The sequence below is a fragment of the Psychroflexus sp. MES1-P1E genome (assembly GCF_002836055.1).
GTDB lineage: Bacteria > Bacteroidota > Bacteroidia > Flavobacteriales > Flavobacteriaceae > Psychroflexus.
In genome coordinates this window covers 1-57,082 of the sequence record NZ_PJBS01000162.1, presented here as the reverse complement: position 1 = coordinate 57,082, position 57,082 = coordinate 1, and the positions used below count along the sequence as shown (strand labels likewise).

The window sequence follows — 57,082 nt, the reverse complement described above, 5'->3', positions numbered from 1 at the left end:
ATGGATTTGGATCCATGCATCCAGGAGAAGACCCTGACTTATCCATCCGATTAAAAAAGAAAAATTTTAAGGTAGGGTATATAGAGGGTGCTTTTGTTTATCATAAACGGCGAGTAGATTTTTTCAAATTCAGTTCTCAAGTCAATAAATTTGGACTAGTAAGACCCATATTGCTTAAGCGATACCCAGAAACTAAGAAGATAACGTACTGGTTTCCTTTCTTTTATTTATCGTTCTTTGTAATAGGTATGTTTCTACTTTTTTTTGAATTCTATTTTGTGATTTGTTTTTATGTGTTGTATAATTTTCTTATACTCATGGATAGTACGATGAACTATAAAACTATTAAAATTGGACTCTTAAGTGTATTTTCAACAAACATTCAATTTTTTAGTTACGGGTCCGGATTTATAAAAAGTTACTATTTCATTCATATCCTTAAGAAAAAACCAAAATTAATATTCCCTCAATTATTTTTTAGTCAATGAACCAAAAGACACAGCTTGATAGATTAAAGCAGAACATTAAAAAGAGAAATTATAAAGCCTTTATTTTTATCTTATTTTTTACAATGCTTATATGGCTGTTTGTCCAAATGTCCAAAAGCTATGACGATTCTATAAGTCTATCTATAACATTGGTGGATGTCCCTGAAAATATTATTATCGAAAATTTGGTGCATTCTTTGGAGGTAGACCTTCAACAAACAGGATTTAAAATTCTTTCTGTGAGCCTTTTCAATTCGTCTATGGATATCAATTTCAATCAATTGGATTCTTTGGATAATAGATTTGTATTTGTGACTGAAAAACATAAAAAGGAGATATCAAAATCTTTAAATCTTAAGTCTAGTGATATACAAATGAGCATAGATAGCTTGGAATATAAGCACTTTAGGTTAGCGACTAAGACCCTAAAAGTAAAGCCAAATTTTAAAGTTGATTTTGCTATGGGTTATGATTCTACAGCCACTTTCTTATTTGAACCTCAATTTATAAAGGTTTCTGGGAGTGACTCTATTTTAAATACTATCGAGCATATTTATACCAAGCTTAAAGACTTTAAAAAAGTATCTGATACTCTTAAGGGATCAATTCGCATACAAACTATAGACAGTGTGTCTATTAATTATTTTGATACAGAGATAGATTACTTTCTTCCCGTGAGTAAATTCACTGAAGGGAATTTTGAGATCTCAATTGAAGTCAGCCAAACAAACACCCATCGAGACATCGTTATATTCCCTAAAACTGTAAATGTCAATTTTAAAACGAGTTTGGCTAATTTTGAGCGCATAGACGAATCTGGTTTTAAAGTCATAGCCAAGTATATACCCAATGAGGATTTTATGATTCTTGAATTAGTAGAGCAGCCCAAATGGGTTAAAAACGTATCTTTAGATAGCTTTAAGGTTGATTATTTGATTAAAAAATGATAAAGATTGGACTTACTGGGGGTATTGGTGCTGGAAAAACGCTTGTAGCAAATATGTTTAAGAATAAGAATATCCCTGTTTTTATTGCGGACGTAGAAGCTAAAAAAATTTTAAATGATTCTTCTGTAGTCCAAGAGGTAGCACATACCTTCAATATATCATTAACCCATGACGGATTAATCGACAAATCAGAATTAGCTTCCATAGTATTTAAAGATAAAGCAGCTTTAGAAAAACTCAACTCTATAATTCACCCAAAAGTCCACGACTGTTTTCAAAAATGGATCTTAAGTATAGATGCTTTATATATCATTTATGAAGCTGCTATAATTTTTGAAAAAGATAGGGCATCCTATTTTGATTTTACGATTTTAGTAACGGCCCCAAAACAAGTTAGAATAGAACGTGTTATCCAAAGAGATCATTCTTCAGAAGAAGACGTAAAATCTAGAATAAAGGCTCAATGGCCTGAGTCTAAAAAGAAAAAACTTGCGGATTTCGTAATTGAAAATACTAATTTAAAACAGACTCAGCAACAAGTGGACAAACTTCATGTAAAATTTTTAAACTTTTCAGATAAATAAGAGGATTGTCTTGTTAACTTTCGGTTAAACACGGAGAAAGCATTTTGTTAAAATTGTAATTTTGGCAAAATGAATAAACGTATATTTATATTTATAATTATTCTGATGACGGTCTCTTTGGTTGGAATCATCTTCGTCCAAGGGTATTGGATTAAGAATACAGTGGAGAGCAACGAAGAGCAATTTTCAATGGGTGCCAAGCAGATACTTATAAATGTTGTGCAGCAGTTGGAGAAAGATGAAGTGGATAAATACTATTTCAAATTTGCCTCTATTGCGGATTCCACTATTCCAGTAAGAGCTCAACTTAGTGAAATTTTCCAATTACCAGATGAAGGGATTTCAACCGAATATTTCACGTATTCTAATCGCTTATTTCAAGAGGATTATAAAATTGATTCTCCTTTTTTAGCTGAAAATCAAGATTCAATCGAATTTAAAAAATTGATTAGTCGAAAGGTAACGGCCGTGATGAGGAGAGAGGGCATGGATGGAAATACTATTAATGCCTTAGAGCGTTATGAGCGTATTAATAACCTAGAAGATGAGCAAAAATACTTATGGCTAGACGCTATAATGGAAATGGCCTCAAAAATTCCTATCCATGAGCGAGTAGATACCTTAGAAATCAAAAAGCTTATCGATGAGCAAATGGAAAAACGCAATCTAAAGTCAGATTTTGATTTTGGAATTTATAGCAATGCTCTTTCTACTAAAGTGAAGACTGCCAGTTTTGAGCTTAACTCACCTTCGACTTATGGAGTCCCTGTATATAGTTACAATGATGAATATTCGGATTACCAACTGTTTATCAATTTTAAAGATAAAAACAAGCAAATTTTATCTTCAATAGCTCTTATGGGTGGACTTTCAGTTTTATTTACTTTGGTTATTGTACTGGCTTTTTCTTCGGCGATAGGTCAGCTTATAAGACAAAGACAAATCTCACAAATCAAGACGGATTTTATAAATAACATGACGCACGAATTTAAAACGCCTATCGCCACTATTAATCTGGCATTAGATTCCGTCAAAAACCCTATAATTTCAAACAATCCTGAAGCGGTAGACCGCTACATGAATATGATAAGGGAAGAAAATAAACGCATGCATGCTCAAGTAGAAAATGTTTTGAGGATCTCTAAACTAGAAAAAAATGAGCTCAATATTGATAAAGAAAAATTTAACCTTCATGATATTATAGAAGATTCAATTAGTCATATCAATCTAATAGTAGAAGATCGAGATGGTTACATCAAAACTCATCTAGATGCCAAAAGAGATAGTATATTAGCTAACAATTCACACTTTTCAAATGTTATTATAAATATTTTAGACAATTCAGTAAAGTATTCTGCCTCTGAACCTAAAATTACTGTGACTACTGAAAATGTAAATAATTATATTGTGCTTATCATTTCAGATCAAGGAAACGGAATGGCTAAGCAAGTTCAGAAGAAAATATTTGATAAATTTTACAGAGAACACACAGGAGATGTTCATAACGTAAAGGGCCACGGGCTAGGATTGGCTTATGCTAAGCAAATTGTAGACGATCATCATGGAGAAATTTCTGTGAAAAGCGAAAAAGGAAAAGGAAGTTCATTTATTATTAAATTACCATTAATATCATAAATATATGGAAACTGAAAACAAGAAAATTTTACTAGTAGAAGACGATCCAAACTTTGGAATCGTATTAAAAGATTATCTATCTATGAATAGTTACGATGTCACGCACGCTAAAAACGGCATGGAAGGCTTCGAGAAATTCAAAAAGGGAAACTATGACCTTTGTATTTTAGACGTCATGATGCCTTATAAAGATGGTTTTACTTTAGCGAAAGAGATCAGAGCTAAAAATGAAGATATTCCAATTATCTTCTTGACGGCTAAAGCTATGAAAGATGATGTCTTAAAAGGATATAAAGTTGGGGCTGACGATTACCTCAATAAGCCTTTTGATAGTGAAGTGCTTTTGATGAAAATAAAAGCCATCATGCAAAGAAAGAATTCAGATACACTTTCAGATAGCAAGCAATTTGAGTTTAGCGTGGGTAACTTTCATTTAAATTCTAAACTGAGGTTTTTAACCTTCAAAGAGGAAGAACCTAATAAGTTATCTCCAAAAGAAAATGAGCTATTGCGTTTATTGGCCTTATACGAAAATGATTTAATGCCAAGAGAGTTAGCGCTCACTAAGATTTGGAGAGATGACAACTACTTTACATCAAGAAGTATGGACGTGTATATTGCTAAATTGAGAAAGTATTTGAAAAAAGACGATTCAGTTGAAATTTTGAACATTCATGGTGAAGGATTCCGCTTAGTTGTGAAGGGATCTGATGGAAAAGGTGCTTAAAGCTTAGCTTTAGGTTTACTTTTTTCAGTTTCATTTATCATAAAATAGCTTGCTGTATTCTACGGTAAGCTATTTTTCTTTGATATAGCTGATGATCTCTTCTCTGGAAGTCTCATAATGAAACCACTTAATTTGAGGATCTTTTTTAAACCATGTCAATTGTCTTTTAGCAAATCGTCGCGTATTCTTTTTAATTTCAGAAATGGCTTCAGTTTTTGTTGCTTTACCTTCAAAATGGGCAAATAATTCTTTATAGCCTACGGTTTGTAAAGCGTTTAAGTGCTTAAAAGGATATAGAGATTTTGCTTCTTCTAAAAGCCCATTCACAATCATTTCATCTACGCGTTTTTCAATTCTTTTGTAAATGACTTCTCGCGGAGCATCCAAACCTATTTTAATACTATTAAAACTCCGTTTTGGTTTAGTCTGGTTAAGGAAAGTTGAGTAAGGCTTCCCTGAGGTTTCTATAACTTCAAGCGCTCTTGTAAGTCGTCTTGGATTGCTCAATTCAATCTGTTCGTAATACTTTGGGTCTTTTTTCTTTAACAAGCACTGTAGCGCTAATAATCCCTTAGAGTTGAGGAGATCTTCGATGTTTGTTCTTATGTCTAAAGGAATTTCTGGAAAGACATCCAAACCTTCGGTTATTGCTTTTTGATATAGACCACTTCCCCCAACTAGGATAGCTTTGGAATGCGTTTTGAAAATAGTATCTAAGACCTCTATGGCCTCTTTTTCGAATTCTCCAACATTATAATCTCTCTTAATGGAAATATGTTGAATGAAACGGTGCTTTGCTTGAGAAAGCTCATTTTGACTGGGGACTCCTGTGCCAATTTCCATTTCTTTAAAAAACTGTCTAGAGTCTGCAGATAAAATTTCAGTAGAAAAATAGTTAGCTAACTGAATGCTTAAATTGGTTTTTCCGATGGCCGTTGGACCAACGATACAAATCAAGGTGGATTCTTTAGTCTTCATTCTCAATTTCTTTCTCCTGCTGTCTTTTATTTAGTGAATAGCCACACTTATGACAGAATTCTGCACTATCCCTGTGATCGTCTTCTCCACAATTAGAACAAACTTGTGTGTTTTTTCTGGTATTTTCTTTTGCCATTTCCGCGGTTACTATACCTGTAGGAACAGCTATAATACCATATCCAAGTAGCATAATAATAGTAGCAATAAACTGGCCCAAAGGCGTTATGGGGTGGATATCTCCAAATCCTACCGTGGTAAGAGTTACAATGGCCCAATAGATTCCCCTTGGGATAGAGGTGTAACCATGTTCAGGACCTTCTACAATATACATGATGGTTCCCGCTATGAATGAGATAATAACGACACTATAAAGGAAGATTAAAATTTTTGGTACACTATTTCTTAAGGCAATGGCTACACTAGAGCCAGCTCCAGAATACCTTACCAATTTAAAAATTCTAAAGACTCTGAGTAGTCTTAAGGCCCTCAAGGATAATAAGGCTCCAGAGCCAGCAAAAACCAAAGATATATATAGAGGAACAGTGGAAAGAAAGTCTACAATACCATAGAAACTAAAAATATAACTTTTAGGTTTTTTTATACTGATGACTCTCAGGATATATTCAATCGTGAAAAATATAGTAATGATCCATTCTAAAGTGACAAATAAATAATGGTATTGAAGGCTGATGTATTCAACAGAGTCGAGTATGACTAAAACGAGACTTGCTACTATAACGATTAATAATGCAATATCAAATACTTTTCCCGCCTTGGTGTCTGCTTCGTATATGACTTCATGAACCTTTTCCTTCCAAGTCATTTTAAAAATGGATTACCTTCAAATTTTTATTATTTTTCCTCAAATAACTTTGTATGATATGTTGAGCATCTCTATCATTTTGCATAGGATTTATAATATTTTTCAAAATTGAAATATTTTCAACTTGAAAATTTAACTCGGTATATCCAAAACCTATGAGTTTTCCATCTTCAATCAAGACAACACTTTTTTCACCAAGATGTCTGCCTCGATCTTGAATAATCATGTTCTTATCTTTATAAGTATAAAATTCAATAAGTTCTACAACTCGAGAATTATAAGAAACGGCATTTTTTTCTTGTATGCATGCCCCATCGCATTTCTTTATGGTATAATTGAAGCAGGCTTCTTTGGTTTTATGTAAACCCGTTAATTTCTGACAAAGATGATAAGTCTCCAGAGCTCTTTCTAAGAAGGCCTTTCCTTGTTGGTAGTTGGTGAAACTGGTGATATAGTCTTTTTTAGAGTCCAACTTAGAAACAGTCAAATTGAAATATCCGTTATGGTCTTCGAACATATAAAGCCCGTGGGTAAAAAGATCTTTCTTTAAAGCAGAGTTATATTTTGGTTTAAGTTTTTTGATAGATTGATTTTCTTTTAGCAATGCCATAAGCTCATTACCAGTTCTTTCATAATCTACAGATGAAGTGTGCTCTTGAATTTGTTTAGACTTTTGGGCGTCACTTATAAAATGTTGGTTAGCTCTTTTTTTGATGTCGTTGCTTTTACCTACATAGATAATATCCCCTTCTTTATTAGAGAAATAATAGACTCCAACTGCATTAGGCAAATCGTCTATAAGTCTAATGAGTTTTTTATCGATACTGCTCACAGCATTTAGCTTCAAATGGGAGCTTATAATTTCTTTATCAGTATCCTTTTCTAGCAAGAGTTTAAAAAGTTTTACGGTGGCCAAAGCATCTCCACTAGCTCTATGGCGATCTGTTATAGGAATTCCTAGTTTCCTTACTAGCTTACCAAGGCTGTAAGACTCAAAATCGGGCAAAAGCTTTTTAGATAGTTTAACGGTACACAGTGTTTTGCGTTCATAAAGATAGCCAAGTCTATCGAACTCAAGCTTTAACATTCTATAGTCAAACTTAGCGTTATGAGCTACAATGGTGCACCCTTCAGTTATTTCTATAATGCGTTTTGCGATTTCGTAAAACTTAGGTGCTTGATGGAGCATTTCATTGTTGATGCCCGTTAAGCCTACTACAAAAGATTGGATTTTTCGCTCAGGATTTATGAGTGAGATAAATTGATCTACAATTTCATTACCGTCAAATTTATAAATAGCGATTTCTGTAATCCCTTCTTCATTATATTTTCCTCCCGTGGATTCTATGTCTAAAATGGCGTACAACCTAGCTTTATGTGTTTTAAATTAAGATAACAAAATTAAAGATATTATTCTGTTTCTTTCGTTTAGTTTTTAAAGTTTAACCTCTGAATTTCAATTTTATCAATTGCTTATAATGAAGCCTTTAAAAATAATATGTCAGCCTTAAGTCGATAAGTTATTGAATTTAAAATCAGTATTCATGTGATATAGCATTCCTGTTTATCTAGCTCCAAAAATAGAACTCCCTATTCTCACCATGTTAGTGTCATGTTGCATGGCGATTTTATAATCTCCGCTCATTCCCATGGATAGGATACTGAAGTCTTTTTGAGTTTGCGAAGTCTCCTTATAAAGCGTTTCAAGAATTTCAAACTCTCTATGAATCTGCTCTTCATCATCTGTAAACGTAGCCATGGCCATCAAGCCCTTCAGTCTTACGTTTTTTAATTCAACGAGTTTGTCATCCTTTAAAAACAGTTTTAAATCCTCTGGAGACATGCCGTATTTAGACTCCTCTTCAGCTATTTTTACTTGTAATAAACAGTCGATTACTCGGTCATTTTCCACTGCACGTTTATTGATTTCTTTAAGTAATTTCATGTTTTGGACTGCGTGAATTAAATCTACATAAGGAGCCATGTATTTCACCTTGTTGGTTTGTACGTGACCCACCATATGCCATTTAATATCTTTGGGTAAAGCGTCCCATTTGTCCGTCATTTCTTGAACCTTATTTTCTCCAAAAATTCGTTGTCCAGCCTTATAAGCTTCAAGCAAGTCTTCATTAGGCTTGGTCTTCGATACGGCAACCAGGTTAATATTCTCACCTAATTCGTCTGTAAATGTTTTGATATGTTCTTTAATTGACCCTTCCATTTTTTAATTTTTAAAATTCATAAATCGTAATTCCACTTCTCAACTTAGGTTCAATGTAGGTTGTTTTTGGAGGCATTTTCATTCCTTCGTCTGCTATAGTTTTCATTTCTTCAATACTTGCAGGGTACATTCCGAATCCGACCTGATAGTCTCCTTGGTCTATAGCCCCTTTCACGAAAGCCATGTCTTTTTGACCTTGACTATACATCAATCTAGAATTAGTCCTCAAGTCTTGAATTCCCAAAATTGGCTTTAAAATTGTATTAAATAATATTTGAGCATCCAATCTTGATAGCGCATCATTAAAATCGTAATTTCTATCCCTTAAATTTAATTCGTAAAAATCACCATCGAGATACATGCTAAAATAGTGAGCTTCTTTGGGCTTGTAATAATTCTGCTTTAAATTTTCAATTTTGAATTGTTCATCCAGCTTAATTAGAAATTCGTCTTTGCTTAAACCGTTTAGGTCTTTTACAAGTCTGTTGAATTCATGAATCCTCAAGTGACTTTCTGGAATAAAAAATCCCATAAAAAAGTTATAGGCTTCTTTCCCTGTGTGGTGACCATTTTCAGTCTCAAGTACTTTTTTTAAATCAATCGAAGAGGAACTTCTATGGTGTCCATCGGCTATATAAATATGTTTCATCTCCTCAAATTCTTTTTGAATTTGTTCATGAAGCTTTGGATCTTCAATCACCCAAAAGTGATGCGTTTCTCTAGAGGTAGTCGTGAATTCATATTCTGGTCGAGTCTGCATCAATCTTTTTGAAATGCTGTCAAGGACTTCATTATCGGGATAGGTGAGAAGGACAGGGTCGGCGTTAAACCTTACTGTCTTTAGATACTCTGTAAACACCTCTACTTTTTCCGTTAGAGTATCCTCATGTTTTCTAATGAGGTTATTTTCATAATCTTCAGCACTTGCTGCGCCTACAAAGCCTACAAACTCTATTTCATTTCTATAAATGATTTTATGAAGGTAATAGCAGGGTTTCTCATCTTGCTGGAAACTGCCGTCTTCTTTAAACTCTTCAAACCTGTTTTTGACAAGGCTAAAGCGTTCTTTTCCAGAAATTTCTTTGTTGTACTTATATCCAGGATTTGCAATATGCAGAAATGAAAAGGGATTGTTATCTAATCTCGCTTCAACTTGGGCTTTAGTATAGGTTTCGTAAGGCTTTGAAGCGATTAGACCTACTTTATCTCGAGTAGGTCTAGTCGCCTGAAATGGAATAACTTTAGGCATCTTTAAGATACAAATTGTGAGGATACTTTTTCTGCTTTTTTGCTTTCACTGTAGTCATAAAATCCTTCTCCAGATTTCACTCCAAGTTTGCCTGCTCTCACCATGTTGACGAGTAAAGGACAAGGAGCATATTTTGGATTTTTAAAGCCCTCATACATCACTTCCAAAATAGATAAACATATATCCAATCCTATAAAATCGGCAAGCTGAAGGGGACCCATAGGATGAGCCATGCCTAATTTCATTACAGTGTCAATTTCTTCAACACCCGCTACATTATTATATAGAGTTTCTACAGCCTCATTAATCATTGGCATTAAAATTCTGTTAGCTACGAAACCAGGGTAGTCATTAACTTCAGTTGGGACTTTACCAAGATTTTTGGCTAGCTCTACAACTCTATTTGTAATGTCATCGCTAGTATTGTAGCCTCTTATGATTTCTACAAGCTTCATGATAGGCACTGGATTCATAAAGTGCATTCCTATCACTTGCTTAGGTCTGCCTGTGACAGCAGCGATTTTAGTGATTGGAATAGAGCTGGTATTTGTTGCTAAAATAGTTTTGGCTGGACAAAGGCTGTCGAGTTCTTTAAAAATCTCCAGCTTGATTTTTTCATTTTCTGTAGCGGCTTCAACGACGAGGTCTGCATTTTTTGCCCCGTCTGCTATACTTGTAAAAGTGGTGATATTTCCCAGTGTTCTTTTCTTGTCTTCTTCGCTTATTTTTTCTTTGCTAACCATGCGGTCTAGATTTCTAGTGATGGTAGCAATACCTTTATCTAGACTATCTGTTGAGACATCTATTAAGCTTACATTATAATCGAATTGAGCAAAAGTATGTGCAATACCGTTTCCCATAGTTCCTGCCCCTATTATAGCTATATTTTTCATGATTTTATTTTTAAAATGATTACTCGTCGAATGCTTTTATGATTTGCATAGCCACCCTTAAAGCCTCAGTACCTTGTTCCAAAGTAACAATAGGTGTCGTGTCATTCTCAATAGCTTCTGCAAATGTTTCTAATTCGTCTAAAATAGCATTATTTGGGCTTATATCTGGATTATCAAAGTAGATCTGTTTCTTTACGCCTTCAGCGTTTTCTAGAATCATTGCAAAATCGTCTGGGTCTTGAGGGGCGTCTTTCATTTTGACAACTTCGGTTACTTTTTCAAGAAAATCTACTGAAATGTAGGCGTCTCTCTGGAAGAACCTTGACTTACGCATGTTTTTAAGCGATATTCTACTTGCTGTAAGATTAGCCACACAGCCGTTCTCAAATTCAAGTCTAGCATTGGTGATATCTGGAGTCTCAGAAATGACAGATACGCCACTTGCATTGATTTTTTTCACTTTAGAATTAACGATACTTAAGATAGCATCAATATCATGAATCATCAAGTCTAAAACAAGAGGAACATCTGTTCCTCTTGGGTTAAATTCTGAGAGTCGGTGGGCTTCAATAAACATGGGAGTGTCTATTTTGCCTATAGCAGCTCTAAAGGCTGGATTAAAACGCTCAACATGTCCAACTTGCCCTTTTACATTATGAGCTTTAGCCAGTTTTATAAGAGCTTCTGCCTCTTTTACGGTAGAGGTGATAGGCTTTTCTATAAAGACGTGAACACCTGCTTTTATGGCTTGTTCTGCCATACTATAGTGGTAGGTGGTAGGAGTGACGATATCAATAACATCTACATTATTCAGTAATTCAGCATAGTCCTCAAAGCAAGAATAACTAAATTCTACTTCGATCTTCTTTGCGTGAGTCTGATCTGTATCGTGAAATCCTATAAGTTTATATTTCTTTGATTCGTTGAGCAACCTCAGATGAATTTTTCCGAGATGTCCTGCGCCCAAAACACCAACTTTTAGCATAAATTATATGGTTTTACACAAAAGTAACGTTTCTTTTTAAGCTAACTGTGAGCATAGGCTTTTTATAAGATTTCTTTTAAAAACTCCTAAACTAATAATAGCCTCCTGAATGAATGTATCCAACATTTTTTTCTAATTTTGCTATTATTATATTTTAAATATAAAAGCTTGGAAGACAGTTATAGACAGCAAGGAAAACGCAAATTTCTAGTAGAATTGGTCCGAGAAAAGGGAATTAAAGATGAAAAAGTTCTTCAGGCGCTAAATGAAATTCCTAGGCATCTATTTATGGACAGCAGTTTTGAAGATCATGCTTACCAAGATAAGGCTTTCCCTATCGCTGCCGGACAAACAATCTCTCAGCCGTTTACTGTTGCTTTTCAGACTGAGCTTTTGCAGGTAGAACGTGGTGATCTAATTTTGGAAGTGGGGACGGGTAGTGGTTACCAAACCGCCGTTTTATGCGAACTGGGAGCAAAAGTATATACCATAGAAAGACAACAAAAACTGTATAAGAAAACTAAAAACTTTCTTCAAAAACTAGGCTACAGACCCAAATTTATGAGTTTTGGAGATGGTTACAAAGGTTTGCCAGAGTACGCCCCTTTCGATAAAATTATAGTGACTGCTGGGGCGCCTTTTATACCAAAACCTTTAATGTCTCAATTAAAAATTGGAGGTAGACTTGTAATTCCCGTTGGGGAAGATCCGCAAATCATGACTTTATTGAAAAGGACTTCTGCTAAAAGCTTTCAAAAAGAAACCTTTGGCGAATGTCGTTTTGTGCCACTCTTGGAGGATAAAAATTAGGGATTCCCTTAAAATTGATCCAGTAGTTTAAGTCCGAAAACCAAAGCTCCACTTTGCCAACCCCCTTGATAAGGTTTAACGTAATCGATTCTAAAAAATCGAAATTGACCAAAGCCAACATTGTCTAAACCTACTGAAAATTCTGAATAAGGTTTATGAGAGTCCGTAAATAAACTTTTAGCGCCTACGACCATATTGAAATTCAGCTGATTGAGAAGCGGAATCTTATTTAGTAGAAATCCCTTAAAATTATGCTCTAAATGAATATCTGCATAATCTGAGTTGGTAGACAGTTCATAATAGGGCAGTAAGTTGAATTGGTTAAGATAACTATCTGAGGTTCCTATTCGAGTTTGATTTCCGTTGAAATGCTTAAAATCTAAAAAGGAGATGTTTTCTGCATTGAAAAATAAACCACCGTTAAGACTATAAGCCAGTTCTCCAAACCTAGAAATCGTTTTGGTTTGAGTGAGTTTTGCTTTTACGACATCAAAATTAAAATCACTTATATCTGAAGCAAAGCCCTTCTCATAAGCAAAGCTAAATACAGGAAATTTATTACTAAAGGTGTCGTATTTCCCATTAGGCGTTAGCACATATTTTTGATTAAAATTTATACGTCCTGCAATTCTTAACTTACCAATAGTATGGGAAGGGAAGAATTGAGATCCAAAAGCTTCAGGCGCTAGAGGATTATTGGAGGTGAAGCCACCGTTTTTATTTTCAATAATTGGTGAATTCGTAGAATTGATAAGAGAACGTCTTCTTTCAAAACCCAATTCAGCACTGAGTCGAAAGCCATTAAACACGTCTTGACTATAAGTGGCTTTGCCAAAGATCCTTTCGTATAACTTAAGGTAATTACGCTCAAAAAATACTGAAGTCATGGAGGATAATCTTTCGTTGATTGGATTGGTAGAATTGATTTCCTCAGCTTTGACACCAACAGAAATAATCAAAAAAGGTTTTGAAAAATTATTGAATTTTTTCTTAAAAGTAAAGCTAGGTCTCAGAGTTTCGTCAGAGAATCCATAATCTAAATCAGATCGAATTTCCCAATAGGTTCTAAAGGTCCCAGCAGTATCTTTTTGTCTGAAGTAAACTCCTGATTTAATATTAAATCCCTGTACGGTGTTATAATTAAGATCTGTTAAGCCAGTGAATCCAGCTTCTTGATTGGTTGTTGAATTTTGCCAAGAGTAGCCAAATAAAGGATCTGTTACTTTGAAGGTGTTACGTACTATATCTATTGAATCTTTATAAGGTTGAGAGTTTTTTAGGATTTGTAGGCTGTCTTTAAAGGTGTAATCTTCTCGTTCTAAACTAGTAAGAGGAACAGGCCTGTTTTGTTCCCAGAACAAATTGTTCTTGGTATTTGCCTCCTCATCGAAGGTAATAATGGCATTCGAGAAATCCTTTTTGGTCAACTGAGGGTTGAACTCATAGTCTTTATAAGAAGCTACAAAATTACCGCCTCCAGAAATTCCTAAAATCCCCCAACTAAAAGAAATATCTTGGGAAATAAGAGTCCAGAATTTATACTCCTCGCTATAGTTGAAGGTTTGTTTGAGATTGAGTTCTTCCACCACCTCGACTTGAAGTGATTTGCCAGTCGTCATAAGGTCAACACCGTAAATTTCCCAAGTATCTTCTAGGATATAAATATATCCGCTAAATACAGCATCGTTAGGTCTCTTAGGTATAACTTTTATTTTATTGATCAGAAATTTATCATTTTCATAAAAAGTTCCTTCCAGCTCATAGTTGTAATATTGCATAGCAAAGTTAGCAATTGGAGAGACCAGATTTTTGCCTAAGTCGATGGTATTTTCGTAAAACGAGAAGTTAAAATCTTCTGCAGAATTAAAGCTAAATCCGTTATCGTTTCCACTAACTTTGGAAGCGATGATGTTTTCTTTAAAACGGTTTGGCGCTTTGTATGAAATCTTTGAAAAGGTTTCACTAAGGTAGACTACGCCGCTTCGGGTGGAATCCAAACCACCCCCTAAGTCACCAACTTCTTGGCCTAATATTTTTTCTGGGGCATTTTCAATTTTCCAGAGGCCTTTGGAATAGAAATCAGCTTTATACTCTTGAATTTTAGATAGGTTTTTCTTTCTATTTTCCACGGCATTGCGGATAATAGAATAGGCAGGATCTTCATTATTGGTAATAAAAACATCATCTAAGCTCGTCACCTTTTCTGTTAATTGTATAGTGATGGTATCGGTAGAGGTTTCTATCTTTCTTTTTTTGGTTTGAAACCCCAAAAATTTAAAAATGAGATAAGACTCTTTAGTTTGCTCAACCTTTAATTTGAACTCACCATTGGCATTGGTAGTGGTTCCATTGAAGGTGCCTTCATCATAAACATTTACATTTTGTAAAGGATGACCGATGCTATCAGTCACTTTTCCTGTAATTTGAGAATGACTAGTTAAAAAAGACAGCACTAAAAAAACAAGTAGACATGGAGGCTTCATAAATTAAATATAAGATAGAGAACCTATGTATTAAAGGTTTTGTTGATTCTGTTGAGTTTTCTTTTGGTATCACGATCCTTTATAGTTTCGCGTTTATCATGAAGCTTTTTACCTTTAGACAAGGCGATCTGCAATTTTGCAAAGCCTCTATCGTTAAGAAACAAGCGCAAAGGAATAATAGTAAGACCGCTGTTTTTGACTTCTTTGAGAAGTTTTTTCAGCTCTTTTTTATTGAGTAAAAGTTTCCTGGCGTTTTTTGGCTTATGGTTAAAATGGGTTGCATGGGAATATTCTTGAACATCCATATTAATCACAAATAATTCTCCCTGCTCATTGAATTCACAAAAACTTTCAGTGATTGTGGCTTTTCCTTCCCGGATAGATTTGATTTCGGTGCCAGCTAATACAATTCCAGCTGTATATTTGTCCAGAATTTCATATTGAAATCTGGCTTTTTTATTTTTTATATTGATTTTGTTTTTAACCATAGAACTAAAATATATAGTCCAAAAATAAGACTTTTGAAAGGAAAGCTAGAATTAACGACAGTGTTTATATTTAAATTAATAATGATATGAAGTATTTAATTGGATTCATCTTACTGAGTATGCTAGGATGTCAAAAATCTGAACAAAAAACGATTGAACCTTCAGAGGTTATAGAGAAAGCTATTGAGTTTTCTGGTAAATCAAAACTTAATGAGAATGTATTAAGGTTCAAATTTAGAGACTATTCTTATAAAGCGATGCCGACCTGTGAAGGACTTCAGTTTGAAAGACTTTCGACAACTTCACCAACAAGAGATGTTGTAAAAAATGGAGAATTGACGCGTTTTTATCAAGATTCTATTGTAAAGTTGGCGGATACCACTGCATTTTCTTATTATGAATCTGTTAATTCTGTCCACTATTTTACTCAGCTACCTCTTCGTTTGAAAGATGCTGCTGTACGCCCCTCTTATTTAGGCGAAGAAGAAATCAACGCCAAGGCTTATCATAAATTGAAGGTTAAATTTACAGAAAATGATGGTGGAGAGGATTTTGAAGATGCTTACATCTATTGGTTCGACACCTCAGACTTTTCAATGGATTTTATAGCTTATAGCTTTTTAGTCAATGGAGGTGGATTGCGCTTCAGAAAAGCGATTAACCAAAGGACGGTTGATGGTGTTGTTTTTCAGGATTATGAAAATTACACGCCCAAAGGGACTTCTCAAAAATTAGAAGATCTAGGTCAGTTTTGGGAAAAAGGAGATTTAGAACTTCTCTCTAAAATCGAAAATGAAAATGTTATTTTAGAGCCTTCTGCCCTTAATTGTAACTAAATTCTTTTGGAACTTTAAGCTGAATCAAAGTGTCTTTTAAATATAAATCTTTATCGATTTCCATTTTGAAGAAGATATCATAGGTGTTTTCTTCCAGGTCATCATATACCGATTCTGAAAGAATTTCATTCATGAATCTAGGACTTGTGTTGCTGTGTCCTAGGACTAATACTTTTTTGCCGTAGGTTGCTTTCCAGAATTCAGCATCAAATAAGGTATCCTTTCCAGCAGTATAGCTTTTGATGTTCCCTTTAAATTGGTGTAGTGTAGGGATGATGGTTTGAAGGGTTCTACCGTAATCTGTAGAATAGAACATGTCTAAGGACTTATCTTTAAAATAAGTTACCAAAAAATTTGCTCTGCGAATCCCTTCCTCTGTAAGTTGAGGGTCTCTATTCTCTTTATCTGTAGTATCTTTTTCAGCATGTCTTACAAAATAATAAGTGGTCTTTTGAGCGTCTAAGCCTTCTGGAATATCAAATTGAAAATCTTTATTTTTTGATGGACTCTCTTGGCATGACAGGCAAAGCATCGCAACACTCAAAATTAAATAATGAAATGTTTTCATTGGACTTGTTTTAGTTCTAATAAAATAATTTGATTTAATTGTGTGCCAAATTTATTGAAATTATTATCAGAAACGACAATAAGCGAAGGATTCCCATTAGAGAGTATTGGTCCAAAGCATAACCCCTCTAAATTATCGACAATACCTTCAGTTAATTTTCTTTTGATCGACTTAAAGTCGAACACTAAACTCTTCTCTGCATAAATAATATCCCCTGTAGCGGCTTCTAGTTCTACTATGTCGTGAATGTCTGTTGCTTTACTCACATCTACCAGATACAACTTCACTCTGTTGCCTTGGCTTTTGTGACCTGCAGAATAGGAGCGTTCTAGGACCAAAAAAGTATTTTGACTAATTTGTAAAATCTCTGTAAGACCATTGATGGAAAAAGGAAGCAATGGAATTTTGGTAATCCTATCCAAATCCATGGCATATTGGCGGGTGACTTTTTTTGCCTTATGATCAAAGAAACTCAATCGAATAGGGGAGTTGGTGTTATATAGTTTTGGTGTTTTACCATCTTTTTCTAAGGGTAATTCGTTAGCAAACCAAAATCCGGAAGAATTTATGCCGTTCGATAGGCCTTCGAAAACACCATTATGACGAGGTTGGTTATTTCCCTTGACCAGAAAATAATCAGGTAACGAATAACTTTCAATAAATTCTGCCGTCTTGCTTACTTTAAAAATTCTTGGCGATAAACCGAAATTGATACTTCCTTCTGTAGAAATTAAATACCCATCTCCATCATATCTGATGGACTCCATATCCAATGCATTTTTTTCAAAGAAAGTATTGTTTTGTAGTCTAGTAACCGACTTGAATGTGATGGTGTCCACTTGAAACCCCTTCAGTTGTAATCTTGCTCTAAAAATCAGTGGGTTGGAAGGCGAATCATTTACCATAAGAAGTTCACCTTTAGTATAATCTACTCCTGAGACTCCACCATAGATTTCATTTTGAAATTTGAAATTTGCAGGAATAATGTATTCATCTAAAAATTGAACGTCATATAATTTGTCATCCAAGGCCCTAGTGGTACTGCAACTCGTTATTAAAAATATTAAAGCACTTAAGTTTAAAAATTTAATCAAATGTTGGGATGTCAACATAAAAAATGGAATTGTCTGTTATGTTTGGGCAAATTATAAAAACTTATCATTAAAAACTTAGATCAATTAGAGATAAAATGTAGAGAGAGTAAGGGTGAATTGAAACAAAAATATGAAATGCATATTATAGATAATAATTTATAATATGCTGAGGCTAAGTTTGAAGAAAGGCTTGACAAACTTCAAGCTAAAACAGCAAATACTAAGGAAGAGTTAGAGAAGGAAATCAATGAATTGTATTCTAACTTCTATTAAATTAAAAATCCCTGTTATGATATCATAACAGGGGTTTTTAATTTATTTATTTACTATGTCTATAAGCTCAACCTCAAACTTTAAAATTGAATTTGGAGGAATTGGCCCTGTCTGTCTTGGGCCGTAAGCTAATTCTGATGGAATGACAAGTTCTGCCTTTTCACCAGTCTTTAAAAGCATTATCCCTTCGTCCCATCCTCTAATCACACGGCCAGTTCCTACAGGAAATTCTATAGGTTGGTTTCTGTCTAAAGAAGAATCGAATTTGGTTCCATCTAGAAGATAGCCTGTGTAGTGTACACTTACCATATCTTTAGCCTTTGGAGATGTTCCGTTTGGATTTTTTTCAGTAATCAAGTAGCGTAATCCGCTATCGGTGACATCAAAGCCCTCACTAGCTTCTTCAAGTACAGCTTTTCTTGCAACTTCTTCCTCGACTTTGGCTACTTTGGCTTTCTCAGCACCAGTAGTAAAAGCGTTTACAGCATCAAAATTTTTGGCATCGCTTCCTTTTCTTATGATATTAACTGTTTCAATAACGATATCTTCAACAGGTTTGTCACCAGGCTTTTTAGTCTCTACTTTTCCTATGCTATCTACGACTTCCATTCCGACTACCAATTCTCCAAAAACACTATGTTTCCCATCTAAATGTGGAGTAGGAACAAGAGTGATAAAAAATTGACTTCCGTTAGTATCTGCTCCAGCATTGGCCATAGATAAAACTCCTTTTTTATGGGTTAAAACAGAATCAATCTCATCTGCAAATTCGTATTCTGGTCCTCCTTGGCCAGTACCAAGTGGATCACCTCCTTGGATCATAAATTTATCGATCACTCTATGGAAAATAATACTATCATAAAATTTTTGATCTTGATATTCTTCATCGACCAATGGATGTTCGCCCTCTGCTAAGGCAACAAAATTTCCAACAGTCATAGGGACTTTGTCATAATGGAGTTCTGTGACAAAATCTCCCATAGAGGTTTGGAATTCAGCATACAATCCATCTTCTAAATCTGGGTATTGGGAAGAACAGCTAAAAAGCAGTATTCCAACTAATGCAGCAAATGATAATCTTAAAGTTCTCATGTTATTCAGTTTTTGGTTTTATTTTATTTAAAGTTACAGTAGATTTTAAAGCGACGTGGGTCCCGATCTTATCATTATCGCCATAGTAGCCATAAGCTTGGTGGGAAGGGAATAAAAAAGTAACCGTCTCTCCTTCTTTCATTAACTTTAAGCCTTGACGCAAGCCTGTAAAAATTTCTTCTTTGTCTATTGTGTAAGCGCGTTCCCCAAGTTCTACTCTAGAATATATGGTGTCACCTTGTAGCGTTAATAGGTTATAATTAAATTCAACCTCATCTCCAAAACTTGGTGTGATACTATCCGTTTTGTTTTCTAAATTATAGAAATACCAAAATCCATCGGCAGAACTGATGTACTTATTAGTAGAGTCTGCGTCTATAATCTCCTTAATGTAGGATTCTTCCTTTTTGACTATAGCTTTATTAAGCTTTAAAGATTTTGTTGTAAAACTTTTTGAAGCTCTTGAAACAGGCTTTCTAGGTTCAGGTGATTTACAACCACAAATCATGCAAAAACATAATATCACATATAAGAGGCTCTTCATGATAGGTCTTCTTTATAGAGTTTCAATGTAGTTTCAAATTTTGCTAAGGTAGATTTTAAATCTAAATCGCTTTTACCTCCTGCTGCATTATTGTGTCCACCACCGCTAAAATGTTTTCTAGCAAAGGCATTAACGTTAAAGTCACCAATTGATCTTAATGATATTTTAATAATATTTTCAGCTTTATTTTCAATAAATATAACTGCAAACTTAATACCTTTTATCGATAAGCCATAATTCACAAAACCTTCTGTATCTCCTTTTTTGAAGTGATTTGAATTTAAATCCTCTTGAGATAGAAAGATATAGGCCGTATTTAACTCTTCAACGACTTTAAGGTTATTGAGAGCTACTCCCAAAAGGTGAAGTCGGCTTATGTTGTTATTGTCATAGATATGTTGATGGATCTGACTGTTATCAGCGCCAGCATCTATCAAGTTTGCAATAATTCTATGTGTCTCACTAGTTGTAGATGGAAACCTGAAGGACCCTGTATCTGTCATAATTCCAGTATATAAACAACTGGCCACATCAGCGCTTAGTGAGGTGTTTGGATATTGAGAAGTGATAAATTCATAAACCAATTCGCAAGTAGAGGCGATTTGAGTGTTTACTAGCATATAGTCTGCATAGTCTGATGGTTCTTGATGGTGGTCTATCATCACAAACGTGGCTTTCAAGTCCATTAGGAAATCCCCTAAACCTCCAACTCTATTTAAGTGATTAAAATCCAGTGTAAAAATAAAATCTGAAGCTTCTAACCTAGCTTTACATTCTGCTTCTTTGGAGTCGTAACACAGAATGTCTTGATTATTTGGTAACCATTTTAAAAAATATGGATAATTGTTTGGCATGATGACTTGAGAGGGAATCTCAAGTTGTTTAAGAAACAGATGCAAGGCCAATGAAGACCCTAAGGCATCTCCATCTGGATTCTTATGACTAATAATACTGATTTTGGAAGTGGGATTCAGTTGATCTTTTAAGCCTTCCAATGTGTTTTTTCTCATAGATTTCAAATGTACAAATTCTTAATAATGAAGTAACACAGGAATCTCTAGTTTTGGAAAAAATATAATGATGAAAAAAATACATTGGATTATTACTTTATCAGTGATCTTGTTTGCATCGTGTAAACCGAACACCAGTGATAAAAAAACAGAAAGCGAACGTATTGAAATTCAACCTAAAACCTTTAGAATAGCCATTGGCAGTTGCAATCGTCAAAATCTACCGCAAGAGTATTGGTCTATTATAGAGAAAGATTCGGCAGATATCTTTGTGTGGGGTGGGGATAATATTTACGCAGACACGCCAGACATGGAACTTATGGGAGAAAAATACGACAGCATAAAGTCAGATCCCTATTATCAATCTTTTATACAGAGCTTACCAAATGCCCCTTTAGGAGTTTGGGATGACCATGACTACGGCAAAAACGATGCGGGTAAAGAATGGCCTTACAAAGATGAGGCAAAAGAACTTTTTTTAGATTTTTTGGATATCGATTCAACCCAAGCTATGGCCAATAGAAACGGAACTTATTATTCTAAAGTTATTGCTTTAGATAACAAATCCATTAAATTTTACATGCTAGATAGTCGATACTTTAGAGATGGATTGGTCAAGGCTGAGGTGCCTGGTAAAAGATATCAACCGCATACCTCTAAAGATTCTTCGCTTTTAGGCGAGCAACAATGGCGATGGCTAGAGAATGAGTTTAAAAGTTCGAAGGCTAATTTTAATATTATCGTGAGCAGCATTCAGTTTTTATCCAGCGAGCATGGCTTTGAAACGTGGGGTAACTTCCCGAATGAAATTGAAAAAATGCAAAACTTATGGCTCGAGTATCCCCTTCAGAATATTTTTCTTTTAAGTGGTGATAGGCATATTTCAGAGTTTTCTCAAAAGAAAATTGACGGTCTAGCTTATCCTTTTACCGACTTTACGTCCAGTGGTCTAACGCACTCTTATAGTACTTATAGTGGTGAGCCTAATCAATATAGAGTAGGCGAGGTTGTTGCACAAACAAGCTATGGTATTATAGATCTAAACTTGGTCACTGAAGAAGCTGAACTGAGAATTAAATCTACAACAGATGGACATACAATTAGAGAACTGCACCTAGACTTCTAATGTTAACAAATGATTTGTATATCTTTTGAAATGATTACTTTTGCACAAAAATAAAATAAATTACAATGGCAGGAACTAAAACATTCACTATGCTTAAGCCAGATGCAATATCTAAAGGCTATATTGGTGATATCCTTAAACAAATTACAGGCTCAGGTTTTAAAATTGTAGCGCTTAAAATGACGCACATGACCACAAATGATGCTAAAGCTTTTTATGAAGTTCATAAAGAACGTCCTTTTTACGGTGAGCTTGTAGAATATATGACCAGTGGCCCAGTTGTTTCAGCAGTTCTTGAAAAAGAAAATGCTGTAGATGATTTTAGAACCTTAATTGGGGCGACTAATCCTGAAGAAGCTGCTGAAGGTACGATTCGTAAAAACTATGCGACGTCTATAAGCGAAAATGCAATTCACGGAAGTGATAGTGATGAAAACGCTACGATTGAAAGCAATTTTCATTTTGCAGGAAGAGAGCAATTCTAATACGTTATATGTGTTGATTAAAAAAGGGCTGTTTCGAAAGAAACAGCCTTTTTTAATCGTCGTTATGTAGTTGCTTATTTAGCAATATTAATAGCTCTAGTCTCCCTAATAACCGTAATCTTCACCTGACCTGGGTAGGTCATATCAGTTTGAATCTTTTGTGAAATTTCAAACGAAAGGGCAGAAGCTTTTTCGTCGTTTACCTTTTCACTTTCCACAATAACCCTCAATTCTCTACCTGCTTGTATAGCGTAAGCTTTTTTAACCCCTCCAAATCCAAAGGCAATTTCTTCAAGATCTTTTAGACGCTTTACGTAAGAGTCTAAAACTTGGCGTCTAGCTCCTGGTCTAGCTCCACTTATGGCATCACACACCTGTACAATGGGGGAGAGAAGGGAAGTCATTTCTATCTCGTCGTGGTGAGCACCAATGGCATTACAAATTTCTGGTTTCTCTCCAAATTTTTCTGCCAATTGCATTCCTAATATAGCGTGAGGAAGTTCTGTTTCTGTTTCGGGTACTTTACCGATGTCATGAAGAAGACCTGCACGTTTGGCTAGTTTCGGGTTAAGCCCAAGTTCTGAAGCCATAATGCCACAAAGCTTAGCGACTTCTCTAGAGTGTTGGAGTAAATTTTGACCATAAGAAGATCTATATTTCATTCGGCCTACCATCTTCACCAGTTCTGGGTGTAAACCATGTATGCCTAAATCAATAATAGTTCGTTTCCCTATATCTATAATTTCTTCGTCTATCGACTTTCTTGTTTTCTTTACGACTTCTTCGATTCTGGCAGGATGAATTCTACCATCGGTTACCAATTTGTGTAAAGAGAGTCTAGCTATTTCACGACGTATGGAGTCAAAACAAGATAAAATAATAGCTTCTGGAGTATCATCAACAATTATTTCTACACCAGTTGCAGCTTCAATTGCCCTAATATTTCTTCCTTCACGACCAATAATTCTACCTTTAACATCGTCGCTCTCAAGGTTAAAGACTGAAACGCAGTTGTCTATAGCTTCTTCCGTTCCCACCCTTTGGATAGTGTTAATGACAATTTTCTTGGCCTCTTGTTGAGCGGTGAGTTTAGCTTCTTCTACAGTGTCTTGAATCATTTGCATCGATTCAGCTTTTGCGGTTTCTTTAAGAGATTCCATCAGTTGGGCTTTTGCATCTTCAGCGCTAAGGCCACTTACCACTTCTAGTTGATTGATTTTACGTTGTAGAATCATATCGATTTCTTCCTGCCTTTTCTCTAGGTATTCAGTTCGATAGGAGTAATCTTTAAGTTTTTCTTCAACTTCAGCATTTATTTTTTTAGCTTTAGAGAGCTCATTAGAAATTTGAGATTCTTTGTCTTTCGTTCTTTTTTCAGCTTCATTAATTTTCTGATCTCTAGAAAGAATCACTTTCTCATGTTCAGATTTAAGCTCTATAAATTTTTCTTTAGCCTGAAGGATTTTGTCTCTTTTGAGATTTACCCCTTCTTTCTCAGCCTCTTTTAAGAGTTTTTCAGCTTCTTTTTCAGCAGTTTTTAAAGTCCCTGTTGCACTTTTACTATCTATGGATTTTGATAATAAAAATCCTATGATAAGGCCAGCTATAGCTGCTATTATAATAAATGTTATATCCATAATTATATATAAAAAAAAAGCCTGTACTAGCCTAGTTTTGTATAAAACTCCGTGTAAACAGGTTTAGGGATACCCAGCTGATCAAGGATCCGCTGCACCGAAGTGGCGGCTTGCTTTAGCAACTGAAACTCACCCTTTTTAAATAGTAAATGTTGAGTTTATCAAAAAGGTACGACTAATACAGGCAATGTCGATTTAGTAATGAACGTTAGTTTAACTGATCTTTTATCATCTCACTCAGTTCTACAAGCTTTGTTTCAGCTTCTTGTAATTCTGAAGTAGAGGACAATTGATTTTGTTCAATTTCAGCAGCAAATTGTAAAGCACTCATCGCCAAGACATCTTGTTTGTCTCTTACTGCATAATCTTGTTCAAATTTCTTAATAACTACATTTATTCGTTTGGCCGCTTTTCTTAATCCTTCTTCCTGTTCAGGTCTTATATTGAGTGGATAAACTCTATCAGCAATCGATAATTTTATTTTTAGTTTATCTCCCATTTTATTCAGCCAATTGAATAATGCAACTATCTATTTCTTTAATTAAACTATTTATTTTTAGTTTTGTTTCTCTTTTGTACTCGGTACTGCCTAGCAGTGCATTAGCTGTTCTAAGTGTTTTATTTTCTTTTTGAAGTATCTCTATTTTTGAATTTAATTCAGAAATAGAGATGCTTTCAGAATCAAATTGGGTAGCTAAAGCCTTATATTTAACTTTTAAACCCTGATGTTCAAAGATTAATTTTTTTAAATTATCTTCTAAAAATCTGATGCTTTCTACCAATTTACTCATCTACAATCTTCGCATTGCTATAAAGCAAATTTAGCATCAATTAATGAATAAGGCAACCCTCTTGGCTAAAAATTCAAAATCAATTTCCAGACTAGATTCAATTCACATGAATTAAATTTGCTTAAAATTATAAAATGACCTCAGAATTTATTTTTTATCTCATTGTTGGTGTTCTGGTTTTTAATTTCATTCTGGAAACATCCCTAGATTGCTTAAACGCCTCTAGATTTGATGCTCAGCTTTCTGAAGGCTTAAGAAATTTATACGACAAAGAGGATTACTTAAAGTCACAAGCCTATAAAAAAGAGAAATTTAAGTTCGGAACCCTACAGTCTATTTTATCTATTACTTTAATTCTGGTTTTTCTAAGCTTTGAAGGTTTTGGATTTGTTAATGAAATCGCTCACCGTCTTTTTGATAATCCCACTTTAGTTTCGCTTTCTTTTTTATTCATCCTCTTTTTAGGTGGTGAACTTATAAGTGCTCCATTCGACTACTACTTCACCTTTAGAATCGAAGAGCGCTATGGATTCAATACTTCTACTCAGCGCCTATTTTGGTTGGATAAGCTAAAGTCCCTCTTTATTGCGTTAGCTTTAGGAGGAATTATCTTAGGTCTAATCTTAATAATTTATTCTGCCGTAGGTTCCGATTTCTGGTGGTACGCTTGGATTTTAATTGCGTTATTTTCTTTTTTTATGAATATGTTCTATGCTAAACTTATAGTTCCCTTATTTAATAAACAAACTCCGCTTGAAGAAGGAGAGCTAAGGTCGCAAATCCAAGATTATGCTTCTTCTATGAATTTTAATTTGAAAAATATCTTTGTAATCGACGGTTCTAAGAGAAGTCAGAAAGCCAATGCTTACTTTTCAGGATTTGGAAATGAAAAACGAATCACACTATTTGATACTTTAATTAAGGACCTTGACATCAAAGAAATTGTGGCTGTTCTAGCTCATGAAGTTGGACATTATAAAAAGCATCACATCATTTTAAATCTTTTTGTGTCTTTAATTTCTACAGGATTCATGCTTTGGATATTTTCTTTTTTTATAGAAGAGCCTGTTTTATCTCAAGCTCTAGGTATTGAGTTGCCGAGCTTTCATGTAGGTTTAGTCGTTTTTAGTTTTTTATATGCTCCTATTTCCCTAGTGACTGGCTTATTGACAAATTACCTGTCCCGAGTTTTTGAATTTCAGGCAGATGATTTTGCCGGCTCTACCTATTCAGGAGACCACTTAAGTTCTGCTTTAAGAAAGTTGTCTAAGAAAAGTCTCAGCAATTTAACCCCTCATCCAGCTTATGTGTTTTTTCATTTTTCACATCCTTCTTTGAAAGAAAGATTGAGAAATTTAAAAAATAAATCGTAATTTTATTTTAATAAGAGCCAAAAATTATGGAGATCACCGATGCTTATTTAGCGCAAGAAAGCAAAGAAATTGCCAAAGAATATAAAGAGCTTTTACGTATTAGCTACAGGACTTTAAGTTCTGAAGATAAAAGACTAATCCGAAAAGCTTTTGAAACAGCAGTTGAGGCCCACAAAGATCAGCGTCGAAAATCGGGGGAGGCTTATATATTTCACCCTATAGCTGTTGCCAAAATTGTAGCCCATGAAATAGGGCTAGATGCGACCTCTATAGCCTCTGCTTTGCTTCATGATGTAGTGGAAGACACAAAGTACTCTCTTACAGATATCGAGCAAATGTTTGGGGAGGTTGTGGCTAGAATCGTTGATGGATTGACTAAGATTTCCAGTCTTAAAAAAGATGGCGACATCTCTATGCAAGCAGAAAACTTTAGGAAAATGTTGCTGACTTTGAATGATGATATTCGTGTCATCATTATAAAAATTGCAGATCGACTTCATAATATGCAAACCATGGATGCTATGCGTCCAGATAAGCAGGTTAAAATTGCCAGTGAAACCTTATTTATTTATGCGCCTCTGGCTCACAGAATTGGGCTGTATAATATCAAAACTCAACTTGAAGATTTAAGTTTAAAATATACTGAGCCTGAAGTTTATCATGATATAAATGATAAAATCAAGGAAAGTAAAGAACAACAAGATCAATATATACATGACTTTTCCAAGATTGTTTTAGCTGCTTTAGAAAAGGAAGATTTAGAAGTAGAGGTAAAAGGAAGGCCAAAGTCTATTTACTCTATTCGAAAAAAGATAGTAAACCAGAATATTTCTTTCGAAGAAATTTACGATAAGTTTGCCATCAGAATTATTTATAATTCTGATCCAGAAAATGAAAAATTTATAGCTTGGAAGATATATTCTATAGTTACAGACTATTTTAGGCCTAATCCAACTCGACTACGGGATTGGATTTCTTCTCCAAAGACCACGGGTTATGAAGCTCTCCACATCACCATTATGGGGCCGAAAGGAAAATGGATAGAGGTGCAAATTAGGAGTGAGCGTATGAATGAAATCGCAGAAAAAGGGTATGCTGCTCATTATAAGTATAAACATAAAAGTGAAGCACAAGATCAAGATGAGCAAGGCTTAGACTTATGGCTTAATAGATTACAAGAGGCATTAGAGAATAATGAAATGAATGCTGTCGATTTTGTGGAGCAGTTTAAACTCAACCTATACTCCAAAGAAATATTTGTGTTCACCCCTCAAGGTGATCTTAAATCCTTACCCAAAGGGTCTACAGTTCTCGATTTTGCCTTTGCCATCCATACCGACATCGGCTACACAACCCGTGGAGCCAAAGTTAATGGAAAGATTGTGGCCTTAAGTCGTGTCTTAAAAAGTGGTGATCAGGTAGAAATAATTACATCTTCAACTGCTAAGCCTACCAAAAACTGGTTGGATTACGCCACTACCGCCAGAGCGAGAACCAAGATCAAGTCTGCCTTACGAGAAAAACGCAAGCTAGTTGCTGAAGAAGGGAAAGAAATTTTAAGACGAAAACTGAAGTCTCAGCGTATAAGTCTCAACGAAAGAACCATTAACGAAATGGTTGTTTTCTTTAAATTAAAAACAAGTCTAGACTTGTTCTATAGAGTAGGCATTGGGGCTATAGATAACAAACAAATTAAGGATTTTGCATCTTCCAGAAGTAACGCTTTGTTATCGTTTTTCAAAAATAAAATACGACGTTCACCACAAAAAGATAGTTCAATAGACCAAAATGATATATCGAGTAATTACGATCAACTTGTCTTTGGAGATGATGAGCAAAAGCTAGACTATAAACTATCAGCTTGTTGTAATCCAATACCAGGAGATGAAGTTTTTGGCTTTACAACCATTAAAGAGGGGATTAAAGTTCATAAGAAGAACTGTCCAAATGCTATTCAACTTCAGAGTAATTATGCTTACAGAATACTTAAGGCCAAATGGATAGACTCCAGTCAAGAAGAATTTAGTGCCACACTTAAACTCACTGGAATAGACGATCTTGGTCTAGTAAGTATGATTACAAATGAGATTTCAAAAAATCTTCACGTCAATATTCTCAGTATTAGTTTTACAAGTAACGATTGCATTTTTGAAGGAAAAATGGTTGTAAAAGTTAAGAATATATCTATATTAAATAAACTTATCGAAAGATTAGAAAAAATCGATGGAATCGATAAGGTTAAGCGTCAATAAAAGTCTATTTTTGTAAATATGATAAATAAAGAGAATTTAAAAAACGATTTAGCGGTTGTAAAAAGCGTTTTTACTAAATTTTTAGAAAATAATGGTCATCGTAAAACTCCAGAACGATTTGCTATCCTTCAGGAAATTTACGAAAGTGACGATCATTTTGATATTGAGTCTTTATATATTAAAATGAAAACTAAAAACTATAGAGTCAGTAGAGCAACTTTATACAATACTATAGATTTACTTTTGGATTGTGGACTTGTGAGAAAGCACCAATTTGGTAAAAATCAAGCGCAATACGAAAAATCTTACTTCGATAAACAGCATGATCATGTGATCTTATCAGATACAGGTGAAGTTATTGAATTTTGCGATCCAAGGATTGAATCTATTAAAAAAACCATTGAAGAGGTGTTTGATATTTCAATAGAACGCCATTCATTATATTTCTATGGAACAAAAAACCAATCAAAGACAGATTAAGATATGGCAGTAGACTTACTACTAGGACTTCAATGGGGAGATGAAGGCAAAGGCAAAATTGTAGATTATCTTACCAAAAATTATAATATTATAGCAAGATTTCAAGGAGGTCCAAATGCTGGGCATACTCTGGAGTTTGACGGTATCAAGCACGTACTCCATACAATTCCTTCTGGAATTTTCCATAAAGAGGCCATAAACGTCGTGGGTAACGGAGTTGTTATCGACCCTGTTATTTTTCAAAAAGAGTTGACTGCTTTATCAAAATTCAATATTGATTTTAAGAAAAACCTTTTAATTTCTAGGAAAGCTCATATCATTCTTCCTACACACAGACTTCTAGATGCAGCTTCTGAAACGTCCAAGGGGAAAGCTAAAATTGGTTCAACTCTTAAAGGAATTGGTCCAACCTACATGGATAAAACAGGTCGTAATGGTATACGAATTGGAGATTTGGAATTGGACTCTTGGAAAGACAAGTACAGACAGTTAGCCAATAAGCATCAAGATCTTATTGAATTTTACAATGTAGATGTACAATACGATTTAAAGGAACTAGAGCATGAATTTTTTGAAGCTGTAGAGGCTATCAAATTACTTACTTTCATAGATTCTGAAGACTATTTACACAATGCACAAACCAATAATCAAACTATTTTGGCTGAAGGTGCTCAGGGGTCCTTACTAGATATTGATTTTGGAACTTACCCATTCGTCACATCATCCAACACAACTGCTGCTGGAGCTTGCACAGGTTTGGGTATTGCACCTAATAAAATCAAGGACGTATATGGAATATTTAAAGCTTATACTACTCGAGTAGGAAGTGGTCCTTTCCCTACTGAACTCTTTGATGCAGATGGTGCTAGAATGGCTAAAGTTGGAAACGAATTTGGAGCTACAACAGGTAGGCCAAGACGTTGTGGGTGGTTAGATCTTGTAGCCTTGAAATATGCTGTTCAAGTTAATGGTGTGACTGAACTTATTATGATGAAGGCCGATGTTTTAAGTGGTTTTAAAACCTTAAAAATCTGTACCGCTTATAATTACAAAGGAAAAGAAATTTCACACCTGCCTTTCAATATAGAGCCAGAAAATGTGACTCCGATCTATAAGTCATTTAAAGGATGGCAAGCGGATATTTCATCTGGAGATAATTTTGAAAAATTACCACAAACCTTGAAAGATTATGTGGCCTTTATCGAAGAAAGTGTTGGGGTTAAAATAAGCATAGTTTCTGTGGGACCAGACCGAACTGAGACCATTTTGCGCTAATTCTTTTGTTTTAAGGTGTATAAGTAAAATACTTTTCGTCTATCATGTCTTCGGTTATCAGCAGCCTTAAAGTAATTCCTGTCGTAAGCTTTTACCGATTTAATCTCATATTCCGAGGGAATTTGTTGTTTGAATTCTTTTACATACACATTTTCCACAATTACCTGAACCTTATGTTGTGAGGTGAAGTTTTTAGAAAAATCAAGTGGCTTTGAAACTCTATTAGAGCCCCAAATGACTTCAGGCTGAATCGATTTGTAATAGTAAAGAAAACTAGGTTGAAGCTCTGCAGAGGTTAAGGCGTTGTACTTATCGTTTTGTTTTAAAAATTGAATGCCGTAAATTCCTGCACTTGTCACCACCATTATTAAAAGAATATTGGATAGAAACAGTATCTTACATTTCAGAGGGCTGTAGTTAAAAAAGATGACTGCTGAAATAGCAAACATCAAGGCGACTAAAGTATAATACCAAATCCAAAATGAAGTTGTTCTTACTTCTATAATCAAGGGAATGGCAACTATCGAAATTCCAATACAGAAAATTAAAACGTAGTGGAATTTCATAGCAATTCTACTCACGATATCCAGTTTTTTAGTTCTAAACTGGTAGAGTAAAACTTGAGCTAGATTCAAGGCTAAAGGAAACAAAACGGGAACTAAATACCGAGATTTTTTTTCTGGAATAATCGATAATAAAACTACTGCTAGAACAGTCCAAAGCCAACTGAATTTATACAGTTTTTTGTTATCCACTTTAGTTTTAAAATAAGGATAAGCTAAACTAATAAGTGCAGGAACAGTCCATATTCCCGATTGAATGAAAAAACTCCAATAATAATAAAAGGGTCTAACATTATAACTCGACCAGTTGGAGGTCTCTTCATTCGCAATTTGGTTAAGGACTTTAGGGTTTATAAATTCAATATACCAATACCATGTAGATCCCAAGGCAATGCCTAAGAGGAAAGTCGAAATGCTAATTATGATCGCTTTTTTTGAGTAGGAATAAGTGCTAAAGTAAGCAATTATAAAAGGGAGAAAGACCGCATATAAACTAACGGGGCCTTTGGATAATACAGAAATGCCTATGCCTAAAATCGCAAGGCTAATATAAAGTAGGCTTTTAGTTGAAGATTGAATGGCTTTAGTCATGAAGAGTAAGCCGGCAATCATAAAAGCATGAGTGTAAGTATCGGAAGGTGCTTCAAATCGAATGGCAACATAGTAAAAGGAGGTAGCAAGAACTAGCGAAGCGATAAGAGCTACTTTTTTAGTTTGAGCCAAACTTTTAAAGAGGTAGTAGCTAAAAATAACTCCAAAAGTAGCAACGATACTCGTGGGTAATCGATATAAAAAAACGGATTTAATATTGAATTGGCTAAACATGGTAGTAAACCATGCAGGAAAGGGCGGCTTTTCATAACGAGGTATAGCATTCATGGTCGTCAATAACCAATTATTCTCAGTAAGCATTTCTCTGGCAACATTAAAGTTCCTCGCTTCCATAATACTGACTGGAAGCACTCCTAAGTTGAAGAAAAATAAAATCACACATACTAAGATGAGAGTGATGACAGGATATTTATAAATAAGTTTAAGCATGTTTCCGTTTTAAAAGATAAAAGTTTCTAATGTAAATGATAATTCCAAAGCTATGACCTACTATCAAAACAGGGTCGCTTCTTAAAATTCCGTAAACCAAAATAAGTAAAGACCCCAGTAAACTTAAAACCCAAAACCCGCTAGGTAACTTCGATAATTTTAAACGTTCAGAATACAACCATTGATAAACAAACCGAAAGGTAAAAAGCAGCTGACTTATAATACCTAGCCATAAAAGTTGGTTTGAAAAGCCATTGTCTACCAACAGATTATTAATATCAAAAGTAGTATTGTTATAATAGTAAATTACAATAGCTAAAGGAAAAAGCAGTAAGAAAATCCTTGATACTAACGGGAATTTATGCCACTGATTTTGGAGCTGAATATTTCGAACATAAATAAAATAAGTTAGACTTTGACCTAACATAATAGAAAAATCATTTCTTAGATAGCCGTAGACGAACAACAGAAAAGAAGCCAATAAACTTATTTGCCAAAAAAAGCGCGGGGCAACAACCTTTTTTTGTTTTTCTGAACTCAACCATTGATAAAAGGTTCGACTGGAGAAAAGGAACTGCGCTATAAAACCAATAGTATAGATCACGACTGATGAACTTAGCATGATTTGGACTCTATCTCGTAATTGATATATTTTTTCTTCATCCATAGATATGCAAAACAATCCATTAAAGGTCCAACAAGTCGATTGATTAAACCAAAATTTGCTGTTCCAGCTATTCTAGGAAAGTGTCTTATATCTACTTGTTTTATTCTCCCCTTTTGGAGTAAAATCATAGCAGGCAAGAACCTATGTAACCCCCTAAACATTGGAATTCTTTGGGCATAACTTGTTTTAATAATTTTTAATGGACATCCAGTATCATCCATGCCATCTTGAGTAAACAAGCGCCTAATACCATTTGCTATAGTGGAACTCAAATTTTTGACCCAACTGTCTTTTCTATTTTTAGATCGATTTCCTGTAACCAAATCATACTCTTGGGCATGTTCTAAAAGAAGGTCGAAGTCTTCTGGGTGAGTTTGTAAATCCGCATCGATATATCCGGTTAGCTCCGTGGTTACGTGATCGAATCCTGCTTTTATAGCAGCACTTAATCCATAATTTTTATTGAAGTTGAGGTATTGAAAATAGGGGTTTCCTTCACATAATTGTTTCACGATGGCCAAGCTTTCATCTTTAGAACCATCATTTACAAACAGCAGTTTCATTTTATGATTTGACTGCTTAAAATAAGCCTTAAATACATCAGCAAGTCTATGCAAATTTTCAGCTTCATTATAAACGGGGACGATAATGGTTAATTTAAAATTCTCCATGGTCTTCAATGGTCGTTCTAAACCAATCGATCTGGTGTTGAATACCTTCTTCTAGATTGGTTTTAGGATTATAGCCGAATAAATTTCGTGCTTTAGTAATATTCGCAACGGTTTCTTTTTGGTCAGATTCCCGTGCTGGCTTTAATTCAATTGAAATATGTTTTTTTAATAATTTTTCTACGCATAAGATACCTTGCTCTGTAGTTTCCTGTTTGTGATGTCCTAGGTTTATAATTTCCAAATTGGTTAATTTTTGTTTTTTCAAACATAAATAAATGCCATTAACAAGGTCTTCAACATAAGTAAAACTTCGCTTATGTTGCTTACTCCCCTCAAATAAAGGGAATTGAGTATTGTTTAAACTAGCTTTAATGAGCTTGGTGTATAGCTTGTCGGGTCGTTCTCTAGGGCCATATACTGAATACAAGCGTAATGAACAGGCTCTAAATTCTTTTTTTCTGGCTTCAGCAAGAACGAGCTGTTCTGCCGCGAGTTTGGTAACGCCATAGTATGAAGTTGGTTGAGGAACTGCCTTTTCACTTTTAGTCGCATAATCTCCATAAACGGATGAGGTCGAGATATTTATGAATTGAATGAAGGACTTTTGTTTCTTTGTAAATTCAATGAGCTTCTGAGTAGCAACCACGTTGTTAGTAAGATAACTATCAAAACTGCTTGTTGCAGAAATCCCAGGTTGAGCAGCAAAATGAATGATGAATTGATAATCCTTTTCTAGCCTGTCATAAAAAGTATCGTTTCGTAAATCGCCTTCGATAACGGAAATTCCTTTTTTAATAAGATTATCCGCATTTATATTTTTCAGCTTAACAGAATAGTAAGGATTGAAGTTATCTATACCATCAACTTCATAGCCTTTTTTATTAAGATATTCGGCCATATGTGAGCCTATAAAACCTGCAATACCGGTAATTAAAACTTTCATTTAAAACAATTTAAAAATCAATCAAATTTGATCATTTAAGACTACTAGTTTGCTACGAAATTAAAACTGAGTGACGTAATGTTTGCATTAAAATTTTGAATAGTCCGCTCGTAATAATTGTACTCTAAATTTATACTTTTCAAACCAAAACCACCAATGCTTAATTTATTTAATGGATCATAGTACTTAAAGCCTATGCCATATTGATGAGCATCATATTCTGCCAAATCATAATCTGAGGTATAAAATTCTTGGGTTGAGACTATTGAATTGTATTCTCCAAAATCGTTTGCTGCAGTTTGTGTATAGTAGCGGTACATAGGATAAAACGTATAATTCAACCCTAGTTTTATTGGTAATTCTGCTTTAAAGGTATGTGAATCTATTCCCCAATCATCTGTGTAAAAACGATAATACGTTCTTAAAATAAAATTTTGATTCAAGTAAAAACTAGTACGGTTACCCAAGGCTATTTTTGTACGTGTATCTGGCAAACGCTCAATGTCGTTACCTAAAGTAAAGTTCTCCACCATTGTATCTTCAAAATCTCCAAAATAGACACGCTGATGCGGTGTAGAGAGCAAGCCGTTTTGAAGAACTACATCTCCTATAAAAGACGTTTGAATAGATTTTGAAAGAATTTGTGAAAGACTTACTCCAATACTATAAGAGTTTCTACTCTCATCTTGAAATTGTGTATAATTATTTGAGAAATTTGGGTTTCCACTAAAGGAATAATTAGATAAATTGAAACCTTCTCTAAATTCAATAGGATATTGCGGTCTCCATGAATCAAAAAAAGCGTTGACATTAAGTTGTAATTCAGTGTTTTTTTCGTTGAATAGTTTGGTGATACTCCCTCCAAAACCAATCGAGCTGTAGTCGTATTCATTGGCAAAAGAAACATTTCCACTGATGATTGTATTTCGATCGTCTGAAGAATGGGCATAATTGGCGGTTAGACCAAACCACGTATCTTGTTCCGATGCTCCCGACGACGCTACAAATGGATCTGCAGGTTGTGGACCGTCAAAAGGATCAATATTACTAGAAGAAGCTGAAGTATATGCAGAAACGGTTGCATCTACAGTCAAAACATCATCATCGTTTAAAGGAATAGATATGTTGATGGATGGGGCAATATCAGTTAATTCTTCTGTACCTCGACCTCCTGTAACTGCCGCATTTTCGCCATCCTGAGTATAATAACTGGACAACAAGTTAACTTCTACCGACTCTAGTACTCGTTTTTTATACTCGGTGGGTTCTTCTTCTTCTTCTTGTGCCATTATTTGCCCTGAAACAAGTAGTAAGACGATGCTATAAAAAGCTATGTTTTTCTTCATATTTATTTTAATTACAGCCGCAACCGCCGCCTGTTTTGCCTCCATTTGCTCCAGCCGCTGCTTCTCGATAGGATTGAAAGGTGGATTTATACTTATCTAAATTTCGTTCTGATAATCGCATATCAGGATCGTTGATATTGATTTTTTCGTATTCTTTTACGGCTACACAAGACATAAAGAAAAAACTTATGAATGTCAATTTTGTGAGTGTTTTAGTCATGGTGTTGTAATATTTATATGTGTTGACGTGGCTAGGCTTCCCTCATTTTTTACAATTATGGCTTCCACATCTGGAAGTTGATTAATCATATTTAGTCCTACTTCGCTTCCCATTACGAAAACAGAGGTTGCTAGAGCGTCAGCCAATTCTGCTTTTGGAGCAAATACAGTAACACTCAATATACCTTTTGTGGGCATTCCTGTTCGAGGATCAATAATATGAGCATAGCGCTCCCCATCGATGAGTAGGAATTTTTCGTAATTGCCAGAAGTGACAACGGCATTATTTTTTAAGTCGAATAATCCATAGTTCTTAGACTTATCCATAGGGTTGGTAATTGCAACTTTCCAGGGTTTACCATTAGGTTGAAGCCCCCAAGTATTCATATCACCAGAGGCGTTTATAATTCCCCCAGACACTCCTTTTTCCATCAGTAGGCTTTTAGCTTTATCTGCTGCATAGCCTTTGCCAATGGCGCCAAAACCGATTTTCATGCCTTTTTGAGTTAAGAAAACCGTTAAATTCTTTTCATCTAGTTTAATATTCTTGTATCCTATAGCATTTACGGAGGAAGTGATCAACGCTTTATCTGGCACTTGTGTTTCTTCGCCATTGAATACCCATATTTTATCTATAGCTGCAAAACTGATATCAAAAGCACCGTCGGTTATTTTTGAGATAGCAATGGACCGTTTGATAAGTTGAAATAATTCATTATCGACCTGAACCGGCTTAAGACCAGCATTGCGGGTTATTGCAGAGGTTTGGGAGGTAGATTTCCAGGAGGATATCAATTCTTCGATGCGTTGCATCTCTTCAACGGCTAAGTCTATGTAATTTTCTGCTTCTTCTTTCGAATCAGCTACAACGGTAATATCAAAGCTGCTTCCCATTACGCCTAACTCTCTCTTGAAAATATCTTGAGCTTGAGCAGCAAAACTTATGAAACCAACCAAAATCAGTAGATTACTTAGCATATAGTGCAGTTATGTATTTAGTTGGCGATAAATTTTTATACCCTAATTTATTAAGGACTTTACCTCCGCTGTTTAGCAATAATACAAATGGGAAGTACCCACTAGTATTATATTCTGCTGCAAGAGCATTGTTTTTCTCTTGTATAGCCTTGGACTGCTTATTGCTTTTACGCTTTGGAAAGTCGGCGCGTACCAAAATCAATTTTTCACTGGCATGAGCTTTAAATTGTTCACTTCGCCAGATTTGGCGGTCAAGTTTAATACAAGGGGCACACCAGTCTGAACCTGAAAAGACAAGCAAGATGTCTTTATTATCTTTTGTGGCTTGTGTTTTAGCTTCTTCCATATCGTAGGTCCAGTCTTGTGCAAAACTTGTGAGACCTAGGCATAGAAAGATGATTAACGCAGTTAACTTCATAAGTTTTGTTTTTACTTACAAAATAACGTCAAGAAAAAGCATTTACTCTGGGAATGAACACATCTTAAGCGAATCTTAAGTTTCAAGGTGTTCTTGGAATTTTGAGACTAAAACAAGTGTATTCATCAGAACTTATATGGATTTTAATCTTTAATAAATCTATGACTTTGGCAACGATGGCAAGACCTAAACCATAACCTTTCTCACTATTTTCGTGATACCTGTTTCTGAAAAAGGGATTGAAAATGTCATTGATTTCATCGGCTGGAATCTTTTGGCCTTTATTACAAATAGAAAGCTTTAAGTGATGGCTTGTCGGTTCTAGTGAAATAGTAATCCTAGTTTGGTCTTCGCCATACTTTACCGCATTAGAAATCAAATTATCAAGGACTAACCTTAAATAAGTTTTATGGGTTTGTATCTGGCAATCTTCAGATTTATCTAATGTAATACTGATGCCTTTTTTTAAAATATCCTGTTTGTAGTTTATTAGAATTGCTTCTATTTCGTCGTACAGACATAGCTCCTCGGTTTCTAGATTTTTAAGGGTATGGCTGTTTAGTCGAGCAAGAATGAGCAATTTTTCAATGGCATCAGACATGTCATCGATCTTATGAATATTGTTTTTAATCTCTTCGACATACTGTTCGGGCTCACGTTCTTTTCTAATTAAAACTTCCAGATTTCCCTTAAGAATTGCTAGTGGTGTTCTGAGTTGGTGAGAGGCATCTGCAGTGAATTGCTTTTCGCGTTTTACCGCTGCATCTATTCGGTTTATAAAGTTGTTAATAGCTTTAGACAGAGTTCCTAATTCATCACCATTACTAGTTTCAGGAACGCGTTTGTTGAGGTTGTTAGAGCTAATTTCATTTACGGTTTTGGCTATAAAAGTCACAGGTTTAATGGTGATTTGTGATATGAGTCGAGATATGAAAAATGTAATGACCAGTAAAATAGGATAGATAAACAATAAGGTGTCTAAAAGTGTTTTTATAACTAACTCTGCATCACCCAGAGGAATAGCGATGGCGATAAAGCCTTGAATGGTGTTGTTCTCTTTAAGCTGAAATTGAATTTGCCTGATGTTCTCACCATCCAAATTTTGATTGCTGATAAAGGAATTCTCTTGTTGAAGATCTATTTCCAAGTTGCTTTTACGAAGATTTGGCGATTTGTCTAAACCTTTACCTTTGGCATTGTATAACTCAACAAATAAGGGATATACTTCAATTTCTATATGCTCACGCTCTAGCCACTCATCCTTATAGGCAAAATAAACGCTGTCTTTGCGAAACATTACTTCATTGATGTGCTTTTTGGCTTCGAACTGTAACGCATAATCAATCTCACTAAAGACAGTATTTTTAACGGTAAAATAAATAGCAATAAATACAACAATAGATAGGCTTGCAATACCTAAAACTGAATATAAAGCAATTCTATTTCTAATCGATAATTTCATTACTCATCAGCTATAAAACCAACCCCGCGAACGGTTTTGATAAGTTTATTTCTATCAAGTTTCATTTTTTTCCGTATTGCATTCATATAGACATCTAAGACCCCAGAATCATAGTCGAAGTGAATATCCCACACTTCTTCAATAATAGATTGCCTGGTGCATACTTGTCCTTTGTGGCGAACTAAATGAGCCAAAAAATTAAATTCTTTATCGGTTAAAGTAATGGGTTTTTCCGACTTTAAAACCAAACGTTTACTGATGTTCAAGGATAAGTCACCGAGATACAACACCTCATCTATCTTATAATATAAACGCAAATGAGTTTCAATTCTTGCGAGAAGTTCTTTAAAATTAAAAGGTTTTTTAATGTAATCGTTAGCGCCGCTTTTTAAGCCTTCAATCGTATCTTCTATGGTATCTTTCGCGGTTAAAAAAATAATGGGTATTGAAATGTGTTCACTTCTCAATTGTTTGCAAACGTCAATGCCCTTTACTTTTGGCATCATCCAATCTAGTAAAATTAAACTGATGGAATTATGTTTTACAAGTTTTAAAACCTCTTCACCGTTTTTAACCACCAAACACTGGTAACCTTCTTCGGTTAAGCCTTTTTTCAAGAGTTTAGCAATATCAACCTGATCTTCTGCTATTAAAATGGTAAAATTTCCCTTGTTCATAATTAATGACTGTGACCTCCGCCACCTGTTGTAATAATATCAAATACACCTCGAGTTAAAAACTGAGCTTCTGTATCTATTTGTTCTGAATTTAAAATAGGTTTGAGCCCCTTTTGTGGTGCATTCGTTTTTACTTCAATTTTTTTGAAGGTAAATAAATTATCGGTTTTAGAATCGAGTTGTAAGACGAAGGTTTCTCCATCAACCTCAGTAAAAGCAGTCTCAGGCAAAGCTAAGTAGTCTTTAGAATTAGATTTGAAATAAGAATTTACAAACATGCCAACCGAAAAGTTTACGTTTTCATTTTTGGGATGTGCATGAACGCGAACGCTTCTGTTTTCATTCACTTCAGCGCCAATTAACTTTACATAAGCACTGAAAATTTGATCGGAAATTTCAGGAATTTTAAAGCTTAATGTGTCCCCTTTATGGATTTTTAAGATGTCTTTTTCAAAGACATTAAGTTCAAGGTGTATATGGTCGACATCAAGAATCTCCATGATCATTTCAGATTTAGATAAAAATTTACCTTGCGAAACGTTTAGTTTTGAAATTTTACCACTGATAGGCGCATAGATACGAATTTCTGATGTGAAATTCCCCTTAGCAATTTCCTTTGGGTTGAGATTCATTAATTTAATTTGCTCAAAAGTTGCTTGAAGTTGTGCTTTAGCTTGCAGATAGTCGTTTTTGGTAGATTGAAAGACTTTTTGTGCAATCACTTTATCCTCTAATAAGTTTTTTTTTCGCTCAAATTCTGAAGTTTGAAATTCTAAATTACTAAAACTCTCAACATAGTTTTGTTGCATTTTGATAAAGTCGGGATGCTTTAATTTAACCAACAAATCCCCCTTTTGGACTTCGCTCCCAACCAAAAGTTGAGTTTCAGAAATATAGCCATCAAAATAAGAACTCACTGTAGCTCGATTTTCGGGAGGAACATCTATCATTCCAGTCACCTGAAATTGCTCTGAAAATCTATTTTGTTTTAAGTACCCTAACTCCAGTTGTGCAGTTTCAAATTGTTTACTTGTAATCTCTATCAAATCCTTGTCTTCATTTTGCTCTACTTCAGCTGAAGTAGACGTGCTATTATTACAGGATAAAAATATCAAGTTGAGTAGGAATAGGCTGGTATATATATATCGTTTCATAAGTTTAGTTTAGTAAAAAATAATTTAAGGCTATAATAGTCTGATTATAATCGCGCAGTTTTGTTAAATAATCTAATTGGATGCGCTGGGCATATTCTAGGCTTTGCACATATCTAAAAAAATCAATTTCACCAGCTTTGTAACTCAGCTTGGCCGTTTTTAAGAGTTCGTCGGCAATTTTAAGTTGATTTTCTTCATAGGTATTCAAGGCATCTTGCTGCACTGAAAGCTGATTGATCAATTGGTCTTTTTGCTGGGTTAAGTCGATTTGAGCATCTTCAAGAGCCGCTTGTTTTGAAAGGGTATTGATTTTTGCAGATCTAATCTTAGACCGATCCCCAAAAAATAATAAGGGGATATTTAAGCCAATTTGATATCCGTTAAAATTTTTATCAATAGCCGAATTACTTCTGATAAAATAACTCGCAGAAATCCCTGGGAGTAATTCATTTTTAGCTAAAGCTGAGTTGCGTTTTGCTAATTTTTGATCTAATTCTAATGCTGACAAACTCAGATTTTCAGAGCTATTATTTGCTATATCCAGTTGAAGTTTGTAGAGCGTTTTCTCCCTTAAAACTAAATTGTCTTGGCTTTGTAGCAAGCCTTTAATAGCGAGTATACTATTGGTCAACTCTTGCTTTAGCTGTGCTTGTTCAATCGTGATTTGATTGGCTTTAGATTGCGCGGTGATTTTTTCTAAATAATTTGATTCTCCTTCTTCAAACCTTCGTTTAGCCATCCGTGAGAAGTCGGTGTAGATCTTATAAATACTATCATATATTGCCAGTTTCGCTATAGCTTCAAGATAATTTTGATATTTAACTTGAAGGGTCTTAATCTTTCTGATTTCTACAATACTATACTGCGTCCTTGCCAGCTTCGTTTTAACTTTATTCAACTTCAATCGGCTCCCATATACTGTTGGAAACTCAAATTGCTGAATAATACCCCATTGATACAAAGGTAGATTTGCAATAGGATCTGCTTCAGATTCATCATAATTTTGATAAATCTGGGCATTATTAAAAGTAAAGGCTTGTCCTTCTGCAGCTTCAGTGCTTTCCGCTTTTAGTTGAGCTGCTTTTAATTGTCTATTGTTATCGAGCATCTGTGTTTTCAGACTTTCAAATTCATCATCTTGTGCATTTGCTGTAAAACCAGCGCAACCCATCAGCAGAATAAAAATACTCGCCTTAGGATTTAGCCTTAATTTGGTTGCATTATTTTTTAAGGCATAAAGCACAGGAAGTATTATTAAAGTGAGTAGGGTAGACGTTATCAAACCACCTATCACTACTGTAGCTAACGGACGTTGAACTTCTGCGCCTGCACCCGTTGAAATAGCCATAGGTAAAAAGCCTAAAGCTGTAGAACTGGCTGTTAATAAAACTGCCCTTAGGCGATCTTGTGTAGCATCTATTATATGTTGTAAACTCAATTTGTCGTGGGTTTTTAGAATGTCTTTGAAATACTCTACTAAAATGATTCCGTTTAAAACGGCTATTCCAAATAAGGCAATAAAACCAACTCCTGCCGAAATACTGAACGGCATATCTCTTAGCCATAGTAAAAAAACTCCACCAACAGCAGAAAATGGAATAGCTGTGAAGATAAGTAGTGCGTCCTTATGCGTTCGTAGGGCAAAAAATAGCATGATATAAATCAAGATTAAGGCGATAGGTACTGCAATTTTTAAACGAGCTTTGGCACTTTCTAGATTCTCAAATTGACCACCATAAGTCATATTATACCCAACGGGCAACTCTAGATTTTGATCAATGATTTTTTGTATATCTGTAACGACAGATTCTAAATCTCGGTTACGAACATTTACGCCTACTACAATTCGGCGTTTGGATTCATCTCTAGAGATTTTAGCGGGACCTCTATCAAAAGTAATATCGGCGACTTCATTCAATGGAATTTTACCAAAATTTGGAGTATCAATCATCAAATTCCTTAGATCATCAATATCTTGGCGTTCAGTGTCCTGAAGTCTCACCACTAAATCAAACCGCTTTTCGCCTTCAAAAACAACACCAGTTGTTTTACCCGCAAATCCTGCTGTTATAACATCATTAATGCTTTTTATATCCAGTCCGTAACGTCCTATTTTATCCCGTTTATAGTTGACCAACATTTGTGGTAAGCCCACAATTTTTTCTACTGAGATGTCTGCCGCACCCTCTACATTCTCAATAAGCGACTTGATTTCATTCCCTTTTCGAGCTAAAATATCTAAATCCTCTCCAAATACTTTTATGGCTATATCTGAGCGAACTCCAGTAATCAATTCATTAAAACGCATTTCGATAGGTTGCGTAAATTCAAGACCCATTCCGGGAAAAACAGATAGCGCCTCCTCAAATTTTTCTGCTAAGCCTTCTTTGGTATCGGCCGATGTCCACTCTGATTTGGGTTTCAGACGAACAATCACATCTGAATCCTGCATCGACATTGGATCGGTTGGTACTTCAGCAGCACCAATACGGGAGACTACTTGCGTGACTTCAGGGAATTGTTCAAGGAGTATTTTTTCAATAGCTGTAGTGCGTTCAACTGTACTTTTTAAGGATTTCCCTGTTTTTAAAATGGGTTGAATCACAAAGTCACCCTCTTCAAGTGTGGGCACAAATTCACCTCCCATTCTAGTAAAAGTAAACACACCAACTGCTAGCAAGGCAACAGCTGAAATGAGAACTAGTTTCGTATGATTTAAGGCCCATTTGATTGAATGCAAATACAATCGTTTAACGCCATTGAGAAGTTTAGTAGATATAGTGAAATTTGACTTAGATTCTGGTTTTAAGATCATGCTACAGGCAACTGGGACCCAGGTAAAACACAATACCATAGCGCCAATAAGAGCAAAGCTAAAGGTGAGGGCCATGGGTCTAAACATCTTACCTTCTATGCCACTCAATGACAATATAGGGATAAAGACAATCAAGATAATCAACTGACCAAAAATGGCTGAATTTAGCATTTTGGATGCTCCCTTAGAAGTGATTTTGTCTTTTAATTTATTGATTTCAGTCGATGTTTTGTTGGAAAACTCATTGGAGCGTTGCCATAATTTAAAGGCGACAAACTCAACTATAATAACTGCGCCGTCAATGATTATTCCAAAGTCTAAAGCACCTAGACTCATTAAATTAGCGTCAACACCAAAGATGTACATGAGGCTGATTGCTACTAAAAAACTAAGTGGTATAATGGAAGAGATTACTAAACCAGCGCGCCAATCTCCGATGAGTAAAACCACAATAAAAGCAACCACCAAAAACCCTAACAACAAATTCTCAGCAATAGTATAGGTTGTGCGTTGTATTAATTCTGAGCGATCTAAAAAGCCATTGATATACACCCCTTCAGGTAAAGTAGTTTCAATTTCTGCTATGCGTATTTTTACTGCATCAATGACACGTTTTGAGTCGGCATCTTTCAGCATCATCACTTGTCCTAAAACTTTTTCACCTTCGCCGTTACCAGTAACAGCACCAAAGCGTCTGGCATAACCAAAACCAACCTCTGCAATATCCTTGATATAAACAGGTTGATTGTTGCGAGTGGTAACACTTATGTTTTTAATATCTTCTAAACTTTTAATAAGTCCTTCGCCTCTTATAAAATAGGCTTCTTCATTTTTTTCGATATAACTGCCCCCAGCTACAGAATTATTGTCTTCAAGAGCTTGAAAAACTTCAGCAATAGTGATGTTATTAGCTTGTAAGCGTTTGGAATTAATACTAACCTCGTATTCCTTTAAGTAGCCTCCCCAGGTATTAATTTCAACGACACCAGGAATTCCAGATAATTGTCGGCGAACAATCCAATCTTGAATGGTACGCAATTCGCTAGCATCATACTGGTCCTCGTAGCCTAGTTTGGTTTCTAAAGTATATTGATATATCTCGCCTAAACCAGTCGTAATAGGTCCCATTTCTGGAGTACCAAACCCTGAGGGTATCTTTTCAGCTGCAGATTTTAGTTTTTCGGCAATCAGTTGACGTGGTAAATACGTGCCTAAATCATCTTCAAAGACTATGGTAACCACCGAAAGGCCAAACTTAGAGACCGATCGTATTTCTTTGACACCTGGTAAATTTACCATCTCCAATTCGACGGGATAGGTAATAAACTGTTCAACATCAGTAGTAGAGAGGTTTCGTGATGTTGTAATCACTTGTACTTGATTGTTGGTGATATCGGGAACGGCACCAATTGGTATTTGGGTTAAGGAATAAATCCCAAAACCAACAATACAACCCACCATTAAGATGATAAAGAATTTAGACTTTAAGCTAAATTCAATAATTTTTGATAACATAAAATTTTAAATTGAAAATGAAACAATAGACTTGGATGACATCAGAGTCTAATGTTTCGGTGGCTGAAGAATATCAGTTTCAATTAATAAATCAAATTGTGAAGTATAATTAAAATTATTCAGGACTATTTCAAGAGGGGCTGTTAGCCTTAGACTTATGACCTGAGGTAATTCAAAGAAAAAAATGTGGGAGTAATGCTGGCATTCTTGAAAAGGAAGGTTTTGATGTTCCTCGTGTTCTTTTTCGTGCGCTTCTTTTTGATTACCATAGTGTAAGTCAAAAAACTCCAAAAATGAATTTTGATGTTCGGTTTTATGAAGTTCGTAATGCTCTGCCAAATTATTGAGGTTGGCTAAATTAGCAGCGCTTAAACCAAACGATTGTAAGGTAAAAATCATAACTAGTAGATATGAAAACACATTCTTCATGTTTACAAATTTAATGTATTTTTAATTTTGTGAACTTAATATTTGCTTAATAATGCGAGTTCCAATAGAAAAGTAAATTCCTTTAATTTAATTCAATTTTCTTTAAAATTCGGTTCCATTTTTTATACGCTTAGAGGTTCGAAACAGTTATGCTGCTTTTTATCAAAACGGATGCATTACTAAAGCTTAACAAATCATTTTACTTAGTTATAATAGATCGATAAGTTAGTTTATTAAATTGTGAACTATTTCACTAAAACACTTAAAATATTATGTTAAACACAAATTTAGATACAATTGATTCATTACTTCATCAAAATACATATTTAGATAACGGTAAACTTGTCAATTGGGATGGCAAAATGGATGAGGTATATTCAACAATTTCTACGAGTTCAGAATATAAGCCAACCTTACTTGGTACTGTTGCTCACATGGATGAGCCAACAGCATTGGGAGTCTTAAATTCGGCTGTAAATGCCTATGATAAAGGAAAAGGACAGTGGCCAACCATGCGCGTAAAAGAAAGAATAGAATGTATGAAATCTTTTGTGGAGCATATGCAAACCAAACGAACTGAAGTTGTAAAACTACTGATGTGGGAAATAGGAAAAACGCTACCAGATTCAGAAAAAGAATTTGACAGGACTGTTCAGTATATCTATGACACCATAGATAATTATAAACAGTTGGATAGGGATAGTGCCAAGTTTGAGAAAACAGATGGGATCAACGCTCATATAAGAAGAGGACCACTCGGTGTGGTTCTTTGTCTGGGACCTTACAATTATCCATTAAATGAAACCTTTGCTTTGCTTATTCCAGCATTGATTATGGGTAACACTGCTGTTTTTAAACCTGCCAAGTTCGGAGTTCTTTTATTATCTCCTTTGCTAGAGGCTTTTCAAAAAAGTTTCCCTGCTGGAGTTATAAATGTAATTTATGGGAGAGGGAGAGAAGTTGCAGTTCCCATCATGAAAACAGGTAAGATTGATGTCTTAGCACTTATAGGACACTCAACTTCTGCTATTGCCCTTCAAGATCAACATCCTTACAAAAATAGATTGAGGCTTATACTCGGCTTAGAAGCCAAAAATCCAGCTATTATTCTTCCAGATGCAGATTTAGACTTAGCTATTGAAGAGTGTCTTAATGGATCATTATCTTATAACGGCCAGCGCTGTACAGCCCTTAAAATTATATATGTCCATGATGAAATTAAGGATGAGTTTAATAAACGATTTTCGAAACGAGTGGATGAGCTTAAGTTCGGTCAGCCTTGGGAAGAAGGCGTAAAATTGACACCACTCCCAGAGCCTAACAAACCCGCATACATTAAGGAGTTGATTGATGATGCTAAAGAAAAAGGAGCGAAGGTTCTCAATAAAAAAGGAGGAACTGTAACCGATAATTATATTTATCCTGCAGTGTTATTCCCCGTCAACGAGTCTATGCGTGTTTATCAGGAAGAGCAATTTGGCCCTGTGGTGCCTATAAAATCCTTTGATGATATACAAGACCTGTTGGATGAAATAGCAAAATCTAATTATGGACAGCAGGTCAGTTTATTTGGCAAAAATGTCGATACCCTTGCACCACTCATAGATGTATTGGTAAATCTGGTATGTAGAGTCAACTTAAATAGCTCTTGCCAACGGGGACCTGATGTTTTACCATTTACCGGGCGTAAGGATTCTGCAGTTGGAACCTTGAGTGTTCATGATGCTTTAAGATCATTTTCTATAAGAACTTTTTTAGCATCAAAAGACAACCCTTATAATAATGATATTATTCGTAAACTTTTGGAAAGTAAAACGTCCAACTTTGTGAGTACAGATTATCTTCTTTAGTAATTTTTGAATGTATTTAATCTAAGGTTATTCTTATACTTAAAGCAGCAATTTATTGCTGCTTTTGTTTTAATTAAAATGTAATTTTACCAGTCTAAAGAAATCGATTTGAAATACCTCTTAGTTTTAGTTTATTTTTTGCTTTTTGTAAACATTTCGTATTCTCAACATGGAAAAAAAATAGATTATACCAGCGATAGAACTCGTGTAGATGAAGCGAACTTTCCAGGTGCTTTTATCCTATCGAAAGTCAATAATCAGGTTTACTTTCTTCATGACGGTATTGAGGTTTGGTGCGATCGAGCTATTTTTTATCAAACGGACGACTTTTTTAGAGCTTTTGGGAATGTAAGAATGAAGCAGGGCGATACAGTAAATATGACTAGTAAGTATGCTGAATATAATGGAAATACCCAATTTGCCTTTGCTAGTGAAGATGTTGTATTAACTACACCTAGTAATAGGCTCACTACGGATTCCTTGTTTTTCAACAGACTTAAGCAAGAGGCTTTTTATAGAAGTGGTGGAGTTGTGAAGGATTCAGCATCTACAATTACAAGTGTGGTAGGTAGATATTTTATGAATCAAGAAAAATTTTCGTTTCGGAAAGAAGTTAAAGTCAGAAATCCAGAGTATGATATTGACTCAGATTATTTAGATTTTTATTCTGAGAAAGGCCATGCTTATTTGTATGGTCCTTCTACGATAACAAGCGAAACGAGTACAGTGTATTGCGAGAGAGGATTTTATGATACGCGGAAGGATAATGGGTTTTTTGTCAAGAATTCAAAAATAGATTATGAAAATAGATTGCTAGAAGGGGATAGTATTTATTTTGATAGGCCCACGGGATTCGCTTCTGCAACCAACAACATTAAAGTCACCGACACGGTGAATCAATCGGTTATAAAAGGTCATTATGCGGAGGTATTTAGGATGAAGGATTCGCTATTCATTACAAAAAATCCACTTGCAGCTATAAAACAAGAACAGGATTCAGTCTTTATAGCAAGTGATACACTTATGGTTACAGGAAAGACTGGAAATAGAGATATCCGTGCTTTTTATGATGCTCGATTGTATAAATCGGATTTGAGTGGGAAAGCAGATTCTATACATAGTAGCGAAGCCACTGGACTCACTAAATTGATTCGAGATCCAATTCTGTGGTCAGGTGGAAGTCAAATTACTGGAGATACCATTCATTTAATCAGTAATACAGAGACGGAACAATTAGATTCTCTTAAGGTTTTTTATAATGCGTTTATGATCCAAAAAGACTCCATAGACGGCTATAATCAAATTAAGGGGAAGGAACTTTTTGGGTTATTTAAGAATAACGAAATCTATGAAGTTAATATTATTCGAAATACAGAATCCTTATTCTTTTTGAGGGATGATACCTCAGATCTTTTGGGCATTAACAAATCTATCTCGGCTAAAATTAAAATCTTATTCGAAAAACAAGAAATATCAGATGTCTACTATTACAATGAAGTGGATTCCCAAACGCACCCAAGTTCTATGTTTCCAGAAAATGCCAGAAAATTAAAAGACTTTAGTTGGAGAGGAGATGAGCGGCTGACGACCAAAGCGGACTTGTTTAAAGGGAGAGATAGTTTGGTTTTACCTAAAATAAGGGGTCTAGAGGATCCTGAGATTTACGATGACTTTTTTGAAGGAATAAGAGAGTTAAACTCAAATTCAAATTTAGAAAAAGCGGACTTAAAGCCTTCAAATACAGGTAAAGTTCCAGAGGATAAAAAATTGCCGTTAAGAAAAATAAAAGCTATAAAAATAGATGATGAAAAGTGATTTTTTAGACTTCCAGGCACAAACGACTCCCCATCCCTTAGGAGTTGAGGTAGTCTCTGCAGAAGGCTCTTATATTTATGCAAAAGACGGAACCCAATATCTAGACTTTGTGGCAGGTGTATCTGCCTGCGGCTTGGGTCACAGACATCCCAAAGTGATTGAAGCTATAAAAAATCAGCTAGATCAATATATGCATGTCATGGTATATGGGGAATACATACAATCTCCAGCGGTAGAATTTACAAAGCTTTTAGCACAGCAATTACCTGAGCCTTTATCACAAACTTACTTGGTAAATAGCGGTACAGAAGCTATTGATGGAGCGATGAAATTGGCTCGAAGGGCTACTGGTAGAAGTCAGATTATAGCAGCCAAAAAGTGCTATCACGGTAATTCTTATGGGGCGTTAAGCTTGATGGATTATGAGGAGCGTGTAGCACCGTTTAGACCGTTAGTTGGCGATATCACTCACCTACAATTTAATACAGAAATTTGTTTCAATATTATAACGGAGCGAACCGCAGCTGTTATAATAGAAACTATTCAAGGGGGAGCCGGGTTTATTTTACCTCAAAATGATTATTTAAAAAAAGTAAAGCAACGCTGTGAAGACGTAGGAGCCTTGTTGATTTTGGATGAAATCCAACCTGGATTTGGGAGAACAGGAAAGCTTTTTGGCTTCCAGCATTTTGATGTGGTCCCGGATATACTTGTTTTAGGAAAAGCCATGGCTTCTGGACTACCAGTAGGCGCATTTACAGCTTCTAAAGCTTTAATGAGCCTATTAAGTGATAGCCCGAAACTAGCCCATATTACTACCTTTGGAGGTAATCCTGTGATTGCTTCAGCTTGTAAAGCTACGTTAGAGGTGCTTCTTTCTACATCCATTATACAGGATGTAGACCGTAAAGAAAAACTATTTAGAAAGTTGCTTCAGCATGATCTTATAGAAGAAGTAAGGGGTGTAGGGCTAATGCTAGCTCCGCTATTTAAGAGTGATGAGATTGCTAATTATTTAGTGCTAGAAGCTAAGAATCGAGGCCTTATTTTATTCTGGTTACTGTATGAAACAAAAGCTGTAAGAATTTCCCCGCCATTAACCATTTCAGAGAAAGAAATAACTAAGGGCTGTGGCATTATTATTGATATATTAAATGAGTATTCTAAACAAAAAAAAGGTGAATAACTTGTGGATAACATTTTATCAAATCTCGATTTAAATTGAAAAAAGACCTTTACCTTAACCAAAACTTAAATCATTTTATATGCAATTAGGATCCTCTCACCACGATGACTTCGATTTTCCTATAGAGAAATTTGAAATGATGTTGAAAACCAATGAGATATTGTTTTTTGACGCGACGGAGTTTGAAAATATAATAGGTCATTATATTGATAGCGGTCGTTTAGCTCTCGCTAAAAAGGCCTTAAAACTTGCTTTAGATCAACACCCAAAGTCGGTTAATTTACTTTTGATGAAAGCAGAATTGTTTTCTTTTGAAGATAAGTTTGAAAAAGCTATGGATTTGTTGGAAGGCCTTAAGTCTTTGGAGCCCAATAATGAAGAAATATACATTCTTATTGCAAACATCTACTCTAAGCAAGATCTTCATCTAGATGCTATCAAAATTTTAAAAGAATCTTTAAACTTTGCTGATGATCTCCTAGAAATCCATAGCATTATGGGAATGGAGTATATGTTTTTAGAAGATTTTGAAAATGCTAAGCAAAGTTACATCAAATGTCTAGAGAACGATGAAAGCGACTCTACCGCTTTATATAATATTATTTATTGTTTCGATTTTTTAAATCAAAACGAAGAAGCAATTCAGTTTTTAAAATCTTTTCTTGATCGTCAACCTTATTGCGAAGTCGCTTGGCATCAACTCGGAAAGATATATTTTGAAAATAACCTGTTCGATAATGCCCTAGAGGCTTTTGAATATGCAATTATCTCAGATGAATATTTTATAGGGGCGTACTTAGAGAAAGGGAAGGTATTAGAGCGTCTTAAGCGATATAAGGATGCTATAGAATGCTATGTCCTCACCCTTCAAATTGATGATCCCACTGCTTTCGCTTATTTGAGAATTGGAAAGTGTTTTCTCAAGTTGAATGAACCTGAAAAAGCTTTAAAGCATTATAAAAAAGCGCTACATGAAGATCCTTTGTTGGATAAGGTGTGGTTAGCACTTTCTGATTATCACGTCAAAATTAAAGATTACAAGAAGGCTTTGTACTACATCAATAAAGCTATTAATATCGATGAAGAAAACGTTCTGTATTGGAAGCACTTTGCTATTATAAATCTAGAATTAGATAATATTAAAGATTCTGATCTTGGTTTTAAAAAAAGCCTTGAACTTGGTAATTATGAGCTAAAAACGTGGATTACTCGTTTGGATATTCTTATAGAACTAAAGCATTTTAAAGATGCCTTGCAAACTTTAAAACAGGCCGAGGTTTTCTTTACAGATTTTGCGGAAATAGAATACAGATATGCAGGTGTTTATTTTGAATTGGGAGATTACAAAAACTCAAAATTGCATTATAATAAAGCCATGCAACTAAACATTCATTATAATTTTGTATTGAATGATTTATTCCCTTCTTTCAAACTTGACTAAAATATGACTTTTTAGCTGAAGATAATAAACTAGGGTTACATACTTTACAGGATTAAATTCAAAGTGTTTTGATATATTTTTTAAACTTCTACAGTGTAAAAAAAAAGAGTTTAGTCATTGTTAAAATCATCAATAGCTAAACTCTTCTCTAATAGATTTACTTTTTAAAAGACTTTTTTTATAAAATAATTTCTAGAAGATTTAATACTAATTTAAACCTATGATGCCGCAATAGATTATATCTCTTTCGCCTAGTTTTTATCAAAAATAATGACAGTAACAAGGGCTATTCTTATTATTTTCAATTTCAATAAATGTGTACTGAGCTAAGTCCTAGTATAATTCAATTTATTTATACGACATTATAAATTTAATTTGGCTTAAGTAAATCAATCGATTTCAAAAGTTTATCTTTTGGATAATAGAAATGCTCCATGACCTCGCAACAAATTATATAATTCTAGAATTTTATAAGGTTTACTTTATCGGGTTAAAATAAGTATCACAAAATGTTGCAGTTTTATAGCCAAAAATCTTCTGGAACAACTAAAGCTATGAGCCCAGTTTTGTACCCAGAATTCAAATCCTTACACTGATAGTAGAAAAATTAAACTTGTAAATTCTAAATACCTAGGTCATTTACATCATTATTCTACTCTTCATAGCCTGCCCTTTCTGATGAGTGATCTACATATTTCTTAGGAATCAAAAAGACAGATTAACAGGTTGAACACTTATAATAAAACCTGTCTTTTCGACCTAGTTTCTAAAATAATCAGCTTGCTTCTCACAAAGCGGACAAGATAAAATTTTAGCTTCTGGAAAAGATTTTACCTTACAAAGCTTTTATCTTTTGCAATTTAGTCTTCCACATCTCCAGATCTCCTTTCAGCTTGTCCATAGTATTATAAACGTCTTTTACTAATGGATTTTCTCGATCTGCATTGGAGAAAAATTGAAGGTTATTTTCTAGTTGCTGGAGCTCAGCTTTTGTTTCATCGATCTTTTTCCTTAAAAAAGTTTGCTCCTTGTATATGCTGTTGGAATCGTCAGTATCTAAAAGGTTTTGGAGTTTATTCTGATACTTCATCAATTCAGCATCCGTCTTACTCACATCTATTTTTTTGAAAATTTGATCTAAAGCTCTGTTGAATTTATTCTCTACATAGCGCTTTTGATTGGGCACCATCCCGATGTCATTCCATTTAGAAATATAAGATTTTACAAGCTTTACGTTTACCTCGTCATCATCGCTTAAGACTTCGTCTTTAAGTTTGGTGATAAGGTCTCTTTTTTCATTAAAGGCCTGTATTTCTCCATTGTTCTCGTCGTTTTTATGCGTGTGGAATTTGTCGAAGTAATCGTTGCAAGCAGCTTTGAATTGTTTCCAAATCTTATCTGAGTCTTTTCTAGGCACATGACCTATGTCTTTCCAGTCGTTTTGGATTTTTTTCATAAGGGGAGTAGTCACTTTAAAGTCCTCACTATTCTTATAATTTTCTGCAATCTCTATAAGTTTTTTCTTCTTTTCAAGATTATCGTATTGGTCTTTCTTAAGGTCTTTATAGAAATCATTCTTCTTTTTATTGAATTCTCTGGTCACTTTTCTAAAAGCATCCCAAGTTTCATCCTGCTTAGATTTTGGAACGCTTCCAGCTTTAAAAAATAAATCCCTAAGTTGACCTACATTTTTGATTCGGTCTTGAGCGTTCTTATGTTGGGTCATCTCTTTTTCAGTCAGCTTTTCTATTTGTTGGATAATTTCTTTTTTAACCAACAGGTGCTCCTCGCGTTTTTGGTCTAACTCTTCAAAATGAGTTTGACGTTTTTCATGGATTAGTTTGGTAGCTTCACTAAATTTATCCCAAATTTCATCTCGGTATTCTCTTGCTACTGGGCCTAATTCTTCTTTCCACATTTTGTGGAGCAATTGTAGTTCCCGAAAAGATCTGTTGACATCTTCTTCTTGTGATAGTTCTTCGGCCCGATCTATGATTTTGAGTTTTTGATCTAGATTATACTTAAAATCCATATCTCTAAACTCTCGGTCTAGATGTAAAAAATCATAAAATCTTTCTATGTGGTGCTGGTAATTATTCCATACAGTATTGTAGTCGTTTCTTGGAACTGAGCCTGCATTTTTCCATCGCTCTTGTAATTCCTTAAATTGTTTGAAACTGGAAGTCATACTTTCCCCAGAGCCTATCATACTTTTAAGTTCCTCAATAATACCAAGTCTAGTTTTAAGATTGGTGTTGAGATTCTTTTTTAATTGAGAATAGTAATGATCTCTTTTTTCACGATAATCGAAATAAATAGTATTGAAGTTTTTCTTTACAGGCGAAGAATAATGGAAATCTATAATATTTCCACCTTCAGCTAGGAATTCTTCTTTTTTCTCTTCTATAACTTCATTGAATTTTTTATCAAATTCAATTTTGACATTACTTACATGATCTTTTATGGACTGTACTTTCTCTTTTTTAACAAGATTTTCAATCTCTAAAACCAACTCGTCAAGAGACATCGCATGATAATCTTTCATTTCGATATCATGCCGTCTTGAAATATCAGCATCCTCACTATCTTCAGCATTGGCATCCTCTATGTCTTGCTCTTCAACTTTAGATTCTTTCTCCAAAGTTTCCTCTCCCTTAGGAATAGACTTTTCCTCTTTTTCTAAAGAAACGTCGGCATCCTCTATCTCTATGTCTTGCTCTTCAACTTTAGATTCTTTCTCTAAAGTTTCCTCTTCCTTAGGATTAGATTTTTCTTCTTTTTCTAACGAAACGTCGGCATCCTCTATGTCTTGCTCCTCAACTGTAGATTCTTTCTCCAAAGTTTCTTCTTTCTTAGGAGTAGACTTCTCTTCTTTATCTAAAAAAACGTCGGCATCCTCAGAAATACGTTCTTTAGATTTCCCTTGGTTTTCTTCGTTTTGGTTTCTCGGATCTTCTTGTTCTGACATGTCTTTCAATGTTAAGGTTCTTAAATTCGTTGAAATATAACAACTAGTAGGTTACCTCACAAAAAAAATGAGTGAATTCAGTGATAAGACTTCATTCGTTTACTAATTGTCTAATGTTAACTCTACTTTAACGGGGTTTAATTAAACCATCTTTTAATAAACTAGTCATAGTATTGAATTTAAATTAACTACTAGTGTTTAAAAAAATAATGATCTTATTGGCGTTTCTTCCTATTATTGGATTTGCGCAGGAGTTTGAATTGACAGGAAAAGTAATTGATGCTTCAATGGATTTTCCATTGGAATATGCATCAGTTTCAGCTATAAACATTGAAGATGGAAGTATTGTAAATGGTGGAGTAACCAACCGAGAAGGCCTGTTTTCCATAAAGTTAGAAAAAGGAACTTATGACCTTGAGATTGAATATATTTCATTTGAGGTCAAATATATTTCAAACTTCATCATGGATATAGATACAGATTTAGAAACTATAAAGCTTGAAGCTAAAGCTGGAGAACTGAATGAAGTTACCGTCGTAGCTGAAACCACACAAGTGGAAGTGAGACTTGATAAAAAGATTTATACCGTAGGAAAAGATCTAACCACAGCTGGAGGGACAGTAAGTGATGCCTTAGGAAATGTCCCTTCTGTAACGGTAGATATAGATGGAGCTATCAGTCTAAGAGGTAATAATAATGTAAGAATTTTGATTAATGGCAAACCCTCTTCTGTTGCTGGATTTGGAGATCAGGATGTATTTCAACAACTCCCTGCTGAAGCTATTGAATCTGTAGAGGTAATTACAAGCCCTTCTGCACGATATGATGCCGAAGGCACTGCTGGTATCATAAATATTATACTAAAAAGAGAAAAAACACTTGGCTTTAATGGGTCTATACGAGGAACACTTGGGGATCCGAAAAATTCAGGTGCGTTTGTTGACTTAAATTTAAGAACTGAAAATTTCAATATTTTTACAAGCCTTGGATATACCGATAGGACTAGACCTGGTAATGCATTTTTTGACACTGAATATACAGGTATTTCTAATTTTGATAGGATTATAGAAAACCGAGAGTATGATAGAACTGGTCAAAATTTTAATGTTAATGCTGGTGTAGAATACTTTATCGATGACATGTCTTCAGTTACCTCTAGTTTATTCACTAGGTCTGGTGATGATAGAGATATGACGACCAATACTAATAGACGATTCGTAAATGGAATTGAAAATAGTACTACGGTTAGAATTGAAGACGAATTAGAAGATGATAAGAGTTTTCAATACTCGATGAATTATGAAAAAAGATTTGATAAAGAAAATCGTGATCATAAGTTAACAGCAGACCTTCAATACTCTAGTAGTAATGAGACAAAAACTGGAATCATCAATGAAAATCAGACCCTTCCCAGTGATTCTTTAGTAGCATTACAAGATAACTTAGAAACCGAAAAAAGAAATAGTTATCTTATACAGGCAGATTACGTAAAGCCTATGGGTGACGCTCAATTTGAAGTTGGATTTAGAGGAGATTACACAGATCAAACTCAAGGATTTTTGGTTCAAAGGCAAAACCTCGAAACAGGTAATCTTGAAACAGATGAGTTTGTTTCAAGTGATTTTGATTTTCAGCAAAATATTACAGCCGTTTATTCACAGTATGGAAATAAATTTGAGCAATTTTCTTTTCTTCTTGGCTTGAGATACGAGCATACTCAATTGATTGGAACAACAACGCCGCTGGTTCCTGGAAGTTCTGATAGAATTTTTGATTTCGATAAAAATTTTGGAGGTTTTTTCCCAACCGTCAATTTGGTTTATGAATTAGGAGAAGATGAAAATGTTACTCTTGGATATAATAGACGTATCAATAGACCGAGAAGCTGGTTTTTAAATCCATTTCCATCTCAGTCAAGTAGAATAAATGTATTTCAAGGTAATCCAGATTTAGACCCTTCTTTTGCTAATGCCTTTGATTTAGGCTATTTAAAACGTTGGGAGAATCTTACTCTCACAAGTTCAATTTATTTTCAAAGAGAAACTGATGCTTTTGAACGCGTTGAGAGAGATACAGGAAGGTTAACCGAAGAAGATGGTATTCCCATTATTGAAAACATACCCATTAACCTGGCTACTGAACAGCGTTATGGTGCTGAAGTTGGTGTATTGTATAATCCTACCAAGTGGTTAAGAACCAATTTGAGTTTTAATTACTTTAGATTCGAAAGTGAAGGTGAATTTGAGGGTATTGAATATGGTGCTACTAATGAAAGCTATTTTGGTAGATTTAGTTCTAACGTTGTTCTGCCAGGAAAAATCCAATGGCAAACCAATGCCTTTTATAGAGGTCCTAGGGTAAATGCTCAAACTGAAACAGACCCTATAGCTTCTATTGATTTAGCCCTTAGTAAAGATTTTTTAAAAGATGATAATCTAACTATTTCTTTAAACGTTAGAGATTTATTTAATTCAAGAAAAAGAAATCAATTCACTATTACGGAAAATTTCACATCGAATAGTTCTTTCCAATGGAGAGTAAGACAAGTAACTGCTACTCTAGTTTATAGGTTTAATCAACAAAAGCGAGAACAAAACAGAAGAAGCAACACTGATGACGGAGACTTCGGTGGATCTTAGCTTTAGGCACCAAACAGAAAAAGCAGAATCGAAAGATTCTGCTTTTTCTTTATAAATAGTGTAATCTATTTGTTTTTGTTCTTTTTGCTTTCTTTAATTTCTTTCAAACGTTCGATTAGCGAACCTCCAATCCAATAA

At 34.8% G+C, this 57,082-nt stretch carries 49 protein-coding genes and 1 other RNA gene; 18 read left to right on the top strand and 32 right to left on the bottom strand.

What is annotated here, in order from left to right:
- From CXF67_RS18450 to CXF67_RS07450, 5 genes are all read left to right on the top strand, one after another.
- A partial coding sequence (locus CXF67_RS18450) for a glycosyltransferase family 2 protein (protein ID WP_374702243.1) occupies positions 1-488 on the top strand: 488 nt, incomplete at its 5' end.
- On the top strand, positions 485-1,435 hold the full coding sequence (locus CXF67_RS07465) for a YbbR-like domain-containing protein (RefSeq protein ID WP_102088186.1): 951 nt from the start codon (positions 485-487) through the stop codon (positions 1,433-1,435). The genes CXF67_RS18450 and CXF67_RS07465, both read left to right, overlap by 4 nt.
- Positions 1,432-2,019, top strand: a complete 588-nt coding sequence (coaE, locus tag CXF67_RS07460) for a dephospho-CoA kinase (protein ID WP_102088185.1) — start codon at positions 1,432-1,434, stop codon at positions 2,017-2,019. The genes CXF67_RS07465 and coaE overlap by 4 nt, the downstream gene beginning before the upstream one ends.
- Positions 2,020-2,088: 69 nt before the next feature.
- Positions 2,089-3,654, top strand: a complete 1,566-nt coding sequence (locus CXF67_RS07455) for a sensor histidine kinase (protein ID WP_102088184.1) — start codon at positions 2,089-2,091, stop codon at positions 3,652-3,654.
- Between the two features lie 4 nt (positions 3,655-3,658).
- On the top strand, positions 3,659-4,381 hold the full coding sequence (locus CXF67_RS07450) for a response regulator transcription factor (RefSeq protein WP_015023194.1): 723 nt from the start codon (positions 3,659-3,661) through the stop codon (positions 4,379-4,381).
- Between the two features lie 69 nt (positions 4,382-4,450).
- On the opposite strand, the gene miaA is transcribed toward CXF67_RS07450, so the two are convergent.
- The 7 genes from miaA to CXF67_RS07415 form a co-directional block, all read right to left on the bottom strand.
- Entirely contained in the window at positions 4,451-5,359 is a 909-nt protein-coding gene (miaA, locus tag CXF67_RS07445; protein WP_102088183.1) for a tRNA (adenosine(37)-N6)-dimethylallyltransferase MiaA, read from the bottom strand.
- On the bottom strand, positions 5,349-6,182 hold the full coding sequence (locus CXF67_RS07440) for an ion transporter (protein ID WP_102088182.1): 834 nt from the start codon (positions 6,180-6,182) through the stop codon (positions 5,349-5,351). Before CXF67_RS07440 ends, miaA begins: the two co-directional genes overlap by 11 nt.
- A 1-nt stretch (position 6,183) precedes the next feature.
- Entirely contained in the window at positions 6,184-7,548 is a 1,365-nt protein-coding gene (locus CXF67_RS07435) for an exonuclease domain-containing protein (RefSeq protein ID WP_102088181.1), read from the bottom strand.
- 198 nt (positions 7,549-7,746) lie between these two features.
- Positions 7,747-8,403: a YggS family pyridoxal phosphate-dependent enzyme gene (locus CXF67_RS07430; RefSeq protein WP_102088180.1), complete on the bottom strand. Its 657-nt coding sequence runs from the start codon at positions 8,401-8,403 to the stop codon at positions 7,747-7,749.
- 10 nt (positions 8,404-8,413) lie between these two features.
- Positions 8,414-9,652 (bottom strand): DUF1015 domain-containing protein, encoded by a 1,239-nt coding sequence (locus tag CXF67_RS07425; RefSeq protein ID WP_102088179.1) that lies wholly within the window; start codon positions 9,650-9,652, stop codon positions 8,414-8,416.
- Between the two features lie 2 nt (positions 9,653-9,654).
- Positions 9,655-10,545: a 3-hydroxyacyl-CoA dehydrogenase family protein gene (locus CXF67_RS07420; protein WP_015023188.1), complete on the bottom strand. Its 891-nt coding sequence runs from the start codon at positions 10,543-10,545 to the stop codon at positions 9,655-9,657.
- Between the two features lie 19 nt (positions 10,546-10,564).
- Positions 10,565-11,530, bottom strand: coding sequence for a Gfo/Idh/MocA family protein (locus CXF67_RS07415; RefSeq protein WP_102088178.1), 966 nt, complete (start codon positions 11,528-11,530; stop codon positions 10,565-10,567).
- 168 nt (positions 11,531-11,698) lie between these two features.
- Between CXF67_RS07415 and CXF67_RS07410 the strand changes: the two genes are divergently transcribed.
- A complete protein-coding gene (locus CXF67_RS07410) occupies positions 11,699-12,340 on the top strand; it encodes a protein-L-isoaspartate(D-aspartate) O-methyltransferase (protein ID WP_102088177.1) in 642 nt (213 codons plus the stop codon).
- Between the two features lie 8 nt (positions 12,341-12,348).
- Here the strand turns inward: CXF67_RS07410 and CXF67_RS07405 are convergent, their stop codons facing one another.
- Positions 12,349-14,823 carry a DUF5686 and carboxypeptidase regulatory-like domain-containing protein gene (locus CXF67_RS07405; RefSeq protein WP_102088176.1) on the bottom strand — a complete coding sequence of 825 codons (2,475 nt, stop codon included), beginning with the start codon at positions 14,821-14,823 and terminating at the stop codon, positions 12,349-12,351.
- Positions 14,824-14,846: 23 nt separating this feature from the next.
- Positions 14,847-15,311, bottom strand: coding sequence for an SsrA-binding protein SmpB (gene smpB, locus CXF67_RS07400; protein WP_015023184.1), 465 nt, complete (start codon positions 15,309-15,311; stop codon positions 14,847-14,849).
- 86 nt (positions 15,312-15,397) lie between these two features.
- Here smpB and CXF67_RS07395 point away from each other — a divergent pair, with 86 nt between their 5' ends.
- Positions 15,398-16,147: a DUF6503 family protein gene (locus CXF67_RS07395; protein WP_102088175.1), complete on the top strand. Its 750-nt coding sequence runs from the start codon at positions 15,398-15,400 to the stop codon at positions 16,145-16,147.
- On the opposite strand, the gene CXF67_RS07390 is transcribed toward CXF67_RS07395, so the two are convergent.
- The 5 genes from CXF67_RS07390 to CXF67_RS07365 all read right to left on the bottom strand — a co-directional run bounded on the left by CXF67_RS07390 (position 16,134) and on the right by CXF67_RS07365 (position 20,728).
- Positions 16,134-16,715, bottom strand: a complete 582-nt coding sequence (locus CXF67_RS07390; protein WP_102088174.1) for a histidine phosphatase family protein — start codon at positions 16,713-16,715, stop codon at positions 16,134-16,136. The two genes, CXF67_RS07395 and CXF67_RS07390, sit on opposite strands and share 14 nt — an antisense overlap.
- On the bottom strand, positions 16,712-17,743 hold the full coding sequence (locus tag CXF67_RS07385) for an esterase-like activity of phytase family protein (RefSeq protein ID WP_257984622.1): 1,032 nt from the start codon (positions 17,741-17,743) through the stop codon (positions 16,712-16,714). Before CXF67_RS07385 ends, CXF67_RS07390 begins: the two co-directional genes overlap by 4 nt.
- 381 nt (positions 17,744-18,124) lie before the next feature.
- The gene (locus CXF67_RS07375; protein ID WP_102088172.1) at positions 18,125-19,174 is read right to left on the bottom strand and encodes a peptidylprolyl isomerase; all 1,050 of its coding nucleotides are present in this window, start codon (positions 19,172-19,174) and stop codon (positions 18,125-18,127) included.
- Between the two features lies 1 nt (position 19,175).
- Entirely contained in the window at positions 19,176-19,718 is a 543-nt protein-coding gene (gene gldI / locus CXF67_RS07370) for a gliding motility-associated peptidyl-prolyl isomerase GldI (protein ID WP_102088171.1), read from the bottom strand.
- A complete protein-coding gene (locus CXF67_RS07365) occupies positions 19,715-20,728 on the bottom strand; it encodes a DHH family phosphoesterase (protein WP_102088170.1) in 1,014 nt (337 codons plus the stop codon). The genes gldI and CXF67_RS07365 overlap by 4 nt, the downstream gene beginning before the upstream one ends.
- A 70-nt stretch (positions 20,729-20,798) precedes the next feature.
- Between CXF67_RS07365 and CXF67_RS07360 the strand changes: the two genes are divergently transcribed.
- Both CXF67_RS07360 and CXF67_RS07355 read left to right on the top strand, forming a co-directional pair.
- On the top strand, positions 20,799-21,854 hold the full coding sequence (locus CXF67_RS07360; RefSeq protein ID WP_180957921.1) for an alkaline phosphatase D family protein: 1,056 nt from the start codon (positions 20,799-20,801) through the stop codon (positions 21,852-21,854).
- Between the two features lie 65 nt (positions 21,855-21,919).
- Positions 21,920-22,339, top strand: coding sequence for a nucleoside-diphosphate kinase (locus tag CXF67_RS07355; RefSeq protein WP_102088168.1), 420 nt, complete (start codon positions 21,920-21,922; stop codon positions 22,337-22,339).
- A 74-nt stretch (positions 22,340-22,413) separates the two neighbouring features.
- Here CXF67_RS07355 and rny read toward each other — a convergent pair whose 3' ends face one another.
- From rny to CXF67_RS07335, 4 genes are all read right to left on the bottom strand, one after another.
- Positions 22,414-23,976 (bottom strand): ribonuclease Y, encoded by a 1,563-nt coding sequence (rny, locus tag CXF67_RS07350; protein WP_102088167.1) that lies wholly within the window; start codon positions 23,974-23,976, stop codon positions 22,414-22,416.
- Positions 23,977-24,020: 44 nt separating this feature from the next.
- A non-coding RNA gene (gene ssrS, locus CXF67_RS07345) (6S RNA) lies at positions 24,021-24,134 on the bottom strand.
- Positions 24,135-24,184: 50 nt separating this feature from the next.
- Positions 24,185-24,475: a cell division protein ZapA gene (locus CXF67_RS07340; RefSeq protein WP_102088166.1), complete on the bottom strand. Its 291-nt coding sequence runs from the start codon at positions 24,473-24,475 to the stop codon at positions 24,185-24,187.
- A 1-nt stretch (position 24,476) separates the two neighbouring features.
- Positions 24,477-24,767 (bottom strand): hypothetical protein, encoded by a 291-nt coding sequence (locus CXF67_RS07335; protein ID WP_102088165.1) that lies wholly within the window; start codon positions 24,765-24,767, stop codon positions 24,477-24,479.
- Positions 24,768-24,901: 134 nt separating this feature from the next.
- Between CXF67_RS07335 and CXF67_RS07330 the strand changes: the two genes are divergently transcribed.
- Genes CXF67_RS07330 through CXF67_RS07315 form a run of 4 tightly spaced genes read left to right on the top strand, consistent with a single transcriptional unit; the run spans position 24,902 to position 30,147 of the window.
- A complete protein-coding gene (locus tag CXF67_RS07330; protein ID WP_102088164.1) occupies positions 24,902-26,140 on the top strand; it encodes a M48 family metallopeptidase in 1,239 nt (412 codons plus the stop codon).
- Between the two features lie 26 nt (positions 26,141-26,166).
- Positions 26,167-28,392, top strand: coding sequence for a RelA/SpoT family protein (locus CXF67_RS07325; RefSeq protein ID WP_102088163.1), 2,226 nt, complete (start codon positions 26,167-26,169; stop codon positions 28,390-28,392).
- An 18-nt stretch (positions 28,393-28,410) separates the two neighbouring features.
- Complete coding sequence (locus CXF67_RS07320; RefSeq protein ID WP_102088162.1) at positions 28,411-28,872, top strand: Fur family transcriptional regulator; 462 nt, start codon at positions 28,411-28,413, stop codon at positions 28,870-28,872.
- Positions 28,873-28,875: 3 nt separating this feature from the next.
- On the top strand, positions 28,876-30,147 hold the full coding sequence (locus tag CXF67_RS07315) for an adenylosuccinate synthase (RefSeq protein WP_102088161.1): 1,272 nt from the start codon (positions 28,876-28,878) through the stop codon (positions 30,145-30,147).
- Here the strand turns inward: CXF67_RS07315 and CXF67_RS07310 are convergent.
- From CXF67_RS07310 to CXF67_RS07250, 13 genes are all read right to left on the bottom strand, one after another.
- A complete protein-coding gene (locus CXF67_RS07310; protein WP_102088160.1) occupies positions 30,144-31,751 on the bottom strand; it encodes an ArnT family glycosyltransferase in 1,608 nt (535 codons plus the stop codon). The two genes, CXF67_RS07315 and CXF67_RS07310, sit on opposite strands and share 4 nt — an antisense overlap.
- Positions 31,744-32,373, bottom strand: a complete 630-nt coding sequence (locus tag CXF67_RS07305; RefSeq protein WP_180957920.1) for a lipid-A-disaccharide synthase N-terminal domain-containing protein — start codon at positions 32,371-32,373, stop codon at positions 31,744-31,746. Before CXF67_RS07305 ends, CXF67_RS07310 begins: the two co-directional genes overlap by 8 nt.
- On the bottom strand, positions 32,367-33,089 hold the full coding sequence (locus tag CXF67_RS07300; protein WP_102088158.1) for a glycosyltransferase family 2 protein: 723 nt from the start codon (positions 33,087-33,089) through the stop codon (positions 32,367-32,369). Before CXF67_RS07300 ends, CXF67_RS07305 begins: the two co-directional genes overlap by 7 nt.
- The gene (locus CXF67_RS07295; RefSeq protein WP_102088157.1) at positions 33,076-34,032 is read right to left on the bottom strand and encodes an NAD-dependent epimerase/dehydratase family protein; all 957 of its coding nucleotides are present in this window, start codon (positions 34,030-34,032) and stop codon (positions 33,076-33,078) included. Before CXF67_RS07295 ends, CXF67_RS07300 begins: the two co-directional genes overlap by 14 nt.
- Positions 34,033-34,076: 44 nt before the next feature.
- A complete protein-coding gene (locus CXF67_RS07290; RefSeq protein ID WP_102088156.1) occupies positions 34,077-35,378 on the bottom strand; it encodes a DUF3570 domain-containing protein in 1,302 nt (433 codons plus the stop codon).
- A 7-nt stretch (positions 35,379-35,385) separates the two neighbouring features.
- Positions 35,386-35,598: a DUF4266 domain-containing protein gene (locus CXF67_RS07285; protein ID WP_102088155.1), complete on the bottom strand. Its 213-nt coding sequence runs from the start codon at positions 35,596-35,598 to the stop codon at positions 35,386-35,388.
- Positions 35,595-36,575 (bottom strand): FAD:protein FMN transferase, encoded by a 981-nt coding sequence (locus CXF67_RS07280; RefSeq protein ID WP_102088154.1) that lies wholly within the window; start codon positions 36,573-36,575, stop codon positions 35,595-35,597. Before CXF67_RS07280 ends, CXF67_RS07285 begins: the two co-directional genes overlap by 4 nt.
- Entirely contained in the window at positions 36,565-36,993 is a 429-nt protein-coding gene (locus tag CXF67_RS07275) for a thioredoxin family protein (RefSeq protein WP_102088153.1), read from the bottom strand. Before CXF67_RS07275 ends, CXF67_RS07280 begins: the two co-directional genes overlap by 11 nt.
- 82 nt (positions 36,994-37,075) lie before the next feature.
- Complete coding sequence (locus CXF67_RS07270; RefSeq protein ID WP_102088152.1) at positions 37,076-38,455, bottom strand: sensor histidine kinase; 1,380 nt, start codon at positions 38,453-38,455, stop codon at positions 37,076-37,078.
- A complete protein-coding gene (locus tag CXF67_RS07265) occupies positions 38,455-39,132 on the bottom strand; it encodes a response regulator transcription factor (RefSeq protein WP_102088151.1) in 678 nt (225 codons plus the stop codon). Before CXF67_RS07265 ends, CXF67_RS07270 begins: the two co-directional genes overlap by 1 nt.
- 2 nt (positions 39,133-39,134) lie before the next feature.
- On the bottom strand, positions 39,135-40,286 hold the full coding sequence (locus tag CXF67_RS07260; RefSeq protein WP_102088150.1) for an efflux RND transporter periplasmic adaptor subunit: 1,152 nt from the start codon (positions 40,284-40,286) through the stop codon (positions 39,135-39,137).
- 4 nt (positions 40,287-40,290) lie between these two features.
- Complete coding sequence (locus CXF67_RS07255) at positions 40,291-44,616, bottom strand: CusA/CzcA family heavy metal efflux RND transporter (RefSeq protein WP_102088149.1); 4,326 nt, start codon at positions 44,614-44,616, stop codon at positions 40,291-40,293.
- A 48-nt stretch (positions 44,617-44,664) separates the two neighbouring features.
- The gene (locus CXF67_RS07250) at positions 44,665-45,045 is read right to left on the bottom strand and encodes a hypothetical protein (RefSeq protein ID WP_102088148.1); all 381 of its coding nucleotides are present in this window, start codon (positions 45,043-45,045) and stop codon (positions 44,665-44,667) included.
- A 272-nt stretch (positions 45,046-45,317) separates the two neighbouring features.
- Between CXF67_RS07250 and CXF67_RS07245 the strand changes: the two genes are divergently transcribed.
- The 4 genes from CXF67_RS07245 to CXF67_RS07230 all read left to right on the top strand — a co-directional run bounded on the left by CXF67_RS07245 (position 45,318) and on the right by CXF67_RS07230 (position 51,337).
- Complete coding sequence (locus CXF67_RS07245) at positions 45,318-46,895, top strand: NADP-dependent glyceraldehyde-3-phosphate dehydrogenase (RefSeq protein WP_102088147.1); 1,578 nt, start codon at positions 45,318-45,320, stop codon at positions 46,893-46,895.
- Positions 46,896-47,003: 108 nt separating this feature from the next.
- Complete coding sequence (locus CXF67_RS07240; RefSeq protein ID WP_102088146.1) at positions 47,004-48,710, top strand: OstA-like protein; 1,707 nt, start codon at positions 47,004-47,006, stop codon at positions 48,708-48,710.
- Positions 48,700-49,896, top strand: coding sequence for an aspartate aminotransferase family protein (locus CXF67_RS07235; RefSeq protein WP_102088145.1), 1,197 nt, complete (start codon positions 48,700-48,702; stop codon positions 49,894-49,896). The genes CXF67_RS07240 and CXF67_RS07235 overlap by 11 nt, the downstream gene beginning before the upstream one ends.
- Before the next feature lie 79 nt (positions 49,897-49,975).
- Positions 49,976-51,337, top strand: a complete 1,362-nt coding sequence (locus CXF67_RS07230) for a tetratricopeptide repeat protein (RefSeq protein ID WP_102088144.1) — start codon at positions 49,976-49,978, stop codon at positions 51,335-51,337.
- 835 nt (positions 51,338-52,172) lie between these two features.
- Here the strand turns inward: CXF67_RS07230 and CXF67_RS07225 are convergent.
- Positions 52,173-54,305 (bottom strand): DUF349 domain-containing protein, encoded by a 2,133-nt coding sequence (locus CXF67_RS07225; protein ID WP_102088143.1) that lies wholly within the window; start codon positions 54,303-54,305, stop codon positions 52,173-52,175.
- Positions 54,306-54,514: 209 nt separating this feature from the next.
- Here CXF67_RS07225 and CXF67_RS07220 point away from each other — a divergent pair, with 209 nt between their 5' ends.
- Complete coding sequence (locus tag CXF67_RS07220) at positions 54,515-56,944, top strand: TonB-dependent receptor (protein ID WP_102088142.1); 2,430 nt, start codon at positions 54,515-54,517, stop codon at positions 56,942-56,944.
- The last annotated feature ends 138 nt before the right edge of the window (positions 56,945-57,082 follow it).

Bases quoted from the DNA above. Each gene is read 5' to 3' on its own strand.
- CXF67_RS07465 (WP_102088186.1), top strand. From the start codon at position 485: ATGAACCAAAAGACACAGCTTGATAGATTAAAGCAGAACATTAAAAAG.
- coaE (WP_102088185.1), top strand. From the start codon at position 1,432: ATGATAAAGATTGGACTTACTGGGGGTATTGGTGCTGGAAAAACGCTT.
- CXF67_RS07455 (WP_102088184.1), top strand. From the start codon at position 2,089: ATGAATAAACGTATATTTATATTTATAATTATTCTGATGACGGTCTCT.
- CXF67_RS07450 (WP_015023194.1), top strand. From the start codon at position 3,659: ATGGAAACTGAAAACAAGAAAATTTTACTAGTAGAAGACGATCCAAAC.
- miaA (WP_102088183.1), bottom strand. From the start codon at position 5,359: ATGAAGACTAAAGAATCCACCTTGATTTGTATCGTTGGTCCAACGGCC.
- CXF67_RS07440 (WP_102088182.1), bottom strand. From the start codon at position 6,182: ATGACTTGGAAGGAAAAGGTTCATGAAGTCATATACGAAGCAGACACC.
- CXF67_RS07430 (WP_102088180.1), bottom strand. From the start codon at position 8,403: ATGGAAGGGTCAATTAAAGAACATATCAAAACATTTACAGACGAATTA.
- CXF67_RS07425 (WP_102088179.1), bottom strand. From the start codon at position 9,652: ATGCCTAAAGTTATTCCATTTCAGGCGACTAGACCTACTCGAGATAAA.
- CXF67_RS07420 (WP_015023188.1), bottom strand. From the start codon at position 10,545: ATGAAAAATATAGCTATAATAGGGGCAGGAACTATGGGAAACGGTATT.
- CXF67_RS07415 (WP_102088178.1), bottom strand. From the start codon at position 11,530: ATGCTAAAAGTTGGTGTTTTGGGCGCAGGACATCTCGGAAAAATTCAT.
- CXF67_RS07405 (WP_102088176.1), bottom strand. From the start codon at position 14,823: ATGAAGCCTCCATGTCTACTTGTTTTTTTAGTGCTGTCTTTTTTAACT.
- smpB (WP_015023184.1), bottom strand. From the start codon at position 15,311: ATGGTTAAAAACAAAATCAATATAAAAAATAAAAAAGCCAGATTTCAA.
- CXF67_RS07395 (WP_102088175.1), top strand. From the start codon at position 15,398: ATGAAGTATTTAATTGGATTCATCTTACTGAGTATGCTAGGATGTCAA.
- CXF67_RS07390 (WP_102088174.1), bottom strand. From the start codon at position 16,715: ATGAAAACATTTCATTATTTAATTTTGAGTGTTGCGATGCTTTGCCTG.
- CXF67_RS07375 (WP_102088172.1), bottom strand. From the start codon at position 19,174: ATGAGAACTTTAAGATTATCATTTGCTGCATTAGTTGGAATACTGCTT.
- gldI (WP_102088171.1), bottom strand. From the start codon at position 19,718: ATGAAGAGCCTCTTATATGTGATATTATGTTTTTGCATGATTTGTGGT.
- CXF67_RS07365 (WP_102088170.1), bottom strand. From the start codon at position 20,728: ATGAGAAAAAACACATTGGAAGGCTTAAAAGATCAACTGAATCCCACT.
- CXF67_RS07360 (WP_180957921.1), top strand. From the start codon at position 20,799: ATGAAAAAAATACATTGGATTATTACTTTATCAGTGATCTTGTTTGCA.
- CXF67_RS07355 (WP_102088168.1), top strand. From the start codon at position 21,920: ATGGCAGGAACTAAAACATTCACTATGCTTAAGCCAGATGCAATATCT.
- rny (WP_102088167.1), bottom strand. From the start codon at position 23,976: ATGGATATAACATTTATTATAATAGCAGCTATAGCTGGCCTTATCATA.
- CXF67_RS07340 (WP_102088166.1), bottom strand. From the start codon at position 24,475: ATGGGAGATAAACTAAAAATAAAATTATCGATTGCTGATAGAGTTTAT.
- CXF67_RS07335 (WP_102088165.1), bottom strand. From the start codon at position 24,767: ATGAGTAAATTGGTAGAAAGCATCAGATTTTTAGAAGATAATTTAAAA.
- CXF67_RS07330 (WP_102088164.1), top strand. From the start codon at position 24,902: ATGACCTCAGAATTTATTTTTTATCTCATTGTTGGTGTTCTGGTTTTT.
- CXF67_RS07325 (WP_102088163.1), top strand. From the start codon at position 26,167: ATGGAGATCACCGATGCTTATTTAGCGCAAGAAAGCAAAGAAATTGCC.
- CXF67_RS07320 (WP_102088162.1), top strand. From the start codon at position 28,411: ATGATAAATAAAGAGAATTTAAAAAACGATTTAGCGGTTGTAAAAAGC.
- CXF67_RS07315 (WP_102088161.1), top strand. From the start codon at position 28,876: ATGGCAGTAGACTTACTACTAGGACTTCAATGGGGAGATGAAGGCAAA.
- CXF67_RS07310 (WP_102088160.1), bottom strand. From the start codon at position 31,751: ATGCTTAAACTTATTTATAAATATCCTGTCATCACTCTCATCTTAGTA.
- CXF67_RS07305 (WP_180957920.1), bottom strand. From the start codon at position 32,373: ATGCTAAGTTCATCAGTCGTGATCTATACTATTGGTTTTATAGCGCAG.
- CXF67_RS07300 (WP_102088158.1), bottom strand. From the start codon at position 33,089: ATGGAGAATTTTAAATTAACCATTATCGTCCCCGTTTATAATGAAGCT.
- CXF67_RS07295 (WP_102088157.1), bottom strand. From the start codon at position 34,032: ATGAAAGTTTTAATTACCGGTATTGCAGGTTTTATAGGCTCACATATG.
- CXF67_RS07290 (WP_102088156.1), bottom strand. From the start codon at position 35,378: ATGAAGAAAAACATAGCTTTTTATAGCATCGTCTTACTACTTGTTTCA.
- CXF67_RS07285 (WP_102088155.1), bottom strand. From the start codon at position 35,598: ATGACTAAAACACTCACAAAATTGACATTCATAAGTTTTTTCTTTATG.
- CXF67_RS07280 (WP_102088154.1), bottom strand. From the start codon at position 36,575: ATGCTAAGTAATCTACTGATTTTGGTTGGTTTCATAAGTTTTGCTGCT.
- CXF67_RS07275 (WP_102088153.1), bottom strand. From the start codon at position 36,993: ATGAAGTTAACTGCGTTAATCATCTTTCTATGCCTAGGTCTCACAAGT.
- CXF67_RS07270 (WP_102088152.1), bottom strand. From the start codon at position 38,455: ATGAAATTATCGATTAGAAATAGAATTGCTTTATATTCAGTTTTAGGT.
- CXF67_RS07265 (WP_102088151.1), bottom strand. From the start codon at position 39,132: ATGAACAAGGGAAATTTTACCATTTTAATAGCAGAAGATCAGGTTGAT.
- CXF67_RS07260 (WP_102088150.1), bottom strand. From the start codon at position 40,286: ATGAAACGATATATATATACCAGCCTATTCCTACTCAACTTGATATTT.
- CXF67_RS07255 (WP_102088149.1), bottom strand. From the start codon at position 44,616: ATGTTATCAAAAATTATTGAATTTAGCTTAAAGTCTAAATTCTTTATC.
- CXF67_RS07250 (WP_102088148.1), bottom strand. From the start codon at position 45,045: ATGAAGAATGTGTTTTCATATCTACTAGTTATGATTTTTACCTTACAA.
- CXF67_RS07245 (WP_102088147.1), top strand. From the start codon at position 45,318: ATGTTAAACACAAATTTAGATACAATTGATTCATTACTTCATCAAAAT.
- CXF67_RS07235 (WP_102088145.1), top strand. From the start codon at position 48,700: ATGAAAAGTGATTTTTTAGACTTCCAGGCACAAACGACTCCCCATCCC.
- CXF67_RS07230 (WP_102088144.1), top strand. From the start codon at position 49,976: ATGCAATTAGGATCCTCTCACCACGATGACTTCGATTTTCCTATAGAG.
- CXF67_RS07225 (WP_102088143.1), bottom strand. From the start codon at position 54,305: ATGTCAGAACAAGAAGATCCGAGAAACCAAAACGAAGAAAACCAAGGG.
- CXF67_RS07220 (WP_102088142.1), top strand. From the start codon at position 54,515: ATGATCTTATTGGCGTTTCTTCCTATTATTGGATTTGCGCAGGAGTTT.